At 64.1% G+C, this 56772-nt stretch carries 53 protein-coding genes and 1 rRNA gene (1 of these 54 only partly in view); 25 read left to right on the top strand and 29 right to left on the bottom strand.

Annotated elements, in window-relative coordinates; genetic code table 11:
- Both BLR34_RS17045 and BLR34_RS12530 read right to left on the bottom strand, forming a co-directional pair.
- Positions 1–1177: the 5' portion of a glutamate-cysteine ligase family protein gene (locus BLR34_RS17045; RefSeq protein ID WP_092703553.1), read on the bottom strand. It extends 374 nt beyond the left edge of the window; 1177 of the gene's 1551 nt are visible here — the first part of the coding sequence; the start codon lies at positions 1175–1177; its stop codon lies beyond the left edge, outside the window.
- Between the two features lie 57 nt (positions 1178–1234).
- The gene (locus tag BLR34_RS12530) at positions 1235–2392 is read right to left on the bottom strand and encodes a threonine synthase (RefSeq protein WP_092703551.1); all 1158 of its coding nucleotides are present in this window, start codon (positions 2390–2392) and stop codon (positions 1235–1237) included.
- 162 nt (positions 2393–2554) lie between these two features.
- Here BLR34_RS12530 and BLR34_RS12525 point away from each other — a divergent pair, with 162 nt between their 5' ends.
- The 3 genes from BLR34_RS12525 to BLR34_RS12515 all read left to right on the top strand — a co-directional run bounded on the left by BLR34_RS12525 (position 2555) and on the right by BLR34_RS12515 (position 8028).
- Positions 2555–3973: a PAS domain S-box protein gene (locus BLR34_RS12525; protein ID WP_092703549.1), complete on the top strand. Its 1419-nt coding sequence runs from the start codon at positions 2555–2557 to the stop codon at positions 3971–3973.
- Positions 3974–4199: 226 nt separating this feature from the next.
- Entirely contained in the window at positions 4200–5660 is a 1461-nt protein-coding gene (locus BLR34_RS12520; protein WP_092703546.1) for an ester cyclase, read from the top strand.
- 55 nt (positions 5661–5715) lie between these two features.
- Complete coding sequence (locus tag BLR34_RS12515; protein ID WP_092703544.1) at positions 5716–8028, top strand: DEAD/DEAH box helicase; 2313 nt, start codon at positions 5716–5718, stop codon at positions 8026–8028.
- Here BLR34_RS12515 and BLR34_RS12510 read toward each other — a convergent pair.
- Complete coding sequence (locus tag BLR34_RS12510) at positions 8025–8381, bottom strand: Ig-like domain-containing protein (RefSeq protein WP_092703542.1); 357 nt, start codon at positions 8379–8381, stop codon at positions 8025–8027. The genes BLR34_RS12515 and BLR34_RS12510 overlap by 4 nt on opposite strands.
- A 135-nt stretch (positions 8382–8516) precedes the next feature.
- On the opposite strand from BLR34_RS12510, the gene BLR34_RS12505 reads away from it, so the two are divergent.
- From BLR34_RS12505 to cutA, 4 genes are all read left to right on the top strand, one after another.
- The gene (locus BLR34_RS12505) at positions 8517–8759 is read left to right on the top strand and encodes a DUF7861 family protein (protein ID WP_092703541.1); all 243 of its coding nucleotides are present in this window, start codon (positions 8517–8519) and stop codon (positions 8757–8759) included.
- A gap of 89 nt (positions 8760–8848) precedes the next feature.
- On the top strand, positions 8849–9292 hold the full coding sequence (locus BLR34_RS12500) for a DUF2062 domain-containing protein (RefSeq protein WP_092703539.1): 444 nt from the start codon (positions 8849–8851) through the stop codon (positions 9290–9292).
- Positions 9293–9408: 116 nt separating this feature from the next.
- Positions 9409–10038 (top strand): type IV pilin domain-containing protein, encoded by a 630-nt coding sequence (locus BLR34_RS12495; protein ID WP_092703537.1) that lies wholly within the window; start codon positions 9409–9411, stop codon positions 10036–10038.
- Positions 10039–10087: 49 nt separating this feature from the next.
- Complete coding sequence (cutA, locus tag BLR34_RS12490; protein ID WP_092703535.1) at positions 10088–10396, top strand: divalent-cation tolerance protein CutA; 309 nt, start codon at positions 10088–10090, stop codon at positions 10394–10396.
- 29 nt (positions 10397–10425) lie between these two features.
- Here cutA and BLR34_RS12485 read toward each other — a convergent pair whose 3' ends face one another.
- Complete coding sequence (locus tag BLR34_RS12485) at positions 10426–11028, bottom strand: class I SAM-dependent methyltransferase (RefSeq protein WP_092703533.1); 603 nt, start codon at positions 11026–11028, stop codon at positions 10426–10428.
- Positions 11029–11053: 25 nt separating this feature from the next.
- Entirely contained in the window at positions 11054–11464 is a 411-nt protein-coding gene (locus BLR34_RS12480; protein ID WP_092703531.1) for an SHOCT domain-containing protein, read from the bottom strand.
- 245 nt (positions 11465–11709) lie between these two features.
- Between BLR34_RS12480 and BLR34_RS12475 the strand changes: the two genes are divergently transcribed.
- A complete protein-coding gene (locus BLR34_RS12475; RefSeq protein WP_092703529.1) occupies positions 11710–13077 on the top strand; it encodes an adenylosuccinate synthase in 1368 nt (455 codons plus the stop codon).
- A gap of 130 nt (positions 13078–13207) precedes the next feature.
- Positions 13208–14878: a HEAT repeat domain-containing protein gene (locus BLR34_RS12470; protein ID WP_092703527.1), complete on the top strand. Its 1671-nt coding sequence runs from the start codon at positions 13208–13210 to the stop codon at positions 14876–14878.
- A 4-nt stretch (positions 14879–14882) separates the two neighbouring features.
- Here BLR34_RS12470 and BLR34_RS12465 read toward each other — a convergent pair whose 3' ends face one another.
- From BLR34_RS12465 to BLR34_RS12440, 6 genes are all read right to left on the bottom strand, one after another.
- Positions 14883–16208, bottom strand: a complete 1326-nt coding sequence (locus tag BLR34_RS12465) for a glycerate kinase type-2 family protein (RefSeq protein WP_092703525.1) — start codon at positions 16206–16208, stop codon at positions 14883–14885.
- The gene (locus tag BLR34_RS12460) at positions 16205–19270 is read right to left on the bottom strand and encodes an FAD-binding and (Fe-S)-binding domain-containing protein (RefSeq protein ID WP_092703523.1); all 3066 of its coding nucleotides are present in this window, start codon (positions 19268–19270) and stop codon (positions 16205–16207) included. The genes BLR34_RS12465 and BLR34_RS12460 overlap by 4 nt, the downstream gene beginning before the upstream one ends.
- On the bottom strand, positions 19267–21465 hold the full coding sequence (locus BLR34_RS12455) for an LUD domain-containing protein (protein WP_092703521.1): 2199 nt from the start codon (positions 21463–21465) through the stop codon (positions 19267–19269). The genes BLR34_RS12460 and BLR34_RS12455 overlap by 4 nt, the downstream gene beginning before the upstream one ends.
- Positions 21462–21977 (bottom strand): LUD domain-containing protein, encoded by a 516-nt coding sequence (locus BLR34_RS12450; RefSeq protein ID WP_092703519.1) that lies wholly within the window; start codon positions 21975–21977, stop codon positions 21462–21464. Before BLR34_RS12450 ends, BLR34_RS12455 begins: the two co-directional genes overlap by 4 nt.
- Before the next feature lie 67 nt (positions 21978–22044).
- Positions 22045–23922 (bottom strand): L-lactate permease, encoded by a 1878-nt coding sequence (locus tag BLR34_RS12445; protein WP_092703517.1) that lies wholly within the window; start codon positions 23920–23922, stop codon positions 22045–22047.
- Between the two features lie 172 nt (positions 23923–24094).
- Positions 24095–25048 carry a D-2-hydroxyacid dehydrogenase gene (locus BLR34_RS12440; RefSeq protein ID WP_092703515.1) on the bottom strand — a complete coding sequence of 318 codons (954 nt, stop codon included), beginning with the start codon at positions 25046–25048 and terminating at the stop codon, positions 24095–24097.
- 100 nt (positions 25049–25148) lie between these two features.
- Between BLR34_RS12440 and BLR34_RS12435 the strand changes: the two genes are divergently transcribed.
- A complete protein-coding gene (locus tag BLR34_RS12435; RefSeq protein WP_092703513.1) occupies positions 25149–26984 on the top strand; it encodes a PINc/VapC family ATPase in 1836 nt (611 codons plus the stop codon).
- A 1-nt stretch (position 26985) separates the two neighbouring features.
- Here BLR34_RS12435 and BLR34_RS12430 read toward each other — a convergent pair whose 3' ends face one another.
- Together BLR34_RS12430 and BLR34_RS12425 are read right to left on the bottom strand one after the other, a co-directional pair.
- Entirely contained in the window at positions 26986–27249 is a 264-nt protein-coding gene (locus BLR34_RS12430) for a winged helix-turn-helix transcriptional regulator (RefSeq protein WP_092703511.1), read from the bottom strand.
- A 79-nt stretch (positions 27250–27328) separates the two neighbouring features.
- Positions 27329–27760: a hypothetical protein gene (locus BLR34_RS12425; protein ID WP_092703509.1), complete on the bottom strand. Its 432-nt coding sequence runs from the start codon at positions 27758–27760 to the stop codon at positions 27329–27331.
- Positions 27761–27879: 119 nt separating this feature from the next.
- Here BLR34_RS12425 and BLR34_RS12420 point away from each other — a divergent pair, with 119 nt between their 5' ends.
- On the top strand, positions 27880–28236 hold the full coding sequence (locus BLR34_RS12420; RefSeq protein WP_092703507.1) for an EMC6-like membrane protein: 357 nt from the start codon (positions 27880–27882) through the stop codon (positions 28234–28236).
- Between the two features lie 2 nt (positions 28237–28238).
- Positions 28239–30068 carry a ribosome biogenesis/translation initiation ATPase RLI gene (locus BLR34_RS12415; protein WP_092703505.1) on the top strand — a complete coding sequence of 610 codons (1830 nt, stop codon included), beginning with the start codon at positions 28239–28241 and terminating at the stop codon, positions 30066–30068.
- Between the two features lie 29 nt (positions 30069–30097).
- Here the strand turns inward: BLR34_RS12415 and BLR34_RS12410 are convergent, their stop codons facing one another.
- Positions 30098–31063, bottom strand: a complete 966-nt coding sequence (locus BLR34_RS12410; protein WP_092703503.1) for an NADPH:quinone reductase — start codon at positions 31061–31063, stop codon at positions 30098–30100.
- A gap of 149 nt (positions 31064–31212) precedes the next feature.
- Here BLR34_RS12410 and BLR34_RS17040 point away from each other — a divergent pair, with 149 nt between their 5' ends.
- The 3 genes from BLR34_RS17040 to BLR34_RS12400 are packed head-to-tail and all read left to right on the top strand — an operon-like array spanning position 31213 to position 32222.
- Positions 31213–31368 carry a hypothetical protein gene (locus BLR34_RS17040; protein ID WP_176765316.1) on the top strand — a complete coding sequence of 52 codons (156 nt, stop codon included), beginning with the start codon at positions 31213–31215 and terminating at the stop codon, positions 31366–31368.
- A 39-nt stretch (positions 31369–31407) separates the two neighbouring features.
- Complete coding sequence (locus tag BLR34_RS12405; protein WP_092703501.1) at positions 31408–31800, top strand: DUF7322 domain-containing protein; 393 nt, start codon at positions 31408–31410, stop codon at positions 31798–31800.
- On the top strand, positions 31797–32222 hold the full coding sequence (locus BLR34_RS12400; protein WP_092703499.1) for a DUF7346 family protein: 426 nt from the start codon (positions 31797–31799) through the stop codon (positions 32220–32222). The genes BLR34_RS12405 and BLR34_RS12400 overlap by 4 nt, the downstream gene beginning before the upstream one ends.
- Here the strand turns inward: BLR34_RS12400 and rad50 are convergent.
- The 4 genes from rad50 to BLR34_RS12375 form a co-directional block, all read right to left on the bottom strand.
- A complete protein-coding gene (gene rad50 / locus BLR34_RS12395; RefSeq protein WP_092703497.1) occupies positions 32219–34915 on the bottom strand; it encodes a DNA double-strand break repair ATPase Rad50 in 2697 nt (898 codons plus the stop codon). The genes BLR34_RS12400 and rad50 overlap by 4 nt on opposite strands.
- Positions 34912–36066, bottom strand: a complete 1155-nt coding sequence (mre11, locus tag BLR34_RS12390) for a DNA double-strand break repair protein Mre11 (RefSeq protein WP_092703495.1) — start codon at positions 36064–36066, stop codon at positions 34912–34914. Before mre11 ends, rad50 begins: the two co-directional genes overlap by 4 nt.
- Before the next feature lie 74 nt (positions 36067–36140).
- A complete protein-coding gene (locus BLR34_RS12385; RefSeq protein WP_092703493.1) occupies positions 36141–36545 on the bottom strand; it encodes a disulfide bond formation protein B in 405 nt (134 codons plus the stop codon).
- A gap of 1006 nt (positions 36546–37551) precedes the next feature.
- Positions 37552–37812, bottom strand: a complete 261-nt coding sequence (locus tag BLR34_RS12375) for a MarR family transcriptional regulator (RefSeq protein WP_092703489.1) — start codon at positions 37810–37812, stop codon at positions 37552–37554.
- 143 nt (positions 37813–37955) lie between these two features.
- Between BLR34_RS12375 and pan1 the strand changes: the two genes are divergently transcribed.
- Complete coding sequence (gene pan1 / locus BLR34_RS12370; protein ID WP_092703487.1) at positions 37956–39167, top strand: proteasome-activating nucleotidase Pan1; 1212 nt, start codon at positions 37956–37958, stop codon at positions 39165–39167.
- Between the two features lie 78 nt (positions 39168–39245).
- Positions 39246–40004, top strand: a complete 759-nt coding sequence (locus tag BLR34_RS12365; protein WP_092703485.1) for a PHP-associated domain-containing protein — start codon at positions 39246–39248, stop codon at positions 40002–40004.
- Here BLR34_RS12365 and BLR34_RS12360 read toward each other — a convergent pair.
- Complete coding sequence (locus BLR34_RS12360) at positions 39998–40771, bottom strand: endonuclease/exonuclease/phosphatase family protein (protein ID WP_092703483.1); 774 nt, start codon at positions 40769–40771, stop codon at positions 39998–40000. The two genes, BLR34_RS12365 and BLR34_RS12360, sit on opposite strands and share 7 nt — an antisense overlap.
- A gap of 100 nt (positions 40772–40871) precedes the next feature.
- Here BLR34_RS12360 and BLR34_RS12355 point away from each other — a divergent pair, with 100 nt between their 5' ends.
- Positions 40872–41120, top strand: coding sequence for a hypothetical protein (locus BLR34_RS12355; protein WP_092703481.1), 249 nt, complete (start codon positions 40872–40874; stop codon positions 41118–41120).
- A gap of 5 nt (positions 41121–41125) precedes the next feature.
- Here the strand turns inward: BLR34_RS12355 and BLR34_RS12350 are convergent, their stop codons facing one another.
- From BLR34_RS12350 to BLR34_RS12340, 3 genes are all read right to left on the bottom strand, one after another.
- Complete coding sequence (locus tag BLR34_RS12350) at positions 41126–41317, bottom strand: hypothetical protein (protein WP_092703479.1); 192 nt, start codon at positions 41315–41317, stop codon at positions 41126–41128.
- A 60-nt stretch (positions 41318–41377) separates the two neighbouring features.
- A complete protein-coding gene (locus BLR34_RS12345) occupies positions 41378–41959 on the bottom strand; it encodes a hypothetical protein (RefSeq protein WP_092703477.1) in 582 nt (193 codons plus the stop codon).
- A gap of 87 nt (positions 41960–42046) precedes the next feature.
- Positions 42047–43465 (bottom strand): ribonuclease FAU-1 family protein, encoded by a 1419-nt coding sequence (locus BLR34_RS12340; RefSeq protein ID WP_092703475.1) that lies wholly within the window; start codon positions 43463–43465, stop codon positions 42047–42049.
- Between the two features lie 89 nt (positions 43466–43554).
- Between BLR34_RS12340 and BLR34_RS12335 the strand changes: the two genes are divergently transcribed.
- Positions 43555–44121: a DUF7097 family protein gene (locus BLR34_RS12335; RefSeq protein ID WP_092703473.1), complete on the top strand. Its 567-nt coding sequence runs from the start codon at positions 43555–43557 to the stop codon at positions 44119–44121.
- Positions 44122–44216: 95 nt separating this feature from the next.
- On the top strand, positions 44217–45827 hold the full coding sequence (locus tag BLR34_RS12330; RefSeq protein ID WP_092703471.1) for a gamma-glutamyltransferase family protein: 1611 nt from the start codon (positions 44217–44219) through the stop codon (positions 45825–45827).
- On the opposite strand, the gene BLR34_RS12325 is transcribed toward BLR34_RS12330, so the two are convergent.
- Complete coding sequence (locus BLR34_RS12325; RefSeq protein ID WP_092703469.1) at positions 45828–46421, bottom strand: hypothetical protein; 594 nt, start codon at positions 46419–46421, stop codon at positions 45828–45830.
- A gap of 107 nt (positions 46422–46528) precedes the next feature.
- On the bottom strand, positions 46529–48043 hold the full coding sequence (locus BLR34_RS12320) for a phosphoenolpyruvate carboxykinase (ATP) (protein WP_092703467.1): 1515 nt from the start codon (positions 48041–48043) through the stop codon (positions 46529–46531).
- Positions 48044–48187: 144 nt separating this feature from the next.
- Between BLR34_RS12320 and BLR34_RS12315 the strand changes: the two genes are divergently transcribed.
- Complete coding sequence (locus BLR34_RS12315) at positions 48188–48646, top strand: thiol-disulfide oxidoreductase DCC family protein (RefSeq protein ID WP_092703465.1); 459 nt, start codon at positions 48188–48190, stop codon at positions 48644–48646.
- Positions 48647–48669: 23 nt separating this feature from the next.
- On the opposite strand, the gene BLR34_RS12310 is transcribed toward BLR34_RS12315, so the two are convergent.
- The gene (locus BLR34_RS12310) at positions 48670–49908 is read right to left on the bottom strand and encodes a PAS domain S-box protein (RefSeq protein WP_092703463.1); all 1239 of its coding nucleotides are present in this window, start codon (positions 49906–49908) and stop codon (positions 48670–48672) included.
- An 81-nt stretch (positions 49909–49989) separates the two neighbouring features.
- Positions 49990–50790, bottom strand: coding sequence for a 5'/3'-nucleotidase SurE (gene surE, locus BLR34_RS12305; RefSeq protein WP_092703461.1), 801 nt, complete (start codon positions 50788–50790; stop codon positions 49990–49992).
- Between the two features lie 97 nt (positions 50791–50887).
- Between surE and BLR34_RS12300 the strand changes: the two genes are divergently transcribed.
- The gene (locus tag BLR34_RS12300) at positions 50888–51133 is read left to right on the top strand and encodes a hypothetical protein (protein ID WP_092703458.1); all 246 of its coding nucleotides are present in this window, start codon (positions 50888–50890) and stop codon (positions 51131–51133) included.
- On the opposite strand, the gene BLR34_RS12295 is transcribed toward BLR34_RS12300, so the two are convergent.
- Positions 51130–52284 (bottom strand): 5-(carboxyamino)imidazole ribonucleotide synthase, encoded by a 1155-nt coding sequence (locus BLR34_RS12295; RefSeq protein ID WP_092703456.1) that lies wholly within the window; start codon positions 52282–52284, stop codon positions 51130–51132. The two genes, BLR34_RS12300 and BLR34_RS12295, sit on opposite strands and share 4 nt — an antisense overlap.
- 95 nt (positions 52285–52379) lie before the next feature.
- Between BLR34_RS12295 and BLR34_RS12290 the strand changes: the two genes are divergently transcribed.
- On the top strand, positions 52380–52943 hold the full coding sequence (locus BLR34_RS12290; RefSeq protein ID WP_092703454.1) for a response regulator: 564 nt from the start codon (positions 52380–52382) through the stop codon (positions 52941–52943).
- Here BLR34_RS12290 and BLR34_RS12285 read toward each other — a convergent pair.
- Both BLR34_RS12285 and BLR34_RS12280 read right to left on the bottom strand, forming a co-directional pair.
- Positions 52940–53989: a quinone-dependent dihydroorotate dehydrogenase gene (locus tag BLR34_RS12285; protein WP_092703452.1), complete on the bottom strand. Its 1050-nt coding sequence runs from the start codon at positions 53987–53989 to the stop codon at positions 52940–52942. The genes BLR34_RS12290 and BLR34_RS12285 overlap by 4 nt on opposite strands.
- A gap of 58 nt (positions 53990–54047) precedes the next feature.
- Positions 54048–54245, bottom strand: a complete 198-nt coding sequence (locus tag BLR34_RS12280; protein WP_092703450.1) for a hypothetical protein — start codon at positions 54243–54245, stop codon at positions 54048–54050.
- Positions 54246–54585: 340 nt separating this feature from the next.
- On the opposite strand from BLR34_RS12280, the gene BLR34_RS12275 reads away from it, so the two are divergent.
- On the top strand, positions 54586–54897 hold the full coding sequence (locus BLR34_RS12275) for a non-histone chromosomal MC1 family protein (protein WP_092703664.1): 312 nt from the start codon (positions 54586–54588) through the stop codon (positions 54895–54897).
- 946 nt (positions 54898–55843) lie between these two features.
- Positions 55844–56772, top strand: a 16S ribosomal RNA gene (locus BLR34_RS12270); the annotation flags it as partial.

Raw genomic sequence — 56772 nt, 5'->3', positions numbered from 1 at the left:
CGCGGGCCGTCTCCCAGTCCAGGTCCGCGACCGGGTGGTCTGTCGCCGGCAGCGACTCCATCAGTCCGGCGAAGGCGGCCTGGAAGGCGATGGTGTCCCGGACGGTCGGCTGTGCGGCGATAGGACGGAACTCGATTCGGGCGTTCGCCCGTGACCCCGAGGCCCCGCCAAAGACCGGACGAACCCACCGCCAGTAGGTCCCGTGTTTCGTCTGGAACGCGCCGTACTCGCCGTCTTCGACCGGCATCGGGACCAGCAGGTCGTCCTCGACGATACGGTCGATTGCCTCCTCGATGGAGCCGATATCGCGGGGAAACCGCACCTTGTCGGGGCCGTCTCGGGGATTCAACACCGACTCGAAGACACCGATGCGGTTCCCCATGCGCGCCTCGTCGAGAATCTTCGCAGGCGGCGCGTCGTCGTACAGGTCCGGCGGGAACACCGGGGAGTTGACCCCGAGCGCGAGCAGCGGGCCAGCAACTCGGAGCGCGTATCGGAACCGCTCGGGTAGGGTCTTCGCCCGGGGCACCTGATAATGTGGCTGTGTCGACGTGATGAGGCTCTCGGGCATTGCCGTCTGCGCCGACAGCGAGACGTGTGGCGCGTCCAGTTCCAGCGCCGGGGTCACCTCACAGCTCGTGTTCGCCATCGCGTGATAGCGCGGCTCCGTGGACATGTTCGCCGCTATCTCGATGCCGTCGATTGCGGTGCTGTCGGTGAGATAGTCCGTCGCAGTTTCTCCTTCGGAGGGAATCGTCCAGATCCCGTCACTGACCAGCATCAGCCCCTCGTTGTGGATATACTCGTTTGCAGTCCGGAGCTGTGCGGCGACGGTCGCCTCCTGTGCGCGCAAGCCGTCGGCGTTCAGCGGCAGCGGGCTCGTCGACAACTCGGCGTTGTGCAGGCCAAGCTCCTGCTCGAAGCGGATGAAATTCAGGAGTTGGCGCGGGACACGCTGGAGCGACCCGACTGTGCCCGCGGATGCCTCCGGCCCGGCGTCTCTGGCGATTGCGTAGAACTCATACTCCAGCCCGATAATCGCCTGTGGGTTGTCGAAGACACCCTCTTCGATTGCCTCGGTGATGGCCTCTGCGTCGGCGCGTACCTGTTCACAGAAGGCGTCCGGGTCGACTGACAGCACCTCCTGGACCTCGGAGACGAACGCTGGACTAGTCATGAGTGGTGACTCGGCATCACAGCCCTTGAATGTGACGGCGGACTGACTAAAACGCGGTCAGATGCCCTGTTTCATCAGGTGGCTCCGCAGGATGTCGGCCTCGCGGTTCGCCGTCGCCGGGTTGACCAGAACGACCGTCTCGTCGCCGTCAAACGCGCCGTCGTCGGCCAGGGTCTGCGCCCCGGCGGCCGCGGCACCGCCGGTCGCGCTCAGGGGAATGCCCGCCGCTGCGAGCGAGGCCGCACCCTCTAATATTGCGTCGTCCTCGACCGCCACCGCGGCACCGCCGGTCTCGGCGAGCGCATCGAGCACGAGGTGGCCGCCCGAAGGGTCGGGCACTTCCAGCGCGCCACAGATGGTATCGGGGTGTTCGACTGGCGTGGGTTTTGCCGCCTCATCCTCGTCGGCGTCGACCAGTGGCGCACAGCCCTCGGGCTGGGCGGCGTAGAGCCGTGGCGCGGCATCAAGGTGTCCGGTGTCGACGAACTCGCGAAACCCCTTCGTGAGGCCGTATAACCCCGTGCCGTGACTCGTCGGGTGGACGACCGCGTCGGGTGCATCGTCGAGGTCGGCCAGCAGGTCGTAGGCGAGTGTTTTCGCGCCCTCGTGGCGGTACGGTGTCTCGAAGGGCGCAAGCGAGTACCAGTCCTCGTCGGCGCTGGCCTCGGCGAAGACTTCCGTGGCGTCGGGGTACCGGCCGCCGACGACGGACATCTCGCCGCCGTGGACGTTTATCATCGCCTTGTTGGCGAACACCGACCGCGAGGGGACGAAACACTCCGCGTCGAGTCCGGCACGGGCGGCGTAGGCCGCGGCCGCCTGGCCGCCGTTACCGCTCGTCGGCAGCGCGACCGTCTCGACCCCGGCTTCGCGTGCGGCAGTGACCGCGACCGAAAGCTCGCGGTCGACCAGCCCGCCGGTGGGGTTGTGTCCCTCGTCGGCGACCAGCACGCGACCAGCACCAATCTCCGTGGCCAGTTCCGGAGCGTCCACCAGCGTCACGCCCCCCTCTCCGAGGGTCACGGGGTCGTCGAACGGCAGCACATGCGCCTGCTCGCCGTCCTCGCGGACGGTCTGGTGGACACGTTCGAGCGTCGCGTCGTCGTAGACCGGGTCGAGGATGCCTCCGCAGTCCGGACAGCGGTCTGTGGTCGCGTCGGTCGTCGTTGCACAGGACAGACAGTCGAGCCCAGCCAGTCCCTCTGTGGTCTCCATATCCGGCTCTCAGGACCCGGATGACTAAGGCCTGTCCCTCGGCAACTCGACGGAACCGTCCCAGCTACCACCTGTGACTATGTGTCAGCTGCTGTCGAACGCTCCCTAACAGCGTTGGGTTTGGGGTTATTTACCACAGACACGTATAGGACACCATACAGTATGTCCGAAACAACCGAATCCTCGTCGCTGGCGGAAGTGCCCGAGGTTTCGGTCACGACTGTCATCGAGAGCATTCCGGATGCGGTCATCATCGCGGAGTTCTCGTCGAACGAAATTGTCGCAGCCAACGATGCCGCGGCGGCGCTGTTCGACTGTCGGACCGAGGACCTCGTCGGGCTCGACCGTCGAGAGCTTCACCCCGGCACTGACACCGAGGCATACGAGGAGGCATTTCATCGGGGGTTCGAGAACAACAAAGTCGAGCGGCTGGCCGACGGTAGCCCGCTCTACATCGAGACTCGCCGCGGTGAGCGAACGCCGGTCGAAATCAACGCACAGCGCATCGAGGCAGGCGAACAACTGCTGGTCCTGGGCGTGTTTCGAGACATCAGCACCCGCATCGAGCGAGAGAACCAGCTCAGACAGACGACCTCCCGGCTGAATACACTCGTCGATGCGACGCCGTTCCCGGTCGCTGTGCTTGACCTCGACGGGACCATCCAGATGTGGAATCAGGCGGCCGAGCAGACGTTCGGCTATGCCGCCGAGGAACTGGTCGGCAGCCAGTACCCGTTTTTCGTCGACGACGACCAGTTTGCCGCCCTGTTCGAACGTATCACAGACGGCGAGACACTCGCTGGCTACGAGACGGTTCACCGCGCCAGAGACGGGTCGCGCATCGATGTCGAAATCTACGCACGCCCACTGTACGAGGACGGCGAAATGACCGGTATCATCGGGTCAGCTATCGACATCACAGACCGAAAGCGACGGAGCCAGCAACTCGATGTCCTGCATCGACTCCTGCGGCACAATCTGCGCAACAAGCTCACTGTCATCCAGGGGTACGCGTCGATGCTCCGGGCCGACCCCTCGGCCGACGGGGAAACGATACAGGAGATGACGGAGAAAATACTCGCCGCCACCGGGGAACTGTCTGAGCTGAGCGCCCACGCGGTCGCCTCCCGCACGCTTGGCGCGGCCAGTAACTCGGCCCGGACGACGCTCCCCACCCTCCTCACAGACCTGCGCGATGTCGATGCGTCCGTCGCCGACGGGACGGTCACTGTGCCGACGGTCGACGACACGGTTGCTATCTCGGAACCGCTGTGTGAGGCCCTCTCGCGGCTTCTCACACACAGCCTCGATTACATGGAAACGCCGACCGTCGACCTGACTGTCGACGTTCGGGATAGCTATGTCGCCCTCGACATTCGCGGCGAGGCCGCGTTACTCGCGGGTGGGGACGCCGAACTCATCAGAAACGGCACCGAGACCGACCTCAGACACGGCAGCGGCCTCGATGTCGCCCGCACCTATCTGACGGTGACGGGACTCGGTGGCGATATCCTGCTGCTCGACGACGAGCAAGCACCTCACTCGCTCCGCGTCGAAATCCCACGGCTTGACGCTGTGTAACTGATTCCAGGCGCGAAGCCAGCTTCCTTTAGGCGCAACGCAGGGAGCGAAGCGACCGAGTAGTAACGAGAGCAAGCTCTCGTTCGCACGTCAGAACGCTGCGTTTTGAGGACGCAGTCGGGAAAGGATACAGCGCCAGAATACTGCCTGCGTGACGCGGGGGCGACGGTCGGGCCATAGGGCAAACTGATTTCATGATTGCTCACCAACCGCTGTGATAGAGACGATGGCATCTACAGCGGAGAACAAAGCTCTCGTTCGCCACTACTTCGAGGAACTCGAAGCGGGAAATCTCGACGTAATAGACGAGGTGGTCGCCGACGAGTTCACCGCAGAGTACGACATTGCTCGCTCTAACATCGAGAGTCTGGGTCGGAACGGGCTGGCCGACGTTCTCCAAGAGATTTTCACGGCGTTTCCCGACACGACCGTCGTCTCGCGCTCGCTGTATGCGGAGGGGAACACTGTTCTCTCGATTCAGACCTGGGAGGGCACACACCTGTCGGAGTACCGTGGTGTCCCGCCGTCGGGCAACGAGGTCACCTACGAACTCTGGGGGCGTTTCGTAGTCGAAGGTGACGAAATCGTCCACGCGAGCATCCAGGGCGACGACTTCGGCCTGTTCACACAGCTCGGCATCGAACTCTCGATTGAGGGGTACCAGACGCTCATCGAGACGGCACCGGACCCGATTGTAATTACCGACCCCGACACCGGCTGTGTCCTCGAAACGAACTCGGCGATGGAGTCACTCGTCGAGCGGCCCCGAGACGAGATTATCGGGACACACCAGATGGCACTCCATCCCTCGACTCAGCGCTACGACGGACTGTTCAGCGAGGCCGTCGAGATGGCCCGCAAGTCGGCCGTCTCCGTCGAGACGTTCGACGATGGCAGCGACATCGAACTCGTCCGCGAGGACGGGTCACGCGTCCCCGTCGAGATTAGCGCACAGGTGGTGACACTCGCCGAGCGGTCGGCGCTTGTCTCCATCTACCGGGACGTATCCGCACAGCGACGCCGCGAGCAACGAACACAGGTCCTCAATCGACTGCTCCGACACAACCTCCGGAACGAGGTCTCGGTCATCACGGGACTGGCAGAGGTGCTCGACGAGCGCCTGTCCGGGGAGGCCAGCGACAACGTCCGACAAATCCGGGAGTCGGCCCGCGACCTGACCGCCCTCGGCGAGAAGGCGCGACTGGCCGCCAGGATTACTGCCGTCGACGAGACACAGGCGACACAGGTGTCGGTCCGGGGGGTCGTCGACGAGGTCGTCGCCGATATCACAGAGACGTACCCCGACGCCGAGATACAGACCGCACTCTCGGACCCAGTTACGGTGTTGACCGACCGGAACGCGGTCACGATTGCGCTCCGCGAGACACTCGAAAACGCCGTCGAGCACGGCACGACAGACGACTCACCGGTCTGTATCACAGTCCATCCCGAGGAGAGCGGCGGTGGTGTCGATATCGCCGTCGAGGACAGCGGCCCAGGCATTCCCGAGCCAGAGCTCGCGGTACTGGAAGACGGTGAAGAGACATCGCTCACCCACGGGAGCGGCATCGGCATCTGGCTCATCTACTGGGCGACCAACGCTGTCCGTGGCGACGTGAGTTTCGAGTCGCTGGCGGCCGGCACCCGTGTCACCCTCTCGGTGCCGTCACTCGAGTCGGACGCCTGACCGGCGTGTCGTGGTCGATGGAAACGTTCTGGACGCTCCGGCCCCAACCCGGCGTGTGGACGAGACTATCGCGTGGCTCCAAGACCGGCCGTACTACAGCGGACAGGTCGAGACACACCGCGTCGCGCCCGGGAGCGACGCGAGCACACGGACCGTCGACCTCCCGGACCGCCTCGACCGCGCGCTGGAAGACCAGGGTATCACAGCGCTGTACGACCATCAGGCCGCGGCCATCGACGCGGTCAGGGACGGCGACAATGTCGTGCTTGCCACCCCGACGGCGAGCGGGAAAAGCCTCGCCTACACCGTCCCGGCCTTCGAGCGCGCGCTCTCACAGGGGGCGACGACGCTGTATGTCGCGCCACAGGTCGCGCTCATCAACGACCAGGAGGAGACGCTGTCGGCTGTTGCCCGCTCGCTCGGGTTCGGGACGACCGTCACCGTCGACCAGTACACCGGACGACTTACCAAACAGGAAAAACAGGCTGTCCGGGACCGCCGGCCGACGCTCGTGCTCACGACGCCGGATATGTTGCACTACGGCCTGCTCGCCCACTCCCGTCGGCTCTGGGACTGGCTGTTCGAGAACCTCTCGATGGTCGTCCTCGACGAGGTTCACGAGTACCGCGGCGTCTTCGGCAGCCACGTCGGGCTGGTGATGCGCCGCCTCGGGCGCATGTGCCGGGAGTTCGGGGCCGACCCCCAGTACGTCTGCTGTTCGGCGACTATCGACAACCCTATCCAGCACGCCGCCACCGTCACCGGCCGGTCGCCGGACTCGTTTACGCTCGTCGACGACGACGCCAGCGCCACCGGCCCGACACACTGGCTGTTCTGGAATCCGCCCGAACAGAGCGGCGGCCACGGTGCACGCCGCTCTAGCCATACCGAGACGAAGCGGCTGTTTGTCGACCTGGTGGACCGTGGTTACCAGACGGCGGTGTTCACCCGGGCACGCCAGACCGCAGAGAGATACGCGACCGACAGCGCGCGAGACCTGCGTGAACGCGGTGAACACGACCTCGCCGACGGGATTGCTGCCTACCAGGCCGCGCTCTCGAACGAGCGTCGGCAGGAGCTCGAATCGGGCCTCCACGACGGGACGGTCCGGGGCGTCTGGAGCACGAACGCGCTCGAACTCGGGGTCGACATCGGGGGACTCGATGCCGTGGTGCTGGATGGCTACCCGGGGACGCGGATGGCGACCTACCAGCAGGCGGGTCGCGCCGGCCGGGGCCAGGAGCCGAGTCTCGTGGTACTGGTCGCGGGCGAAGACCAGCTCGACCAGTACGTGATGAACCACCCCGAGAGCTTTTTCGAGGGCAGTCCCGAACGCGCCGTCGCCAACCCACACAACGACCAGCTCCTGCCCGCGCACATCAGAGCCGCGGCGACCGAGTCCTGGCTCCGCCCGAGCGACGAGGCCCACTTCGGCGACTCCTTTCCGGGCCACGTCGCCACGCTCACAGACCAGGGTAGCCTGGACCGGCGACAGACCAGCGACGGCCTCCGCTGGCTCGACGCCGGCGACGGCAGCCCCCAACACGAGATGAGCCTCCGGAGCGTCGACGACCGCGAGATTACGCTCGTCGACACGAGCCGGGACGAACGCATCGGCGGTCTCTCGCTCGGTGACGCGCTCCGTGACGCCCACACCGGCGCAATCTATCACCATCAGGGGACGACCTACGAGGTTGCCAACCTCGACTTGCGCCGGGACCGAGCGACGCTGCGGCCGACCCGCGCCGAGTACTACACGCAGGTTCGCCACGAGAAGTCCATGGTCGTCGACGACGACCGCGAGGAGAAGCGGCTGTCGACCTGCGAGGACGTGACCGTCCGCTTTGCCGACGTGACGATGAACAAACAGATTACAGGGTTCGAGCGCCGAGACAGCCGTAGCGGCGAGGTACTCGGCCAGGAAGCACTTGACGTTCCCGAAACGAGCCTGGAGACGCGGGCGCTGTATTTCACCGTCCCGACCGACCTGAAACAGCGGTTACTGGCGGCCGACGGGAGTTTCCCCGGCGCGATTCACGCCGCCGAACACGCGATGATTGCGCTGTTCCCGCTGCTGGTGGTCTGTGACCGCCGCGACATCGGGGGGCTCTCGACACCGATACATCCACACACCGACCGGAGTACCGTCTTCATCTACGACGGCTATCCCGGCGGGGTCGGCCTCTCGCGTACCGGGTACGACGACATCGAGGGGCTGATGGCCGAGACGGCGTCGATGCTCGCAGACTGCTCTTGTTCTGATGGGTGTCCGGCCTGTGTCCAGTCGCCACACTGTGGCAACGGGAACGACCCGCTCGATAAGGGATTGGCCCGTGAGCTACTCGATACCGTGCTCGACACCGACTAGCGGTAGAGTCCCTGGGTGAGCGAGACGGTCCCGTTACCGACCTCGACCAGTGCGGTCTCTCTCGGGGTCCGGTCGATTTCGCAGGTGGCCGTCTGCTGGCGGCGACCGTCGAGTTCGACACGGACCTCGTACTCGCCGGGTGGAATCCGGCCGAGTTCGCTGACCGTCTTGCCGGGTGTGAGGTAATACCGATTGGCGAAGACGAGTCCGTCGCCGTCTGAAACCTGTACTGTGAGGGTGTACTCGCGGTTCAGGTCGAAGTTCCGGAGGTGTAGCTCCTCGCTCCGTCGGGCGACGCGCCGGTCGGCCTCCTCCGTCGTCGTGTCAGCGGAGGGCTGTGCTGATTGCAACATCTCTATCTCTACTGATGTCCCCCATCACCCTGAGTTCTGATGCTAGTAGCTGTGAGCGTCGCTCCTCGGAATACTAGCTATACAGACCCCAAACAGGGACGAAAGGCAGACACCGACGGCGACCCAGGCGTGGGTATGGACCACGACCGCATTCACGCCCGGAAGCCGACCCACGATATCGAGCGCTGGTCGGTCGGGACAATCCAGGCACTCGACCGACGGGACGGGCACTGTGTCGTCACAGTCGAGGTCGACGACCGGACGGTCGAACTCACCGTGACAGTCGCTATCCGGGACCTGTTCGTCAGCAGACTGGACATCGACGACGACGAGTCACCTGTCGGCGAGCGCGTCTGGTTCCGGGTGCGTGGCGGCTGAACGGACTGTTGCAGTTCCCGGTCACGGTGTCGTGTCAGAATTTGGCGCGACCCGGTAATTCTTCACGCCCCAGTACATACGGGGTAGTGATGGCCGGTGGTTACGTGACCGGGTACACCCAACGGGTACAGAGTACGCTCCGCGAAGCGTTCTCGGATGACCTCCCGCCACACTCGGTCGCACTGAGTTTCTCACTCGGCATGTTCGCTATCGCACTCCCCAACTTCGGGGCCGCTGTGTTTGCACTCGTCTGGGTCGGCCGACGGTTCGCCTGGGCCAGCAATATCGCGTTCTTCGCCGCGGTCGCAATCCTGAACCCTATCGTGAAAGGCGGCGTGTACAGCCTGAGCTTCGCAATCGGCGTCTTCCTGCTCGGCCCGGCCCCGGGTATCTCCTCGTTCGAACTCGGGCTTGACACCGGCACGGCTGTCCTCGTACGGGTGTTCCTCGGAAATCTGATTCTCGCAGCCGGCATTGGCCTGCTCAGCTACGGTGTCGCCTACCGAGTCGCCCGGTCGGTCCGCCAGCACTGACGGACTCCCTCGCTGCTGGCACACTTTCTGTGCGATTGCTCTCCTCCGAGCAGTGTCTCCCTGCTGGTGCGGTTATCGACCAGGTTTATGTATCGCGAGACTGGTAGTAATATCGCATGATACGTCCCGTCAGCGACGACACCGGTGTCGCTTCGGTGGTGGGTGTCGTGTTGCTGGTTGCCGTTACGGTGCTTCTCGGGGCGACGGTGACGGTATTCGCGCTCGATTTGGCCGAGACACAGTCCGAACCGCGGACGAACGCGTATCTGGAGTTCGAGTGGGAGTACTTCGGTGATGGCGTTCCGCTCAACGACTCGGTGACGATTACACACATCAGCGGCGACGTACTGCAGCGGGACGATATCGCGGTCTATATCGACGGGACTCTCGTCTACAACGAGACTGAAAACAGCGAGAGCAACGTCGGCGCTGGTTCGAAAGTCCCGGGGCTGATTCTCGAAGTTGACGACGACGATTTCAACGACCTGAACAAACCCTGTCGGTTCAAGCCCACGGACTGCTCGCCCTCGGACCCGCCGGGTGACGGGGACGGCGCGGACCCGAGCGTCGTCTTCGAGTGGGAGGACGAGGTTTCGGCCGGCCAGCGACTCACGATTCAGGAGCGAAACGACACACGTAGCTACGACGTTATCGAACCGGGAGACAGTATCAGAGTCGTCTACCAGCGTGAAGGGTTCACGTCGGTCATCGCCGAGGAGACCATCGCACCAGAGGAGACACCCTAACCCACCGCCGAGGCGGTGCACCTATTTGTAGTCCGGTCGTATCGGGGGTATGCCCTCCCTCGCAGTCAGTGCTGGTCTCCCGACTGAAGCCGACGCCACAGAACTGTCTCGGACACTCGTCGAAGAGCGACTCGCCGCCGGGACGCGCATCGTCCCGGGGACCAGCCACTACCGGTGGGAGGGGACCGTTCACGAACGCCGGTACTGGACGGTCCACGCGTTTACGACCGCCGCCAATCTGGCGGCCATCTACGACCTCGTCGAGGCGATATCCGACGACGACCTCCCCGGCGTCACGTACAACGAAATCGACGCCAGCGACGAGTATCTCGACTGGATAGACGCTCAGACCGTCTGAAATCGCCCGTCCTGCCGTCACCCACGTGGTCAGTCCCCACCCAGGTCGGCGAAGACGAACTCGCTGCTACTTCCCAGCGGGTCGGTGACCGTTCTCGTCCGGACGTTCTCGAAGCCGGCCGCGGCCAACTGGTCGAGTGTCTGCTCTCGGCCGGGTGCCGAAAAGAACATCTCACCGCCCATCCAGCCGCGTCGCACCGTTTCGAACCGTCCGCCTGGCAGTGTCATCAACAGCGTCCCTCTCGTCTTCAGAACGCGGGCGAACTCGCGGTAGACTGTCGGGTGGTCGGTTCGCGACACGTGAAAGACGGCGTGGTAGGCCGTCACCGCGTCGGCGCTGTCTGTCGCCAGGGGCAGGGCACACATGTCGGCCTGAACCAGCCTCGCCGCCGGCACCGTTTCGCTGGCCAGGTCGAGCCCTTCTCTGGAGAAGTCGATGCCGACGCTGCCGTCTGGGAGATTCGCGAGCGTCCGCGCGCCGTCGCCACAGCCGATGTCGACTATCGTCGGGTCCGGCGGACACTCCTCGCGAAGCTCGTCGAGCAGGTCTGCGTCTGACCCGTCAGGGTCGCGCCGCTCGGCGTAGGTCTCCGCCACCGCGTCCCACGCCTCGCGGACAGAATCTCGCTCCATACCGACTGTACGGGCGACAGCATCATCAACGTTTACGGCGCGTGGGGTCGCGGCTGTCGTCCGTGGTTGGTGTTTCGAGCAACCGCTCGACGCGGCGCTCGAACTCCTCGTCGGTGAACTCTCCGCGTGCGTACTGTCTCCGAAGCTCCCGGGGTGCGCTCTCGTCTTCGGTACGCTCGTCGTGTGTCTGACTCTCGCCGCCAGCGCGGCGGTCGTCCAGTCTGTCGAGAGTCGCCAGAGCGCCGACTGCCATCGGGAGCACGCCGCCGAAGCCGACGACGAACACCACCCAGAACTCCTCGACGCCCAGGGCAAGCAGGCCGAACGCGACGACCAGCGTGAGCATCGTCACCGTCGAGACGACCAGCGACGCGAGGGAGTGGACGGCCTCCGAGTGGTCCCCAAACGCCGACGGTCGGGAGCTATCGGCGTTCATCCTCTCACGCTCCTGTCGAACGCCCGCGATACTGCCGAACAGACTGCTAGCCCGGCGACCGTAGCTTCTCGTCTCGACGTGGCGTCGACTGTGTGTTGCTCTCCGTGTCCCATGCGTTGTGTTTGTCGTCGCTCGGGTTCGGTTTTTACCCACCATGTTGGCGTCAATGGGAGCACAGACACACCCGTCGCGCACGCAATACAGGACCGTAATCTGTTTAGCCCGGTGGACGGAATGTGGCCGTGATGACCGTAACAATCGTCGGCGCACAGCTCGGAGACGAAGGCAAGGGGGGTATCGTCGACCTGTTCGGCGAACCTGCCGATGTTGTCGCCCGGTATCAGGGCGGTGACAACGCCGGACACACCGTCGTCCACGAGGGAGAGGAGTACAAACTCTCGCTTGTCCCCAGCGGCGTCGTCCGCGGCAAGACCGGCGTTCTGGGCAACGGCTGTGTCGTCAACCCGCGCACGCTGTTCGACGAAATCGAGATGCTCCGTGACCGGGGTCTCGAACCCGACGTTCGGGTGGCCCGGCGCGCACACGTTATCTTCCCGTATCACCGTGTCCTCGACGGCATCGAGGAAGAGGCAAAAAGCGACTCGGACCAGGAAGTCGGCACGACCGGGCGCGGCATCGGCCCGACCTACGAGGACAAGGCCGCCCGCCGCGGGATTCGGGTGGGTGACTTGACCGACTCTCAGACGCTCCGCGAGCGCCTGGAGTACGTCGTCCCACAGAAACGCGCCGTCGCCGAGGATATCTTCGGCGTGGCCGTCGACGAGGAGAACTTCGACATCGACACACTCCACGAGGAGTTCAGCGAGTACGGCGACCGCCTCGAGAGCGAGGGGATGCTTGTCGAGGCAGGCGAACACCTCCGGAACCGTCTAGACGATGGCGCGAACGTCGTCTTCGAGGGAGCACAGGGAACGATGATAGATATCGACCACGGCAACTTCCCCTACGTCACGTCTTCGAATCCGACCGCAGGCGGCGCGGCGACCGGCACTGGGCTCGGTCCCGGCGTCGTCGGCGACGGAGAAGTTATCGGCATTGTCAAAGCCTACCTCTCGCGGGTGGGAAGCGGTCCGATGCCGACCGAACTCGCCGGCGTCGAGGGCGACACGCCGGGCTACGACGGCGACGCGGGTGAAGACGAGGAGAAACTGGCGACCGTCATCCGCGAGGAGGGCGGCGAGTACGGCACCGTCACCGGCCGTCCCCGGCGGGTCGGCTGGCTCGATATGCCCGTGTTGCGTCACGCGACGCGAGCCAGTGGCTTCACGGGCCTCGCAATCAACCACGTCGACACGCTCGCCGGCCTCGACGAGGTGAAGGTCGGTCACTCCTACACGCTCGACGGCGACACACGGCTCTCGGTCCCCGCCACGACCGAGCGGTGGGGCGACTGCGAGCCCAACTTCCGGAGCTTCGAGGGCTGGGAAGACGCCGACTGGGACGCCGTCGCGGCCGACGGCTACGACGCCCTGCCAGAGAACGCCCGCGAGTACCTCTCGTATATCAGCGACGAACTCGACACCCCCATCTACGCGGTCGGCGTCGGCCCCGGTCGCGACCAGTCCGTCGTCCTCGAACACCCCTTCGAGTGACGACCGGTCGTTGACTGATTTTCTGTTCCAGATGCTCTATGCAGCGCTACGCCTCGCTAGTGGCAATTGTTACCAATAATCTTACAAAATTGTAATATAAGTAACTATTGTATATACAGTGGGGCAAACGATGGTAGACCGCACAGTTTCCATCGCCGTCGACACCGACACCGGGACGAAACGGAAACACTTCAACGCAGAAAACATCTCGTTCGTCCAGGCGCAGTACAGCGAACTCACCAGGCTTGCACACGCGCTCATCTGGGGGATACCAGTGGTGACGTTAGTCCTTCTCGTGCGCGAGACGAACACGATTGTGGCGTTGCTGGCAAGCGGGGCGCTGTGGGTCGCACTCAGCGCTATGCTGTTCGTTCCAGACGAGATGCGTGTCGCGACGGTGACTGACACGTACGACCTCGAAGAGGATGTCGAAGGTATCGAATCACAGTTTCTGAACGCCGCAGACGAGGTCATCACCGTCGAGGGCTCGAACAGTTCCAGATACAACGAGTACCGCTACCGATACCACGTCGTCCCACCCAACGTCGTCAGCGTCGACCACAAGCCGACCGACCCGTTTCCGCTGCCAGCAATTCTGGCCGTGCTCGGCGTCGCCGCCGTCCTCTTGGGTGTTTGGGCGGACCTACTGGCCCAGGGTGCCGTACTCGGTGCTATCGGCCTCGGGCTCGCGGTCTACACCGACTCGATTCCCCGGCCCGACGAACTCACTGTCGAGTACGGGACCGGCGAAGAGGCAACCTTCGAGATGACCTCACCCGACGCGACGGAGTTCGTCACCGCGTTCAAGGACCCTCAGGGCGGGCAGGTCACCGTTGGGACGGGTCTGGATGAAGACGACGCGTTCGATACGACGCCCGACTTCGACGACGAGCAGACACGGGCGGCACTAACCGAGTTCAGAGAGCGGACCGTTGGGAACCTCATCTCCGAGAACGCCGCCTCTCTCCGGAGCGACGACCCCGGAGAGCGCGAGTTCGGGGTCGCCGCAATGTACCCCTTCCGGGTTGACATCCCCGAATACCGGGAAGCAGTCGGACCACTGTTGTCGCTGTTGACCGACACAGCCCACGTCCAGTTTCGGTCACTCATCGGCTCGATACTTCAGCGTGTCGCACGCCGGGCACCCCATCACTTCGATGAGTCGACCGACCGACTGACAGACCTCCTCTCGCACCCGGACCCGGAGGTCCGTGGTCACGCCGTCGAGATAGCCGCCGAACTCGTCGATAATCCCGACACGCCGGCACAGATTCGTCAAACACTCGACCGGGAACTCGCGGACACACAGCCAGTCGACGACATCGAGACCGACCTCGACGAGGAGATTCGCTCGGACCTGCGGGCGGTGCTCGATGACTTGCTCTCGACGTACGTGGCAAAGCTGTACAGCCCTGACCCCAGCGAGCGACAGCTCGGCCTGGTGATTGCCACGTCCTACCGAACTGATATCGAGGCCTTCGAGCAGCTGGTAGCGCCGCTTTTTAGCGCCGTTCGGGAGTCAGAAGACCCACAGTTCAGGGACGAGGCGACCGACGTGCTCGTCCGTGCAGCACAGAACAGTCCGCGACATTTCGCCGATACCGTCGACGACGCCTGCGACCTGCTCACTCACGCCGACCCGTCGGTCCGCGAGGACGCCGTCACGATGCTCACTGCACTCGCCGACCACTATCCCGACCGGATTGCACAGCACCGCCAGACGCTCGATGCGGGTCTGAACGACGGCGACATCCAGACCGATGTCGAGTATCTGATGCAGGAGGTTGGCCTGCAGGCTTGACCGGTCACTCGCCCACTAGTAGCACGCGCAAGTCGTTCACGTTCGTTCCCGTCGGCCCGGTCTCGATAAGCCGGTCTTGCCCGCGGAGAAACGTCTCGCTGTCGTTGTCCGCGAGCGCCTCGCGTGCCGCTTGCCCGCCGACCGTCTCCTCGACGAGCGCGCCGGCGGCCTCGCTCGCCCCGTCGACGCCGTCGGTGTCGACGCTTCCGACGACGACTCGGCCGGCCGTCTCGTCGAGGTTACACCCCGCAGCGAGCGCGAACTCCTGGTTCGGGCCGCCGTCTCCATCGCCGGTGACGGTTACCGTCGTCTCACCGCCCGACAGCAGTCCGACCGGCGGCGCTACTGGGTCGTCAGTCACGAGACACTCTCTGGCGATGGCGGCCTGTCGCCTGCCCGCCTCGCGTGCCTCGCCCTCGACTCGTGTCGAGAGCACGACCGGCTCGTAGCCGGCGTCTGCACAGACCGCGGCCGCGGCATCGACTGCCGTCTGGCCGTCTGCGAGGACGTGGTTGTCGACGCCGTCGAACACCGCGCTGTCCGGGTCGGGCGTCTCCGGTCGGTCTCCCGCTGTGCCGGCGCCGAGTCGCTCACACACCGCGGCAGGCGGGTCGATATCGTACCGGTCGAGGACGGCGACTGCCTCGGCGTACGTCGAGCTATCCGGGGCTGTCGGCCCACTGGCAACCACTGCCAGAGGGTTGCCGACCACGTCGCTGAAGACGACGCCGACGGTCATCGCGGGCGCGAGCTCGCGGGCGAGCTGGCCGCCCTTGAGTCGAGAGAGGTGTTTCCTGACCGCGTTGAGTTCCGCGATGGTCGCCCCGGCGTCGAGGAGGCCGTCGGTCACAGCACAGAGGTCCTCGATGGTGACGCCCTCGGCCGGCGCGGACAGCAGCGCGCTCGCGCCGCCGGTAATCACGGCCAGCACGAGGGTGTCCTCGTCGGCGCGTCTCGCCCGGTCGAGCACGTCCGACGTGGCGCGAACGTTCGCCTCAGAAGGGAGCGGATGCGTCCCCTCGTGGACGGTGACTCGGTTGGTTTCGACCGGTGTGGCGGTCACGACCGCGCCGCCGTCGATGCGCTCGCCGAGGACGGCTTCGAGTGCAGCCGCGACCGCGCCCGCAGGCTTGCCGCCGCCGAGGACCAACACTCGCTCGAAGCTGTCGAGGTCGTAGCGTTCGTCGGCTATCGAGAGGGTATCGCCGCTGAGCGAGACGGTCTCGGTGACGACGGTCTCGGGATGGGCGGCCTCGATGCCCGCCTCGATGGCATCGAGAGCGACGCCGTGTGTCGGCGTCCGCGCGAGAGCGTCGCGGTTTCGAATCACGGCTGCCGTATCGCGTCCGCGAACGCCTCGATGGGATGGGGTGGTTTGCCGTCGACGCCGTCGTGGTCGTCCAACTGCGTTCGACAGGAGGTCCCCGGCGCGACCACCGTCTCCCCGGGTGAGTCGTCGACCTGGTCGAACAGCAGGTCGCCGATGGCCTGGCTCATCGAGTAATGCTCGGCCTCGTAGCCAAACGAGCCGGCCATCCCACAGCAGGTCGAATCGAGCGCGTCGACGGTGTACCCCGCCCGGTCGAGGACGTTCTCGGCGTGGTGGTCTTTGGCCGTCGCCTTCTGCTGGCAGTGGCCGTGGTAGGTGACCGTCTCGCCGGCGTCGAATCTAAGCGTTTCGTCGAGCCGGTAGGTGTCGATGTACTCCATGACGCCGTAGGCGTTTGCCGCGACGGTCTCAGCCTCATCGCCGTCGAGCAAATCGAGATAATCGAGCTGGTACATCACCGCGTCCGAGGGTTCGACGGTCACCACGTCCCACCCTTCCCGGACTCGCGGCGCGAGCGCGGCGACGTTCTCGCGGGCGGTGGCGCGGGCCTTGTCGAGCATGCTTTTCGAGTGTGCCGGCCGGCCGCTGTCGGTCACGTCCTCGGGCACGGTCACGTGGACGCCCGCCGCTTCGAGGGCCCGCACTGCCGCTTTCCCGACCTCGGGCTGGGTGTAGTTGGTGTAGGGGTCCGCAATCAACAACACCTTCCGGTCGGCTTCGGCCGCCGAGACCGCCGGCGTGCGTGCGTTCGCCCAGTCCTGGAGCGTCTCGCGCTCGAAGGTCGGCAGGTCGCGCTCGCGGGCGATACCCAGCAGCTTCTCGGCGGCGAGACCGCTGCCCGGAAGCCGCGTCGCGATGTTCGACAGCGGCGCGAACGCACTGCCGAGCGCGTACAGCCGTTCGACGTTCGCGAAGGCGCGGTCCCGGAGGGGAATCCCTTCCTCTTGATGGTGGGCGTGTTTGAGTTCGGCTTTCATCTTGGCCATGTCGACGCCGCTGGGGCAGTCGACCCGACAGCCCTTGCAGCCGATACAGAGGTCGAGCACCTCCTCGACGAACTCGTCGTCGGTCGGGTCCTCCGGGAGGTCACCGCTCATCGCCCGCCGCAGCGCGTTCGCCCGGCCACGCGTCGAGAGCATCTCCTCGTCCTCGGCGCGGTAGGTCGGGCACATCACGCCGCCGGTGGTCTCCTGGTGGCCGGTACAGCCGCCACAGCCGTGACAGAGTTCGACCATCCCCTGAAAGCCGTTCTCGTTGTCCCACTCCATCGCGGGCTCGAAGCCGGCCTCGAAGCTGTACTCGGGGTCGAATCGGAGGTTCTCGGCGGGGTCGAACTCGCCACAGACGCTGCCGGGGTTGAGCCGCCAGTCGGGGTCGAAGGCGGTTTTCAGCCGCTCGAAGGTCTCCCAGATGCGGTCGCCGTACAGCTTGCGGTTGTACTTCGTCCGCGCCCGGCCGTCGCCGTGTTCGCCCGACACCGACCCGCCGTACTCGAGGACGAGGTCCGTGACGCCGTCGGAGATGGCGGTCATCGTCTCGACGCCGTCCTCGCTTTTCAAGTCCAACAGCGGGCGGACGTGGAGCACGCCCGGCCCGGCGTGGGCGTAGTACGACGAGAAGGTGTCGTGTTCCTCGAACAGCGCCTGGAGGTCGGCGACGTACGCTTCGAGGTGTTCGGCCGGAATCGCCGTGTCCTCGACGAACGGCCAGTGTTTGTCGTCGCCGGTCCGTGAGAGCAAAATGGGAAGCCCCGCCTTGCGCATCTTCCAGAACGTGGCGCGTCTGTCGGCGTCGTAGGCCTCCAGTGCGTCGACCGCACGGAGCGGTGCATCCGTTTTTGCTCGGCCCTCGCGTGGCTCGACTGGCCGCTCGGCATCGGGGAGGCGGTCGGCGAGCAGGTCGGCGACCTGCTGTCTGCCGTCCGCGGGCGAGTCGGCGTAAAACTCGACGAGGAGCGTCGAATCCGTCCCCTCGGGGAGGAGGTCGACAACCGGCGCGAACTCGGGGCGCTCGGCCGCCAACTCCAGGAACACGTCGTCCATCACCTCGACGGCCGCCGGGTCGTGTTCCAGGATTGGGGCCACGTCACCCACCGCGTCGAGTACGTCGTCGTATGTCAACAGGACGACCGCCTTCGTCTCGGGAACCGGCTCCAGCGAGACCGTCGCCTCGGTGACGACCGCGAGCGTGCCCTCGCTGCCGGCGAGCAGTCTGCCGAGGTTCACCGCGTTGCGTTCCTCGGCATCCTCGACGAGTTTGTCGAGGTTATAGCCCGAGACGTTCCGCGTGAGGTCGGGATACCGGCGTTCGATTTCCTCTCGCTCGTCGCGTAAAATTCGTGATACCTCGGCGTAGATGCGGTCCTCGATGTCGGAGACCGCGCTCAGGTCGTCGGCCTCGGCCCGGACGGCGTCTGCGCGTTCGTGCAGGTCATCGACGTCGACCCAGCCGAGTTCGGTCACGGTGCCGTCGGCCAGCACCGCCTCGACGGATTCGATGTAGCCGTCGGCCTTCTCGTATTTCAGGGAGTGTGCGCCCGTCGAGTTGTTGCCGATACAGCCCCCGAGGACGCTCTTGTCGCCCCAGGCTGGGTCGGGGGCGTATTTCAGGTCGTGGGGAGCCAGACGGTCGTTCAGCCGGGCCAGCGTCACGCCGGGCTGTGCCCGGGCCGTCTCCGCTTCGGGGTCGACATCCAGAACGGCGTCCATCTCCTTTTTGAAGTCGAGAACGACAGCCTCGTTGACGGCCTGGCCGGCGAGGCTGGTCCCGCCGCCACGTGGGAGGACCGGAATCCCCTCCTCGGCACAGTAGGACATGACCGCCTGTACATCTGCCGTCGAGGTCGGGGCGATGACACCGATTGGGAGTTGCTGGTAGGCGCTGGCGTCGGTCGCGTAGAGGTTTCGCGTGTAGCTGTCGAAGCGGACCTCTCCCTCGACGCGGGCGTCGAGTGCGGCAAACAGCGCGGGGTCTTCGACCGCCTCGCTCGCGTAGTCGTAGTTGCTCCGCGCGGCGTCTGCGGGGTCTATGCTCTCGTTGTCTGGCTGTTGTGTGTCGCTCATCGTGTCTCTGTCTCGGGGGCGAGTAGTTCGATTACGTGTGGCGGCTCGTCGTCGAGCAGGTCGCCAATCTGGTCGGTACAGGAGGTGCCGCTGGCGACGATTTGGTCGGCCTCGGCGGCTTCCAGTTGGGTCTCCAGTGACTCGCCGACGTCCATCGACAGCTCGTAGTACTGCTGTTTGTAGCCAAAGGAGCCGGCCATCCCACAGCACTCGGCGTCGGTCGTCGTCACCTCGTAGCCACAGGCCTCCATGGTCTCGATACTGTACGGTTCCAGCCCGAGCGTGCGCTGCTGGCAGTGGCTGTGGTAGGCGACGCTCTCGCCGTCGGTCGTCGCCAGCGCCTCGGCCTCGGCACCGTTCGAGAGCAGGCCGTAGACGTATTCGAGTATCTCGTAGCTGTTGTCGGCCAGGCGCTCGGCCTCGGCGTCGGGCAGGAGGCGCTCGTAGTCAGACCGGAACATCGCCACGTCGCTGGGCTCGATGACGACCACGTCGTACCCCTCCTCGAGATACGGGCCGAGTACCTCGGCGACGCCCTCGGCCTGCTGGCGGGCCGTGTCTATCATCCCCTGGGACAAGGGCGCGCGTCCCGACCCCGGGGCCTCCGGGACGAGCACCTCGACGCCCAGCGCTTCGAGCGCCCTGACGGCGGCTTTCCCGCGGTCGACGAGCATGTAGTTGGTATAGAGGTCCGGGTACAACACGACCTTCCGGTCGGGGGAGACGGGCGGCACCGCGTCGCGCTCGCGCATCCACTCGACGAGTGTCGTCTGCTGGAAGGCGGGGAACGTCCGCTCGCGGGCGACGCCGGCGACCCGTTCGAGGACTGCCGCGGCCGGCGTCGAGTTCGCCACCCAGTTCGAGACTGGCGCGAACGCGCTCCCGAGTTTCGCCAGCGTCTCGACGTTGCCAAACAGCCGCTTCTGGACGCCCGGGCCGTCGCTTTCGGCGTCGGGGGTGAGTCCGTCGACGAGGAACTCCCGGGGCAGGTCCTCGCCGCCGTTGATGCGGTCGCGGACGACCGTGTTAATCCAGGGGATGTCGATGCCGACCGGACAGGCGGGGACACACCGCGAACAGCCGGTACAGAGGTCGTTGAACGCCGCCGCCGAATCGAGGCCGTGGACGCCGGCCTCCCAGCCCGTGGCGATTCCGCCGGAGTAGGTCTCGCCGCCGAAGGCGTGGCCGCCGACGGACTGGAAGTTCGCACACGTGTTCGCACAGGCAGAACACCTGATGCAGTACAGCGTCTCCCGCAAATCGTCGTCTTCACGCATCGACAGCCGGCCGTTGTCGATGAGGACGAGATGGAACTCCCGGTCGCTCCCGTCGTCGGCAAGCGGCTCTGTCGGCTCGTCGAAATCGACGGTCGGGGAGTCGAGCGGCGGGGTAAACAGCGAGACGTAGCTCGTGATGTCCTGACCGGTCCCCGAGCGGCCGATGAGTTCGATGAAAGGCTGAAGGTCCTCGACGGTCGGGACGATTTTTTCGACGCCGGCGACGGCAATCTGTGTCTCCGGCACCGTCACCGTCTTGCGGGCGTTGCCCTCGCTGGTGACCAGCGCAATCGTCCCCGAGTCGGCGGTGACGAAGTTCGCCCCCGTCATCCCCACGTCTGCGTCGGCGATGAGGTCGCCGAGCCGCTCGCGGGCGAAGGCGGTCAGCTCCGCGGCGCTTTCGAGCTCCGCCTCGGGGTCGAAGTGGGCGTTGAACAGCCGGGCAATCTCCTCGCGGGACTTGTGGATTGCCGGCGCGACGATGTGACTCGGTGCCTCCTCGGCGACCTGGAGCACCCACTCGCCGAGGTCGGTCTCGACGACATCGACGCCGGCGGCCTCCAGGGCCTCGTTGACCTCGATTTCCTCGCTGGTCATCGACTTGCTCTTGACGAGTCGGTCGGCGTCTGCGTCGTCACACACCTCCCGGACGTAGCGGTTCGCGTCGGCCGCGTCGTCGGCGACGTAGACGGTGCCGCCGTTTGCCTCGACAGTCTCGCGGACCTCCTCGATGAGTGCCGGGAGGTTCTCGATGGCGTCCTCCTTGATGGCGCGGGCCCGGTCTTTCAGCCCCTCGTAGTCCTCTAGCTTCGCCACCGACTCGTACCGGCCCGCGTTGAATCCGCGGGTGTTCTCGCCGATTGCGTCGCCTTCGGTCGCCATCAGGTGGCGGATGTGTTCGGCTTTCGACTTGCTCATGTGACGACGAGCACCTCCACGCGTCTGGGGCCGTGTGCGCCCTGGACGAGCGCACCCATATCGGCCGTCGCCGAGGGACCGGTGGCGATGACCGCCGAGGAGCGACCCGCCCGCAGGTCGTCACCGAGCCGGTCGATTGCCGCCGCCATGTCGGGGACGATGTCGTCCTCGCGGACGACGGCGATATGCAGGTCGTTGAACAGACTGACCGGCTCGCTCCCCGCGTGGTCTGTCTCCAAGACGAGACTGCCATACGAGGCGACCGCGAAGGAGGCCGCCGTGACGCCGGTACTGGCCTCTTCGAGTGCTCCCATCGTCGGCTCTGCGGTGACGCTCTCGGGTAAGGTCACGCCATCCCACGGAAGCGGGGTCCCGACCGCCGGCTGTGTCGCGAGCTCATCGATGGTCTCGGCGACCTCGTCGGGGGGGACTCGTTTCGGTTCGATGCCGTACTCGCCGGCGACGGCCGCGAACCGGTCGTAACCGTCGGCTGTAGGGGTTGCCTGTGTCATGCGTGGGGTTGCTGGTCGTTCACGGTTGGGTGCCGGTACACGTAACTCTTACACCGCCCCGGCCGTCTCAGAACACCCCGGTGAAGACGACAAACGAGAACACCATCGTCAGCAGGCCGACCGCAGCGGCGTAATACAACAGCGGAATCAGGTTCAGCCGCATGATACGACCCTCCTGGCCGACCAGCCCGACCGTCGCCAGCGCCGCGACGACGTTGTGAATCGCGACCAGGTTCCCCATCGCGCCGCCGACGGCCTGTGCGCCGACGACGAGCTGTGTGGGCACGCCGATCTGCTGGGCGGCGGTGAACTGGAACTGCGAGAAGGTGAGATTCGAGACGGTGTTCGAGCCCGTCATCGCCGCGCCGAGTGCGCCGACAAGCGAGGCGATTGCCGGATAGACGTTGCCCAACGCCTCGGCGGTCGCCACCGCGAGCACCTCTATCATGTTGGCGTTCTTCCAGATGTCGGCCGCTCCCGACGCGAGGACCGCCGGCGGTTCCGTCCCGTCTATCATCCCCTCGATGCCGTAGTAGGTGCCGGCGTTGAGCATCACCTGGACCATCGAGATGACGAACACCAGCGCAATCAGCGGCGCGACGAGCTTCTGGCCGGCCTCTCTCCAGGCCGCCCCGACCTCGTCGCCGGACATCCCGAAGATGAAGATGGCGGCGATAGCGGTCAGAAACAGCCAGAAGCCGGGGACGTTGACCAGACCGATGTCCGAGCCGAGGGACTCGTAGCCCAGAATCGCGTCCCATTCGAGGATGACGCCGAAGGCGAACTCGCCGACGCCGTCGACCGCGACCGAGACGGTGTTGTCGCCGTCGGTTATCACGTCAGAAATCGGGTCGACTGCCCGAGTCACGACGAGCAACACGACGAGGATGATATAGGGCGACCACGCCTTCAGCAGCGACATCTCTCGCTCGCCGCGGACCATCTCCTCGCCGCCGGGTTCGATGTCGCCGACCCAGTGGTCTGCCCAGCGGTCGCGGTCGGGGAACTCCCACTCCTCGTCGGGCACCAGATAGCCCGCGTTGAGCAGGCCAACGGTCACGGTGCCGCCGACCATCGAGCCGATAAGCGAGGGGAACTCGGCGGTGATGAACCACGCCGACACCCAGTAGGGGACGACAAAGGAGATGCCGGCGACGAGCGCGAGTGGGACCACCTCGCGGGTCGGCTGCAGTGACTTCTCCTCGCCGAAGAAGTAGGTCACCATCGCGACCGCTATCAGCGGCATCACAAAGCCGACGAGCGCGTGATAGGTCGCCGCCCAGGCGGCAACCTCCTGTGAGAACTCGGTCACCTCGAACCCACCCTCGGCGATTGCATCGGGATAGCGACCCTCTCCGAAGGGGGCCTCGATACCGACGATAATAGGGGTTCCGACCGCGCCGTAGGTGACGGCGATGACGTGACCGATGAGCGCCGCGATGACCGCCGCGAGCGCGGGAAAGCCCAGTCCGAGCAACAGGGGTGCGACGACCGCCGCGGGCGTCCCGAACCCTGCCGCGCCCTCGATGAACGTCGCCATGAAAAAGCCAAGCAGGATAATCTGGACGCGGCGGTCGGCCGACACCGCCGCGAATCCCTTGTTGATGCGGTCGAGCGCGCCGGCCTGTAACATCGTGTACAGTAACACCAGCGCGCCGGCGACGATAAAGAGGATTTCGAGCGCGGTAATCACGCCCACCAGCGACGAGGCCGCCAGCCAGTCGACGGGAAGCCCCCAGACGACGAAGCCGACGAGGAGCGCGATGACCCACGCGACCGGCATCGCACGCGTCGCCGACCACAGCAAGCCAACGAGCAAGCCGGCCGTCGCCAGCAACGGTAACGCCGCCAGAAGCAACTCGACGCCGCCCGCCGCGCCCGCGCCGGGAATCGCCTCGCCCCCGGTCGCCGTCAGCACTGCCTCCAGTGGGACCGCTCCAGTCATGTCGAACGCCTCCGCCGTTGGTCAGGCCCGTGGCGTCGCCGTATCGAGTCTCCCTGCCGCTCTACAGCACCTACTCGCAACTGCCGCTCGACTGTCTGTCGTACGTACGCCATCAGTTGGCATATCACAGAACGCGATAATGTATTTTACTCCCCCGCGTTCCGTGGCCGGTTTATACGACCCTGTTCTCGAGGTCGTCCAGCTCGCCCTCGCGGAGTCGGTCGATGTTCCGTTCGAGAATCGCGCTGCGGCGCTCGAAGTACTCCGGCGAGTAGCCGGCGTTGTGTGGCGTGATGGTGACGTTGTCCATCCCCCACAGCGCGTGGTCTTCGGGCAGGGGTTCGGGGTCGAACACGTCGAGTGCCGCGCCGCCGATGCGGTTCCAGCGCAGCGCGTCCACCAGCGCCTCGGTGTCGACGACCGGCCCGCGGGCGATGTTCACCAGGATTGCGTCGGTGTGCATCGTCTGGAAGACGTCTTCGTCGATGAGTCCCTCGGTCGCGTCGGTCAGCGGACACGCCAGGACGACGTACTCCGCGCCGTCGACGGCCTCGTGGATCTCCTCGAAGCCGTAGACCTCCTCGGTCGGGCCGCCCTTCTCGGGGGTGTACCGGACGCCGACGGTCTCCATCCCGAAGGCGTCGAGGCGTTCGGCGGCGGCCGTGCCGATGGCACCCATCCCGACGATGGCGACCCGCGAGCCGTACAGGTCTCGGGTCTTGTAGCTCCGCCACTCCCGGCGTTCTTGCTGGCGGCGCGCCCGGCCAAAGCGCTTTGCGTGGTGTATCATCGCGCCGACGATGTACTCTGAGATGTTCGGCCCGTGAACGCCCGATGCGTTGGTTACGGCGACACCGTGTTCCTCGAAGGCCTCGAGGTCGAGGTGGCCCGTACCCGCGAAGACACAGCCAAACAGCTTCAGGTTCTCTGCGATTTCGAGGTCGGCCGGCGAGAGTTCGAACCCGGTGACGACATCGGCGGTTCGGAGGCCCTCCTGTTCCTCGGCCGGCGTCGTCGCCTCTCGGACCGTGTGTTCTGGGAACGTCTCGCTCAGCAGTTCGGCGTAGCCGCTGCCGTCCATGCCGTGTATCTTCTGGCGGATGACGAGAATCTCCATACGACCCATACGCAGAGGTGGTGAAAATGTCTATCGACCTCGTGGCCACCCCACGAGACACACTTCCTCTTATCCGGAGGCTTATCAATCACCGCGGGCAAGCTACTGTATGGAAATTGTCCCGGATACGAGCGTCGTCATCGACGGCCGGGTGTCCGAGCGCGTCGAAGAGGGCGAGTTCGCGGGCGCGACCGTCGCCGTTCCGGAGGCGGTCGTGGGCGAGCTCGAATCGCAAGCAAACGACGGCCGCGAGACCGGGTGGGAGGGGCTCGAAGAACTCCAGCGCCTCGTCGAGTTCGACGACGACGGCACTATCACCGTCGAGTACGTCGGCCGCCGCGCGGCCCAGTCCGAGAAACGCGACGCCGACGAGGGCGATATCGATGCCCTCATCCGCGATATCGCCGCCGAGCGGGACGCACAGCTCGTCACCAGCGACGAGGTACAGGCCGAAGTCGCCCGCGCCAAAGGGTTCGAGGTAGCTTACATCGAACCTCGCGAACGCGAGTTCGAGACGCTCGCTATCGAGAAGTTCTTCGACGAGACGACGATGAGCGTCCACCTCAAGGTCGGCGTCGAGCCGATGGCAAAGCGCGGCGATGTCGGCGAGATGGCCTACGAGACTATCGGAGATGCGCCACTCACCGAGAGTGACCTCCACGAGTACGCCGCCGATATCGAGGACGCCGCTCGCATCAGCCCCGACGGCTTCGTCGAACTCGACGAGCCGGGGATGACCATCGTCCAGTTCCGGGACTACCGCATCGCGATGGCTCGCCCGCCCTTTAGCGACGGGATGGAGATTACCGCTGTCCGGCCGATTGTCAAGACGACACTCGACGACTACGAGTACGCCGACGACCTCCGCGAGCGCCTGCTCGAACGCCAGCGGGGTGTCCTCATCTCTGGGTCGCCCGGCGCCGGCAAGTCGACGTTCGCACAGGCTGTCGCGGAGTTTCTGACCGACGCCGACTTCGCGGTCAAGACGATGGAGAAGCCGCGTGACCTCCAGGTCGGTCCCGAAATCACGCAGTACACCGAACTCGGCGGCCAGATGTCCAAGACTGCGGACTCGCTGTTGATGGTCCGTCCCGACTACACGATTTACGACGAGGTGCGCAAGACCGACGACTTCGAGGTCTTCGCGGACATGCGCCTGGCCGGCGTCGGGATGGTCGGCGTCGTTCACGCTACGCGGGCTATCGATGCCCTGCAGCGACTCATCGGCCGCGTCGAGTTGGGGCTGATTCCACAGGTCGTCGACACCGTCGTCTACATCGAGGCCGGCCGCGTGACGAAAGTCTACGACGTTCAGACCGAGGTGAAAGTCCCCGAGGGGCTGATGGAAGAAGACCTCGCTCGGCCGGTCATCATGATTCGGGACTTCGAGACCGACCGCACCGAGTACGAAATCTACACCTTCAACCGGCAGGTCGTCACCGTCCCCGTCGGCGAGGAGGGCGGTCAGTCGGCCGACTCGGGCGTCGACCGCATCGCGAAACAGGAGATAGAACGCGAGATTCGCTCGGTCGCCCACGGCCACGTCGAGGTCGACCTCCGGGGACCGGATACGGCTATCGTCTGGGTCGAGGACGACGATATCTCGGCGGTCATCGGCAAGGGCGGCGGCCGCATCTCGGATATCGAGAACCGCCTGGGTATCGACATCGACGTGCGGACCCTCGACGAGCGACCGAACACCACCGACACCGACACCGGTGGGGGTGGGATGGCCGTCACGCCAGAAATCACGTCTCGTCACGTCATCATCCCGATGGAGGGCCACGCCGGCGACACCGTCGAGGTCCAGGCAGACAGCGAGTATCTGTTTACCGCGACGGTCTCACGCGGCGGTGAGATTCAGGTCTCCCGGGGGAGTGCAATCGCCGAAGAACTGGAGAAGGCAATCGACCACGGGCGGACGATTACCGTGGTACCGTCGTAGGTCAGTCCGAGACAGCGGCCTCGGGCTCGACAACCTCGTCGGTAATCTCGTAGAGGTTCTGGCGCGCGTCAGCAAAGTAGACATCTTCCTCGATAACACCGATTTCGTCGAGGCGTTCGAGCGCGTATCGAACGGTCCGGGCCGATAGCATCGACTCCTGGACGATTCCTTTCTGTGTCAGCGGCCCGTTGTATTCGAGCACCTTATAGACGAGCTTCGCGCTCGGAGGCAGGTCCGCGATGCCCTCCTCGTCGGATTCTGTCATCGGCTCATTGTACTGGCGCGCGCTGTATAAAGATTGAGGGACTAGCTTCGAGCGCCCGTCTCACCCGCCGATACCGCGTTCACTCTGGGTTACTCTCTGTCTGTTCACCGTCCTCATCATCGACGACGGTACCTGTCGGAAAGATACTGTATCCGAGGCCGGCGGCCACGACTGCGAGTACAGCGTACAGCAGGCCAACGGCGAAGTAGTCGTGGCCCAGCAGGGCGGTGGCCGCGACGACCGCGCCCGTGCCGGCCAGATACAGCGCATACAACAGGAGAGCAGTGCCACTCGCTCCGCTCGCGCTCGTGACTGTCGACTCGGGGTCTCGTATCGTGTCCAGTGCCGCCCAGCCGATGAGGACGACTGCCCCCACCGCGTTGCCCAGTATCGCCCGGAAGAGGTCGGCTCCGCGTACCAGGTCCATGACGAACAGTACCACCGTGCCCAAAAAGAGCACAACCCCGAACAGGAACAGCCACGGCGACGCACCGTCAGTCGACTCTGCCATCGTCGTATTTCCACGCCGATGGGTGATAAATTGGTCGTCGACGAGAGTGGCGGTCTGCCCGCCGGTGGGGCCGGAGCCGGAACGAACGGCTTTTTACGCCGGGTGGCAGACGATTGTGTATGGCGACAGAGACGGGCGAGGGACCAACCGAAGACGTGTCCGGTGAGGACACGACAGACGAGACGAGCGCCTTCAGCGACTACGAGCGCAGCGCCATCGTGACCACCGGCGCGACGCTCGGCGGTATCGTCGCCGCGTTCGCCTCTGAACTCTACATCGGCGACCCACAGAGCCGCACGGCGCTGTTGCTGGTCGCCGCTGCGGTGTTCGTTCAGTTCCCGCTGTACCGTCTCATCGGACTCGATGTCGACGATTTCGGCATCAAGGGCAACCTCTACATCGCGTTGATGACGTTCATTCTGTGGTTCCTGACGTGGGGTATCATCCTGACGACTGGCGCAGTTGATGCACTGTAACCATGGCAGATGATAGTATCGCGGTCGTCGACCTCGAACAGTGTCAGCCCGATAGGTGTAACTACGAGTGTGCGAACTTCTGTCCGCCAAACCGGACGGGCAAGGAGTGTATCACCACGCGCGACGAGCGCTACGAGGAGGGCGAACCCTTCCAGGGCACCGAAGACCAGGTGTGGATTTCCGAGGAAATCTGTCTCGGCGAGTCCTGTGGTATCTGCGTCGAGAAATGCCCCTTCGACGCGATTCAGATTCTGAACCTCCCCCAGGAACTCGACGAGGAACCGGTCCACCGCTACGGGGAGAACAGTTTCGCTCTCTACGGGCTTCCTGCCCCCGAAGAGGGTCGTGTCACCGGCATCCTCGGCCCCAACGGTATCGGGAAGACGACGGCAGTTCACATCCTCGCCGACGAACTCACGCCGAACCTCGGCGAGGTCGGCACCGAATCCGACTGGGACGCGGTCCTCGAAGCCTACCGCGGGACCGCCCTCCAGGAGTACCTCGAGGCGATGCGCGACGAGGAGATGACTGTCGCGCGCAAACCGCAGTACGTCGACCAGATTCCCGACCAGTTCGACGGCGCGACCCGGACCCTGCTCGAACAGACCGACGAGCGAGGCGTCCTCGACGAGCTTGTCGAGCGACTCGGTATCGGCCCCGTCGTCGACCAGGATATCGACACACTCTCTGGCGGCGAACTCCAGCGGGTCGCGCTCGCGGCCACGCTCGCTCGCGACGCCGACTTCTACTTCCTCGACGAAGTGACGCCGTATCTCGACATCAGCCAGCGGATGACCGCCGCACGGCTCATCCGCGACCTCGCCGAGAACGAGGGGCGCTCGATGCTCGTCGTCGAGCACGACCTCGCCATCCTCGATTTGCTCGCCGACGCCATCCACATCGGCTACGGTCAGCCCGGTGCCTTCGGTATCATCACGCCACCCAAGTCGGTCAAAAACGGCATCAACGAGTATCTCTCGGGCTATCTCGAAAACGAGAACATGCGCATCCGGGAGACGGACATCGAGTTCGAGGAACACGCACCGGCCTCGAACTCGACGGGCAAGACGGTCATCGAGTACCCCGCGCTCGGAAAGAGCTACGGCGACGGCGAGTTCTCGCTGTCGGTCGACGCCGGCGAGATACGCGAGGGCGAAGTGCTCGGTGTCGTCGGCCCCAACGGTATCGGGAAATCCACCTTCGCCAAGCTGCTCGCGGGCCAGCTCGACCCCGACGCTGGCGCGGTCGACGCCGGGCTCGATATTGCCTACAAGCCACAGTACATCGACATCGACCAGCCGATGCGCGTCGATGCCTTCCTCTCGTCGATTACGAACGAGTTTGGCTCGTCGTACTGGAACACCGAAATCGCTCAGCCCCTCCAGCTCGAGGCCATCATGGAACAGAGCCTGACCGACCTCTCGGGCGGGGAGCGCCAGCGGGTCGCTATCGCGGCCTGTCTCTCCGAGGACGCCGACCTCTACCTGCTCGACGAGCCCTCGGCACACCTCGACGTCGAACAGCGGGTCCGGGCCACCTCGGCCATCCGCCGGTACGCCGAGCACAACGACGCGACGGCGATGGTCATCGACCACGACATCTACATGATAGACCTGCTCGCGGACCGCCTGCTCGTCTTCGACGGCGAGCCGGCCATCGAGGGTCGCGCCGCCCCACCCCAGGGGATGCGCGAAGGAATGAATGAGTTCCTCTCGAATCTGGATATCACGTTCCGCCGGGACGAACGCACCGGGCGGCCTCGTATCAACAAGCCCGGCAGCCAGCTCGACCGCGAGCAGAAAAACGCCGGCGAGTACTACTACGCGCCCTGAGAACAGACGAAATAGTCGCTTTCCTCTCGCTACGGCTCGACCACCAGCTTCCCCAGAAACGAGTCTTCCATCACCGCGCGCTGTGCCTCGCCGGCCTCGGCGAGGTCGTAGCGGCGGGCGAGTTCGACCGAAAGTTCGTCACTCGCCATCAGGTGGGCAACGCCCGATAGCACCTCCCGCAGGTCAGGGGCGTTGAACAGGCTCATGAACTGATAGCGCACGTCCTTCGAGCGGGCGGTACCCACGGCCTCGAACCCCGGGCTGGGGTCGTTCTCGCCGATACCGACGACGCGACAGCCCTCGGCGGCGACCGCGGCGTCGAACTGGAGGTAGTCGTCGAGCCGGTGGTCGAGAGCAACGTCGACGCCGCCGTCGGAGGCCTCAAGCACGGCCTTTTCGAGGTCTTCACGCCCGTAATCGAGGACCGTCTCTGCCCCGAGACTGGCGAGTGCGTCGTGGTACCCGGGGGCTGCGGTCGTGACGACGCGCGCGCTGACAGCGTCCCCGAGCTGGACGGCCGCGTGACCGACGCCGCCCGAGCCGCCGTGGACGAGACAGTACTCGGCCGGGCCGAGTCCAGCGTGACCAAACAGTGCCCGCCAGGCCGTTCCCGCGGCGACGCCCGCCGCACCTGCCTCGTCCATGCCGACTGGCTCGGGGACGGTGACGACCTGTCTCGCGGGCGCAGTCGCGTACTCGGCGTAGGCACCCTGATGCGAGCCGTTGCCGATGCCAGTTCCGAACACGCGGTCGCCTACCGCCAGCCGGTCGACGCCCCCGCCGACCGCGGCGACGGTGCCGGCGAAATCGACACCGGGGGTAAACGGCACCGCGACCGGCGCGTACGAGCCGTCGCGAAAGTAGGTGTCGACGGGGTTGACACCGGCGGCTGCCACCTCGACGAGCACCTCGTCGCTGTCGGGCGATGGCCGGTCGACCGTCTCGACGTCCAGTACCTCGGTACCGCCGTGGGTGTGGAGTCTGACTGCGTCCATAGGCTCTGTGTGACTGGCTACCATTGTATATCCTCTGGCTTTGCCGACGCTGGAACCGTCTGACCGGTCGGCGAGATATTATCTCATTTTAACCAGACCGAGTGACAGCTATGAGCAGGCTTTTTTGATTGGGGGCCTGGCTTCCGGTAATGGAGTGGAAACGCGTGACGCCGCCGTCACAGTTGCAGTCGTGTTCCTGTGGCTGCGAGTACGTCGACGAGAAGCCGGACGGGCTGGTCAAACTGTACCGCTGTGCGGAGTGTCACACGATTCTCGGTGACCTGACGATGGGTCACGAACCCTGAATCCGAACGGATTTGCCCCTCGCCACCCTACGAACGGGCGTGACCGACGACGACCGTCTCAGCGACCTCGACGAGCCACTCCCAGAGGACCGCCAGTCCGAGGGGAAAAGTGCAGTCGAGGTCGAGACGCCGCGACCGAAGCGGCCGACGACAGAGGTGCCAACGCCCCGAAGTAAGGAGTTGCGCGCTAAGTCGGCCGACGTCGACCCCGGGGTCAGACGGCTGTTCTGGAAGCTCATTGCCCTGTACAAGGTCGCTATCCTCGGGTTCGTTCTGGGAGTCCTGTTCTGGGTGTTTGGCTCACATCCGACACGCGGCCCGGCGCTCGTCGTCGGGGGGACGGTGCTGTTCGTCTACGCGCTGGTGCTCACCCGACGAGGGAAGGCACGCCTCGACGACGGCGAGTTCGAGGGAACGGAGGAGTCGACATGACGCGCCGGACTGTCGAGGACAGCGACGGCACGCGGTATCTCTTGCTCAAGCGCTCGGAGGAGGCCAGTCTGGTCCGGCACCCCGAGACCGGTGAGCGCCACCACCTCCCGAACGCGGAACTCTCTGTCGTCGAGGATGTCACGACGACCGAGACGGCGCTGGCCGGGATTCCGGACGAGGTCGTCGGCTTGCTCACTGCGGTCCACGACGAGCGAGCGCTCGCGCTCCTGGTCGAACTCGACGAGGAGGGTCCGATGAGCGTCCGACAACTGCTATCTGCCTACGACTTCTGCGAGAGTGACCTGCACGGGATGGTGGCCGAACTGCGGGCCGGCGGGCTGGTCGCCGAGACGCGCGTCGCTGGCGAACGCGGCTACGAGGTAACGCAACGCACGAGCGAGGCACTCGCCGCCCTCGCCTAGTCGCCGCTCGCGGCCAGTGCCTGTTTGTCGATGCCCTGCACGTCGTCCAGTCGGTCGACAGTCGAGCGGTTGGTCGTCGAGTCCTTCCTGACGGTGACGAGCGTGTCGGCCGCATCGACCAGTTCGTCGTCGTGGCTGACGACCAGAATCTGCTCGACGCCGAGGTCGTACATCGCGTCGATGAGCTCGACCAGCTGTGAGACGTGTCCCGAGTCCAGGAAGACTGTCGGCTCGTCGAGGATGAGCGGCGGCATCGGCGCGGTCCCCTCGATACCCTCGGCCAGAAGCTGATAGATGGCACACCGGAGACTGAGGTTGAACAGGGCGCGTTCGCCGCCCGAGAGCTGTTCGGGGTCGAGTTCCTCGCCGTCTTTCTGGTAGACCGTCAGCCGGTACTCGCCGTCGACCTCGATGCGCGAGTAGGTATCGTTCTCGTAGACCAAATCGAAGGTCTCGTTCAGCATTCGTTCGAGGCTCTCGACGTTGCGCTGTCGCAGCTCCGACCGAAGCTGGCGGTACATATCCTCTAACTGTTCGGCCTCCTCGTAGAGTGAATCGAGGCGCTCGACGGTTTCACGCAGCTGTTCGTGACGCTCGCGAAGCTCCGCCATCGCGTCTATCTCGGCTTCGATGCCTCCCAGTTTCCCTTGGAGGTCCGCCCGCTGGCTCTCTAGCTCGGCGAGCGTTTCGGCCACTTCGTCGAGATACGTCTCGGCTTTCTGCTTTCGTTTGCGCGCCTGCTCGATGCGGTCTTCGTCGAACTCCGCCTGCAGGTCGCTCCGGCGCTCGCGAAGCTCTCCCAGCCGGTCGCGGCGCTCGCCGTTCATCGTCTCTTTCTCCTCGCGCTGGCTCCGCAGATTCGCCAGCTCCTCCTCTAAGGACGCGATTTCGTCGAGTCGCTCCGACAGCGCGTTGAGCGTGCCGAGACGGTCGTCCAGTTCGGCCTTCTGTTGGTTGCACTCTGCAATCTCGGCTTTGTACTCCTGTGCCTGTTCCCGGGCCTGTTCGGCCGCTTCCCGGCTGGACGCGGCGTCGGCCTCGTGTTCCGCTGCCGCCTCGCGGAGCTGCTCGACGCGGCGCTCTTTGTCCTCGATGGTGGCCTCGCGTTCCTCGAGTATCTGTTCGAGGTTCTCGCGGTCTGAGTTGAGGCGTTGGACTTCCGTCGCTATCTCTTCGAGTTCTCGGGCACGTTCGAGGTCGTCGCTGCGTGCCTGCTCGCGGGCCTCGGCGTCGGCGAGTTCGCCTTCGAGTTCCGCGACCCGCTCGCGGCGCTCGTCGATATCAGAGACGTGGGGTGACCCCTCGACGGGCTGGCCACACTCCGGGCACTTGCCCGCTTCGAGGAGGGCGTCTACCTCCGCGACCTGCTCGCGTTCGCCGTCGAGTTGGGCCGACAGTTCGCTCCGACGCTCGCGGATGTCTCCGAGTTCTTCGGCGACCTCTTCGCGGTACGCACTCGCCTCCTCGACGGCCACCGGCGCGTCGGCAAACGCCGCCCGTTTCTCCTCGATTTCGGTTGCCATCTCGTCGAGGCGCTCGCGGCGCTCTGCCAGCTTCTCTTTCGAAGCCGCCAGCTCGTCGGCCAACTCGTCGGCCTCCTCGCGTTTCTCCTCGGCCATCGATTCGAGCTCGTCGGCCTCGGAGGCGAGGCGTTCGGCTTCGTTGTCGTGTTCGGTCTTCGTGACGCTCAGCTCGCGAATCTCGTTGGTCAGGTCGTCGATTTCGGCCTCGACGCTGTCGATACGCTCGCTGACGCGGCTATCGAGGTCGTCGCCGGCATCGATGCCGAGCGCGCCGAGTGACTCGTCGCGCTCATCGCGTGCGTCGGCCAGCTCCTCTCGACACTCGCTTGCACGGTCGGCGAGACTCTCTCGCTTGCGCTCGGTCTCTTGAATCCGCTCGCGGAGCTGTTCGATGTCGTCCTCGATTTCGGTCAGTTCCTCGCGTTTCTCCTCGTAGGCTTCGATGACCTCGATGGCCGCTTCGCGGCTCTGCTCGGCGTCAGCCTGGTTCTCTTCGTAGCGCTCGATTTGTGCTTCGGTCTCGGATAGCTCGGACGCGACCGCGTTGTGTCGCTCGTGGAGGTCTTTTGCCTCTTTGGCCTCGAGCTGTTCCTCGACTTCGGTGAGCGCGCCCCGTTTGTCGTCGCGGACGCGGCCGACGCCGACACGGGCATCGCTCGCCCGGTCGCGGTACTCCTCCAGCTTCCCGAGCTGGAGGAGGTCGTCGAGCGTGTCCTGACGGACCGACGGCGAGGCGTTGATGAGCTTGTTGACCTCGCCCTGACGGACGTACGCGCAGTTGACGAAGGCCTCGGTGTCCATCCGGAGCATCGAGGTGACGCGGCCCCGGACATCGGTCGCCCCTTCGGTGGTGCCCCCGGGGCCGTCGAGTACGCACTCGGCGGTTCGGGCGTCGCCGTTGCTGACCCGGATTCGTCGCCTGACGCGGTAGGACTCGCCGCCGTGGGTGAAATCGAGTTCGACGATTGTCTCCTCGGCCCCGATGGTAACGACTTCGTCGAGGGTCGTATCGAGCGCGCGTGACCCGTACAGCGCAAAGAAACAGGCTTCGAGTAGCGAGGACTTCCCGCTGCCGTTCAGCCCGTGGATGACTGTCACGCCGCTGTCGAACCGGAGCTGTGCGTCCTCGTAGCACTTGAAATTCCGCAGGGAGATGCGGTCGAACCTCATCGGTACTCCTCCATCGTGACCTGGCTGTCTGTTTCGTCTGCCTCGGCGTCATCCCTCGATTCGATTGCCTCCGTGACACGGCGCTCGACGGCGTCGGCGACGTTCGAGTCGGCGACTTTGCCGGCCCGGACCGTCTCGTCGAGTTCGCGGGCGAGTGTGCTGAGGCCGAGTTCCTGGACTCGCTCGCGGACCGCCTCGTCGGGGTCGGCGAAGCTCACCTCGACGTCGGCCTCCTCGCTCAGTTCGCGCTGGTCGTTGACTCGGGTGACGAGAGCGCCCTGTTCCTCGGCGAACTCTTCGATACCGGCGGGCATCACCTCTTCGCCCTCCCCGGTGATGGTGACGATGACGACCGCGTCCGCGATATCGTGTTCCTCGATGCGCTCGCGGACGACGCTGCTCCCTTCGCCGTCTTTGAGTTCGAGGTCGACGAAGACGAACGACCGGGTGTCGAGCCCGCGTCGGCGGATGTCGACGCCGTCCTCGAACGTGACGAGATTGTAGCCCCGCTCGTCGCGCTCGCTCGCGCTCGCGCGCTCGGTCGACCCGCAGTAGGTCAGCCACGTCTCGGTCGGTTCGTCGAGCTGTTTGGTCTGTGGCGTGTGGTCGTCACCGAGCAACATCGCGTCGAACTCGACCGGCGATTCCGCGAGGACCCGCCGGGCGTCCCAGTCGCCGTGTTCGAACGGCTCGAACAGGCCGTGTGAGACGAGCGCGGCGTGTTCGGCCTCGTGACCGACAAACTCGTAGTCGTAGCTCTCCCGACGAGAGCGTGGCACGAAATCCAGCCCGTAGAAAGCGGTGTTTCCGATTCGGACTGGCTCGGGACCCAGCCGCGTCGCCAGCCCCATCGACTCGAAGAGGTCGAGCCACTGTCGGTTGCGTTTCGATTCGTGGTTGCCGACGATGGCCAGAAACGGCACGCCGGCGTCGTCGAGAATCCGCAACACCGACATCGCGCCCATGATGTCAGACAGCGTCGGCGTGCGGTCGTGAAAGAGGTCGCCCGCGTGGACGACCGCGTCCACGCCGTCGCCGACGGCGTCCTCTGCGACCTGCTCGAAGGCCGCTCTGAAATCCTCCCGGCGAGCAGGCCGGTGATACTGCTGGTAACCCAGGTGCGTATCACCCGTATGGAGTATTCTCGTCATTGCCTGCCGGTAGGGGTGGCCATCCTAAATGGATTCGGTGAGCGCCCCGAAAGTGAAACGTCGTGTGAACGCGGTTAAAACCGGTCAAGCCAGGCGACGGCGACCAGCCCGGCAGTCACCAGCGCGAACGCCACCAGCGAGAGCCGGGGAATCGTGAACACACCCAGTCCGCGCCAGACGGTCCCGGTACAGCCACCGACCGTACACGTCGAGGAGACCGTATCCGGCGCGAACTGGATGACCGTGTGATAGCCCGCGACACCGAGACCGAGCACCGACAGCGGGAGTCCGGTCTTCCAGACACCTGCATTTCCTTCGTAGGCAGCGACGCCGAGGACGACGACCAGCGGATACATGAGGATACGCTGGTACCAGCACAGCTCACACGGGAGGTAGTTCGCCACCTCGCTGAAATAGAGGCTACCAAGCGTCGCGACGACGGCGACGACCGTACAGCCGGCCAGGACCCGCCGGGTCATGGGTAACGAATCGGCGAGACGCGGCTTAACGGTGGTGGTCTTACTCGGCCAGCGTGTAGACGCGCCTGCGGGCGTCGACAAACGTGACGCCCACACAGGACTCTCTCTGATAACTCCAACTTTGAGCAATTGCGATAACTGTCTGCTCTGTTCACCGTGTCGTTTGGATTCACGGATGAATTTTATTAAACAATTTTATTGATTTTGGCTCGGGTGTTTCATACTATGCGCCGTCGTACGTATCTAAAGTCTGTCTGTCCCGTGGCAGGGTCGATACTGGCCGCTGGCTGCTTAGATTCTGACACAGAGATAGCGCTCGCCAACGTTGGAATCATCAATTGGGCTGATGAGGGCAATAGCGTCGAATTACACATAGAACGTGACGGGACACCGGTCTACGACAATGTCCATACACTTGGACCGTTCGAAGCGGAGGATGGATCAGATACAACCATCATTCGTGATTTACCCGAAGAGCAGGGTAAATACCATCTCATAGGCTCAATTACGTCTCATAAAGACCAAGCCAGAGCAGAGCCTGCACTGGATTATAAGCCACAGACCGATGTGGATAGTGACTGTCGAACCATTTCTCTTACACTATACATGGATAAACCACCGTGGGACTTGGCCACGACGACGTATCCGAAGTGTGAGACGGACAATCAGACAGCGTAACACTGTCTCGACTACCCAATAGTAGACTGTGAACCGCTCCTGAGTGAGAGATTGATCGCCATCGTCTCGCATTGTCCCGAAAGCTCCGTCTCTCGACATTTGGCAGACACGCTTTCGAAGCTACACCGCACTGAGCGACGGTGTGTCTCTGGAACTTTTGTATGGCAAGACCCTCCTTTGTGTCGGCGACGCGTGGCCACTCGACCGAGGGTGTCGTCGTTCCTGCGATTTGTCAGACTTTCAAACTCCGAACGTACAAGGACACTGACTGGTCACAAATGGCGCGGGCAGCGGGACGGCCCGCGGTCCGCTCGACAGTAGCGACCGGTCAGTTCGCCGCCAGCGTGTAGACGCGCTTGCGGGCGTCGACAAAGGAGAACCGCGACTCGACGACGCCGGCGTCTTCCAGCCTCGTCAGGGCGTACCGGACCGTCCGGGACGGCAACAGCGTCTCCTCGGCGAGTTCGCTCTGTGTGAGCGTGTCGTTGTACTCCAGTACCTTCGCGACGAGTTTCGCGCTCGGTGGCAGTTCCTGTAGCGTTTCTGTGTCGGACTCTGCCGGACTGTGGACCGTCTCTGATGTGCTCATCGTATCACTGACTGGGGAATGCAAGTTAATAATATTTACTACATAGATATATTACCAATAGGTATTTGACGAGATGTTTCGGCGCTCTCAGAAATTGCACAGTACCCGAAACCTCTTGGTAATGAAACCGCTATAGTACTGTAATGACCGACACCGTGGACGATGTCGATCTGCCGTACGACGAGGACACGTCCAAACAGGAGAAGATAGAATCGCTCGAAGAGCGCGTGGAAGTACTCGAGTCCCAAAACGAGGAGATGCGGGACAAGCTACTCGACGCGAACGCCGAGAACAACAAATACCAGCAGAAGCTGGAGCGGCTCACCCACGAGAACAAGAAGCTCAAGCAGTCGCCGCTGTTTGTCGCCACGGTTCAGGAGATAACCGACGACGGGGTCATCATCAAACAGCACGGCAACAATCAGGAGGCGCTTACCGAGGTCACCGACGAGATGCGCGAAGACCTCGAACCGGACGCCCGCGTTGCCGTGAACAACTCGCTGTCTATCGTGCAGACGCTCGACGACGAGACGGACGTGCGTGCCCGCGTGATGCAGGTCGACAGGAGCCCGTCGGTCACGTACTCGGATATCGGCGGCATCACCGACCAGATAGAGGAGGTCCGTGAGACCGTCGAGATGCCGCTGAAAAGTCCCGAGATGTTCGGCGACGTGGGTATCGAGCCACCCGCCGGCGTCTTGCTGTACGGGCCGCCGGGCACGGGGAAGACGATGCTCGCCAAGGCCGTCGCCAACCAGACCGACGCCACGTTCATCAAGATGGCCGGCTCCGAACTGGTGCATAAGTTCATCGGCGAGGGCGCGAAGCTGGTCCGGGACCTCTTCGAGCTCGCCCGCCAGCACCAGCCGGCGGTCATCTTCATCGACGAAATCGACGCTATCGCCGCCAAGCGGACCGACTCGAAAACCTCGGGCGACGCGGAGGTCCAGCGGACGATGATGCAACTGCTCGCCGAGATGGACGGCTTCGAGGACCGGGGCGATATCCGTATCATCGCCGCGACCAACCGCTTCGACATGCTCGACCGCGCCATTCTTCGGCCCGGCCGCTTCGACCGCCTCATCGAGGTGCCAAAGCCAAACGGCGACGGCCGCGAGCAGATTTTCAAGATTCACACGCGGTCGATGAACGTCACCGACGACGTGGACTTCGGGGCGCTTGCCGATATGGTCGAGGAGGCGTCGGGTGCCGATATCAAGGCTATCTGTACGGAGGCGGGGATGTTCGCTATCCGCGACGACCGGACGGAGGTCAAGATGGAAGACTTCGAGAACGCCCACGCGAAGATTCAGCAAGAAGAGACCGACGACGAGGTCTCCCGGACGTTCGCCTGAGACTCGCGGCTCTGTTTTGCTCTCCGGGACGCGGCCAGTCCGAAATGCACTATACGCCGTCTGCCAAATCCACGTGCAATGACAGCTGCTGTGTCGACGCGGGTCGACCTCCACGTCAAGATACTCGACGACGAGGTCGTCCGGCGGGCGAAACAGGCCGGTCTCGACGTTCTCGTCTACGCCCCACACTTCACGCATCTCTCGGATATCCGGGACCGCGCCCGGCGGTATTCCGACGAAGACCTGCTCGTCGTCCCCGCGCGTGAGTGTTTTGCCGACCGCTGGAACCGCCGGCGGCACGTGCTCGTCATCGACCCCGACGACCCGATTCCGGACTTTCTCACCTTCGAGGCGACGATGGCCGAAATCGACCGTCGTGGCGAGACGGTCCTCGCTCCCCATCCCGAGTTTCTCACGATGAGCCTCGCCGCCGAGGACGTTCGGGAGTATCAGGAGGTGTTCGACGCCGTCGAGGTGTTCTGCCCGAAAAACTGGTGGTTCCACACCCGTCGGATGCAGTCGATAGCGGGCGAGCTCGACTTGCCGACGTACGTCTCCTCGTACAGCCACCTTCCTACCACCATCGGCGAGGCCTGGGTCGAGTTCGAGCGCGATATCACAACTGCGGGGGACCTCGCTGGCGCACTCGCTGACGGCGCGGACCCGCAGTGTTACCGCAACGACGGCCTCGCTCACCTGCTCAAGCGTCGCGCCGAGTTCGCACACCTCTCGAAAGAGAACTCCTGGGACAAGTTCGCCCGCGTCGTCCTCGAAGGCGACGAGCCGACGAACCCCTCCCGATACGACGACCGATTCGCCGACGACGTGGCCTACTGAGTCGGGTCGAACTCCATGACGATTGGCCGGTGGTCCGATATCTGTACGTCGAGTACCTCACACCGCGAGACGGGCATCGTCTCCGGCGCGATGAAGAAATCCAGCGTCCGAGTGTCCGTGACGACGCCGTCCAGCGGGCGCGGCGGCACCGTCTCGCCGGGGTTGTAGACGGTCAGGTCGGTGTCCTCGAAGATGGCCCGCACCTCGTCGAGCCCGTTGTAGGTGTTGAAATCGCCGGCGACGACGGGGTTCTCGCGCTTGGCTACCAGGTCGGCGAGTTCGCCGAGTTGGCTGCGCCGCGCCCGGCCGCTCATCGCCAGGTGTGTGTTGAAAATGTCGACCTCGGGCGTCGAGACCTCGATGACGAGCCGTTTCGGCCCCGTTTCGAGGTAGTGTGTCGACATCCTGTAGTCGTCGCCGACAAGGACGCCGTTGGCGAGGTGTTGCAAGACGGGCATCGAGGGAATAACACCACCGTCACCGTATTTCGTCGCCGCGTATGGCTGGTAGACGAGTCCGCGCTGGTCGAGTCGGCTGGCGAGGTCTGTGACCTGGCCGTCGGTTCGAGTGCGTACCGAACCCTGGTCAACCTCGACGAGGCCGACGATATCTGGCCGCTCGTCGCTGATGAGTTCGACTAGCTGTCCGATGGCGTTCTCCTCGGCGCGCTTGCTCCCTACGAGCCCCCGGTGTGGCCGGAGCATGTACTCGTGGTAGGCACCTTCGTAATCGAGGAGATAACCGGCATTACACGACAGGAGCTTCATTCACTACTACTCGTAGCTACCACGCAGGTGCGGTTAAATACTGCGCCTCTTTGGGCCAACGGATAAGTAGCACTACACCAAGTGCGTGTACGGCACAACGATGGACGACCCAACTGGCGTCAGCGCGACGGTCCGAGCCTGGAACGAGGACGGCACGCTCTACTTCTGGGGCGGTATCGCGTCAGCCATTATCTCGTGGGTGCTGATTCCACTGTTCGGGCTCGCGGCCGTCTACGCCGGGTACAGACTGTACGACGACGAGACGAGCACGACCGGTGGCGCGGTCATCGCCGTCACGGGTGCAATCGGGGTCGTCTCCTGGCTCGCCTTTCTCGCAGCGGGGGCATAACCCCGTCACGACACGTCGAGCATTCGGTAGCGAACGCCGAGATAGACGATAATGAGCCCAAGCGTCAGCGCGCCGACGGTCTCACCTGCCGCCGCCGCGACAGTCAGTGCCACCACGTTGAGCGCGATGCCGACGAGATAGACGACCCGCAGCGTCCCCCTCGCTATCGGCAACGAACTCTCTGTCTCCTCAGTCATCGGACCATGCCGTGTACTCGGGACCCGCAGTGAAAAGCGACACTCCTCGGGCCGCCAGGTCTATCGGCCGGAACTGTTCTCCTCGGCGGAGAGGTAGTAGGCGTACGCAGGCGTCTCGGCCGTCCCGATACCGAGGTCGACGGTGTATCGGTCCTCGGGAGTCCCCTCGACGATGTTGGCCCGGTGGCCCCCGAAGCCGTGGATTCTCGACACTGACGTCCCGTTCTGGTAGGTTGCGACCACGTCGGTGACGACGAGACCGTGGCCGGCGTCGAACCGCTCGGGTGCCGTTGCGGTCACGGTCCGCGTCTCGTTCAGTTCCGTGACGTCGACAGTGACTTCCTGTGAGCGGAGACAGTCTCCGCTTGGCTCTCCGATTGGTGTTGGCGTCGGTTTGAACGGACCGAAGTAGGTGTCTCGCCAGCAGGCGTTGTCGCTGAAATCGTCGCCGTTCTCGACGAAGACCACCTGCATCGTCAGGTTCGCTGACGCGATTTCCGACGGGAGACTACTGGCAGTGATACCGTACTCGACCGTGACGTTCTCTCCAGACTCGTCCGACAACGGACCACTGCCTGCCGAGAGACAGCCACCAGCCGCGACGAGGGCGAGGACGGCCACGAGGAGGGCGGTTTGGCGCATGACGTGCGTGGCTGGCGGTGGGTCGAGTAAATACTTTCGGCAGCCGTCAGGCGCTGTTGTAGCCTGGCCCCTGCAGTAGTGTCTCGCTCACAGCGACTTCGCAATCGCGTCGGCGACAGCACGTGCCTTCTCTGCGAGGGCTGGCGAAATGTGGCCTACCTCCGTGGCGGCGTCCAGTTCGTCGTCGTCGACGCGCTCGACGGTCCCGTCTGCGTGTTTGACCACGTCGACGTGGAGGTCGACGTACCGGACCGCGTCGGGGAACACCTCGACCGGCGTACAGACGTTGACGTACGTCCCCCGCGTCTGCCCGTCCTCGCCCCGGTACACCGTCGGATACCACCACCGGCCCTCCTTGAATTTCGTGATAGCCACATCCCCAGCCTGGCGCTCGACGCCCAGCGCGTCGTAGGTGCCACCCGGCGACATCTCTCGCCTGACGGTCACCTGCCCGTCTGCGTCGCGCTCTGTCACCTCACCGGTCCCGAGGTCGAACAGCCTGCCGTCGGGCTTACCGTGGTCGATGCGAACCGAATCACCCGCCTGTGGCCCGAACTGGTCGGTCACGACGCCGAACGGAAATTCCGCCTCTGTGTCGCCGAGGTCGTCACACAGCGCCTCGACGAAGTCGACGGCCGCGCTTGCCGCGTTCGTCCCGGCCTTGGTTCGGTGGTGGCCCGGCATCGTCGGGACGGCATCCCGGCGAACGGCATCGAGCGCGAACCGTGACTCGCGGCCGAACCAGACCCAGCAGGTCGTCTCGCCCGGCCAGTAGGGGCCCGGCGCGACATCCTCGACCGCCCCGGCGTCGGCGAGGGAATCGTCGAACGCGAGGGCGCGGTCGCGCAGTCCCTCCAGCGTATCGCCAAGCGCATCCAGTCCGGCGTCGTCGGCCGCGTCCGCCCAGCTTGTGCCCCATCCCTCGGGCGGGTCGACCGGCAGAATCTCGGCCAGCTCGGGCTGGCCGCTCCCCGAGGATTTGCCTCTGACGAGCGAGGCGAGTTCGCCGTGGACGCGGACGGTCGTCTCCAGTACCGGCCGACTACCGCTCCAGGGTGCACGTGGCTCGTCGACCTGCACCCGAAGCGTCTCGCCCTCCTCGATACGGCGGCTCGTCTTCGAATACGGGAGAAAGCCCTGCGTGTCGCCGGCGGCCGGCACGCCATCTGGCTCGCCGTCGGCCACGCCGTCACACTCGACGAGCGCGCCGCTACCCAGCGTCTCGACGACCTCGCCGGCAAAGACCGCGCCCCGTGGAAGTGCGGCCCGCCAGACGAACGCGTCACGGCCGAGTTCCTCCAGTTGCTTGACTATCTCGGTGACTCGCTCGCTCGCGCCGGTGACACACACGCCCTGTCTGTCGTCGGTCGTCGTGACCGACGCCGCGGCCGGTTCGAGGGGAAACTCCTCGTCGAAGCGCCGCTGGATGGGCGGCGAGGCTTGGACCACGTCGTCCAACAGCGCCGTCAGCGCCGTCGTGTAGATGCCGCGAACCCGAACTGTCATTGGCCGAAACGTGTGGCCCGGAGGGGTATAGCTTCCCTGTTTCACGTGGCCCGCAAAACCCTCAAGCCGCTGGCCCGCCACGCCTCTGTATGGAGAAAACCGAGGCGGGCACCTCCGTCGGCGTCGACGACCCGTACGCTGTCGTCGACCGCTGTGACTACCTCACCTCGGAGGGAAACTGCCGGTACGCTGTCGAGTACGGCGACCGCGACCCCGAGTTCGCCGCCCAGCGCCGGAGCGAGGAGTTCCGGTGTCCGGTCGCGGGCGACCCCGACGAACCGGGCCCGACCGGCCCCTGGGAGTGGGCCGACTGCCCGCATTTCCGGTGTCGTACCCACGACCGCGAGTGTGTCCGGTGTGGCCTCGCCGAACAGCGGATGGCACACGACGACGAGCGGCCGCTGCTGGAAGAACACCACCTCTCGTACGCCGACGACTCTGGACACGGCTCCGGCGAGACGAGCCACGAGATTACGGTCTATCTCTGTCGGTGGTGTCACGCGAAAGTCCACAACTCCTGGGCGCGTCTCGACGACGACGCCAACCCTGACCCGGAGGCCATCGCCGAGCGTGAATCACGACGGGCCCGCCAGCAGGACGAACTCGCCTTCGAAACCGCCACCGAACGCTTCGACGGCAACGACAGAGAGGACTGAGGGCGCTGGTGTGGCCGTTCTACTGCGTCGCCGCGACCTGTTGGCTGTTCTGGAGGTAACTCAACATCTTTGACCGCGAAGCTCCAACTCGGTCTATGGACCCAGACATCGACAGCTTCGAGTCGCGTCGGTCGACCGTTTACGCACCGAACGGTGTCGTCGCCACCAGTCAGCCACTCGCGGCAGAGGCTGGCGTCGAGATACTGCGGACGGGGGGCAATGCCTTCGACGCCGCCGTCGCTACCGCGGCCGCGCTGAACGTCGTCGAGCCCACGAGCACCGGCCTCGGGGGCGACGTGTTCGCCTGTTATCGGACCGCAGACGGCGAGGTCGGGGCGATGCGAGCCTCCGGTGGCGCGCCACAGGACGCCACAATCGAGGGCGTCCGCGAGCGCGTCGCCGACGGCGACCCTGAGGAGGCGTCGATGCCGATGCACGGTCCCCACACGGTCACAGTCCCCGGCACGGCTCGCGGCTGGGAGGCGACCGTCGAGGAACTCGGCCGGCTCTCTCTGGCTGACGTACTCGACCCCGCAATCGCCTACGCAATCGATGGATACCCGGTCACGGAGGTCGTCTCGGCACAGTGGCAACACGCCGAGGGCCTCTTCGAGGACGACCACGCCCGAGAGGCCTACCTCTTCGACGGCGAGGCGCCCGACGTGGGACAGACCGCCCGACTCCCCCGGCTCGGCGAGTCGATGCAACAGATTGCCGAGGAGGGAGCAGACGCCGTCTACGAGGGCGCTATCGGCGAGGCAATCGTCGAGGAGATACAGGACAAGGGCGGGTTCATGACGACCGAGGATCTCGCCGACTTCGAGGTCGAGTGGCCCGACCCTCTCTCGACGACCTACAACGGCCGCACAATCTACGAACTCGGACCACACAATCAGGGCCAACTCGCGCTCGAAGCGCTCAACATCGCCGAGGAAATCGGGGCCGGCGACCACCCCTACGACTCGCCCGACCGCGTCCACGATTTTTCCGAGGCGATGAAACTCGCCTTCCACGACGGCCACTACCACGTCACCGACCCCGCATACGAGGACGTGCCCCCGCTGCACTCGAAGGTCTACGCACAAGACCGTGCCAAAGAGATTGGCGACGAGCCGATTTCGGACGTCGACGTGGGGACGCCGGAAGCGACCGGCGAAGACGCCGACACCGTCCTGTTGTGTGTCGCCGACGACGAGGGCAACGTCGTCTCGTATATCAACTCCCGGTTTGCGGGCTTTGGGAGCGGCCTCGTCGCCGGCGAGACGGGTATCGCGCTCCAGAACCGCGGGGCCTCGTTCTCGCTCGACCCCGAGCATCCCAACCGACTCGACGGCGGCAAGCGCCCGTTCCACACGCTCGTCCCCGGCCTCGCACAGCTGGGCGAAGACGACTGGCTGGCCTTTGGCGTGATGGGTGGCTACATGCAGCCCCAGGGCCACGTCCAGCTTATCTCGAATCTCGTCGACTACGAGATGCCGCTCCAGGCTGCCCTCGACGCCCCGCGCTGGCGGTACCGCGAGGAGGGGACGCTGGCCGTCGAGGAGCATATGCACGAGGGCGTCCCGACGAAACTCGCCCGCCGGGGCCACGACGTGCGGGTGCTGTACCCGGGGCTGTTCGGCGGCGCACAGGCGGTCCGGAACAACGACGGGACGCTCTCGGGTGCGACCGAACCGCGCAAGGACGGACAGGTCTCGGGATTCTGACTAGATGCCGAGCCACTCGTCGACGCGAACCTGATAGCCGTTCTCTCGGCAGAACGTCGCCGCCTGTCGGCGAACTGCACGCGAGCCCGGGAGCTGTTCTCTCTCGTGGCTGTACTCGACAATCCAGTCGCTGATGGCCCCGATGCCCTCGTTGTCGTCGTCGGCGTCGACGTCGTTCAGCTCTTTGAACGTCTTCTCGTAGGCCTTGCGCCGTGACCACGGGAGCTCCGCATGCGGAACCGTCTTGATCGCTTCGAGGACCTGTTTGGTGGCCGCGGCGACGGTCGGCCACAGGAGGTGTACCGTGACCGCGGCGGGCGAATCGAACCGCTCCTCGTCCGGGACGAGTTCCTCGACACTGTAGCTGTCCGTGGCCGATTCGACTTCGCGGTCGCCGACGGCGGCGACGACTGCACTCCCCGTCGCCGGGAACGAGACCGATTCGAGCGCTGTCTCTATCTCGCCGAGTGTTCCGTCTTCTCTCGGTGGCTCCGGTTGGTCACCCCGCTCTAGCTCGGTCGCAAGGTCGCGCTCTCGCTGGCGGTTCTCGGCGTCTATTGCTTGCTTGTCTCGGCCCTGTCTGTCGTCTGTCATTCCGCGCTGTAGGGTCTTTAGCCGCGTAGGTCTATGACTACTCGGCCCCTTAGGGAGAATCGAGGAGAAAGCCCCGAGGTTCACTCGAAGAACCGTCGGCGCTGGGTTCAGTAGACGGCGTTGACGATGTCGTCACGGAGCGTCTCGAACTGCTGGAGGTAGTCGAGTCGCTCCTCGCGGAGGTCGTGGAGCTTGCGGTCGAAGTCGTCGTAATGTTTGGGCGGGTAGAACGCGTCGATGCTGATGCCGGGCACCTCGCTCGGTAGTTCGAGGTCCATGCGCTCGTCGTACTCCCACTCGATGTCACCGCGTGCGGCGGCGACGAGGATGTTCACGGACTCGCGGACGCCGATGTCGGCTTTCGCCGGACCGATGTGGCCGGTGTTGATGACGAAGCACTCGACATCGTTCTCGGCAATGAGGTCCCGAAAGCGGTTGCCCTCCTCGCCTTCGGGACCGATGATGAACGGGTTGGTGCCGACGACGCGAATCGATTCGCCGGCCGCGTTCGGGTCGCCGGCGCTCGTCTGGATGGACTCACCGAGCATGAAGGCGACGGCGGCCTGCCGGTCGTCGAGCCGAGCAATCGGGGGCATCATCGGGTTCCGGGTGATGAAAAACACCTGGTCGACGCCCTCCAGGTCGATATCTTCTGCCGCAGAGTCGAGCTGGTCGCGCTGGATGACTGCCCGCCCGTTGCTCGTCAGCGACGTGTTGTCGAAATCGACCGTGTCGTCGTCGACCCAGACGTTCTCGAAGACGGCGCTTTCGTGTGTCGCGGCGTCGTACAGCGCTGGCTGTTCGTCGCGGTCGAGACCGTCGGTCTTGATGTAGAGGCCGCCGCCCTCGCTGCCGGTCACCTGACCGTCGGGCAACAGCGCACAGACGTCGTCTTGGAGCATCTCCGCGCCCTCGGGCTCGTCGAGCCAGCAGCCGTGGCCGGTCAGCGTCGACTTGCCGGTGGCGCTCAGGCCGAGAAACGCCTGCCCGACCGTCTCAAGCTCGCCGTCGTCTTCGATAGTGACGCGCTTGCTGCCGGCGTGGATGCCGAGCCCGCCCTGTTCTTTGGCGTAGTACATGAACAGGCGCAAGAACGACTTTTTTGCCTCGCCTGTGTAGTCACTCCCCAGCACGAAGGTCAGCCCCGCGTCCGGAAGGACGCGAATCCGACGCTCGTTGTCCTCTCGTTCGTCCCACTCGGGCAACTGGAGGGTCTGGAAGTCGGGCTCACCCTCTGCGGGTTCGAGCAGCTTGCCCCACGCGAGTGCGATGCGGGCGTACTCCCGTGGTACGAACAGCCGACAGGTAAAGGCCGTCTCCTGATGACGACCGACCTGCCTGTCGAGACAGACGAACTCGCGGTCGTCCAGCGCGGTGAGCGAGTCCTCGATTGCGTTCCAGTCCGCTTCCGAGAACTCGTCGTCGACCAGGTTCTTCGTGCGGTCTGCGCTCCTGGATTTTTGCTCGCTTACGTACCGTGGACTGCCGTACTCGGTCGTCGTCTCGTCCCCGTCCGCGAACGCTCGCAGTTGGTCGAATGTGGGATTGTACACGACGTTGGGCGCTGTTTCCGGGTCCGGAAACTCGCCTCGTAACCGGGACGTCTCCACCCTTTGGCTCATGTAACTAGTACCTCTGTAGCAGGATGCATAAATGATTGGAAACTATCGAGTACGTACATAGCGGTGACACACAGCCCGTTCCTTCGGCTGTTCCCGTTTGCTGTGGCCACAACGCTCAATCCCTCTCGGCCCTTCTATTCGACAATGAGCAACCGCGTCGACGAGGGGCCGGTTCTCCTGTTTGACGGCGTCTGTAACCTCTGTAACTGGTCTGTCCAGTTTATCATCGAACGCGACCCCGAGGGCGTGTTCAGCTTTGCGCCGTTACAGTCTGCAGCGGCCGGAACGTTACTCGCCAGACACGGCCTCGACCCCGACCACCTCGACTCGGTCGTGCTCGTCGAGGAGGACCGTTGTTATACAGGGTCTACTGCGGCCCTCCGTGCCGCGGCTCACTTGGGCGGCGTGTATCGCCTCCTCTGGTCGCTACGTTTCGTTCCGCGTCAGGTGCGTGACCGGGTGTACGACTTCGTCGCCGAGCGACGGTACGACTGGTTCGGGAGACGGGACCAGTGTATGGTGCCCGGGCCGGACATCGAGGCACGGTTTCTCGGAGGCGGCACGGGGGCCGCGGCAGAGCGCGACGAACCCACAGGGCCGTAGCCGGGTGTCGGCAACTGTCCGATTCAGTGTCGCTCTCGGCCGGGCTGTCGGAGCCGGACCGAGATAGCTGTTCCACCGGTGGCACTCTCCTCTACCGTTATCGACCCGTCAGAGCTTCGTACTATCCAGCGGGTGAGCCACAGACCGAGGCCACTGCTGTGTGTGAGGGCCGACTCGGTCTCAGCCGTGAGTACCTCTCGCTCTATCTGTGGCAGTCCCGGGCCGTTGTCGGTGACGCTGACCGTGACGTGGTTTGTCGAGGGCTCGCTCGATGCCGAGACCGACACTTCTGGGCGCTTCGAACTGTTGTGTTCGATTGCGTTATCGAGGACGTTGTCGAAGGCGTAGGGGAGTAGCTCGTGTGCCACGACCAGGAGCGAGTCGGGTAACTCACACGAGACGCGTGCTGCCGGGGACTCGGCACGGAGCTGTTCGACGCGCTCGCGCAGCATCACCCCCAGATTGATCGTCGTCTGCTCTGTCTCGCTGGCGTCCTGGAGTTGCTCGATATTCCGTGCCGCCTGGCTCAACTCGACGATATTGGTGAGTCGCTCGTCCATTATCTGGACGTGCTCGTTTTCGTCCTCGTACTCCTCGGCCAGCATCTCGAGGTGTGCCTGAATGATGTTCACGTCGTTTCGGATATTGTGTCGTAACACACGGTTGAGTACCGCGAGGCGCTGTTCACGCTGCTTCTGAGATGTAATATCACTTATAATACACACTCCACCCGTCGACTCCGTGCCGTGTGTCTGGACCGGGGCGGCCCAGATTCGCACGTCGAGTCGGGTTCCGTGTTTGTCGACGTGCCGTGTTTCGACGCCGTGGAGCTGCTCGCCCTCCTGAAGGCGAGCGAGTATCTCTGTCGTCTCGGAGGATGCCGCGAGTACTTTCGAGTACGGCTGGCGACGAACCTCGGTGTCGCTCCAGCCGAATATCCGCTCGGCGCCGTCGTTCCAGACCTGAATCTCGTTGTCGCTGTCGACGACGAGCATCGCCACGGGCGCGGCGTCGATGACGGCGGTGAGACGACTCAGCAGTCGTTCGATTGCAGTCGTGAGCACTGCTATCTGCTCCTGTGTTTTGACCTGCTCGTGTAGTATCGCGACGAGCTCAGAGAAGAGGTTCTCCGTGAGTTCTCCCCGGTCCGCGGTCGCCTGTGACTGGTACCGCTCGAGCAACGCCTGCTGGACCTCCGGGTGGCCCTGCTCAGATAGTACGCGAAACAGCGTCCCGACAAGTTGCTCGGCGTGGTCGGCCATTTTAGGCAAACCTAAAAATTAACGGGGGATAAGTATTGTTCTTCTGGGCAGATATCCCCGTCAGACGGTACACGAGGCCGGCTACTCGGCCGGGGGGTACTCGCCGACGATTGCGTCGAGTTCGTCGTGGTGTTCGGTCGTATGCGGTGCCGTCAGCGGCGAGACACTGACCTTGTTGTTCAAAATTGCTCGCCTGTCGGTTCCGTCTTCGTCCGGCACTGACCCGTTCGACATCATCTCCCAGATGTTGTCTTCGAGTTCGACGGTGTCGCCCTCGCGTGTGGCATCCATTCGGTAGGTGTGAGAGGGTCGCGTCAGTGTCATCTCGCCGGTCGCCCGGTCGGTTATCGGTGCGTTGACGTTGAGGTAGTCGGCGTGCTCGAAGACTGGCTGGTCGCGGGTGCGTTCGAGCAGGAATCGCGCTGCTTGGACCGCCTCGGAGTACTGGTGTGCGGGGACCTCGACCTCGCCGAAGTCCGTGCCGTATGCGAACTCGTCGGCGGGGACGTACGTCGAGACCGCGATAGCAGGGACGCCGAAAAATGCCGCCTCGACCGCTGCGCTGATGGTTCCCGACCGCCCGAGCGTGTGATGGCCGAGGTTCGCGCCGCGATTACAGCCCGAGACGACGATATCCGTCTCAGGGACCAGCGTCGAGAGGCCGGCGACGACGCAGTCGACGGGTGTGCCCTCGATGGCGTAACCTCGCTCGTGGTCACGGACAGTCACCGAGTGTGAGATAGCCCGGCCGATTGCACTCTGGTCGCTGTCGGGGGCAACTACCGTCACGTCGGCCACCGTCGATAGCTCCTCATAGAGCACCTGCAGCCCGGTCGCGTCGATACCGTCATCGTTCGTCAACAGCACGTCCAAGTCGTCCATATCCGTCTTCAGTGTGGCAGTACAATCAAGCTAGCGCTCCCTGTCCTCTCATATTATGAACATTAGTTTCAATAGCATCTGTTAGCTACTACGTGATATGCCTGACGACGGCACTGCTGGGGGGAACGGAGTCCGGCCCGAGGACGTCCACACAGAGCTGGCAACTGCATTCGGTCTGTTCGTACTCAGTGACGCCAGCATCCACGAGGCTGCCGAGGCGGCAGGGGTATCGCCCTGGGAGCTCGAAGACGAAATCGAACGCGCCGGGCTCACGGAGACACTCGGCCTCGAGGAAGACCGAGACGTGTCGGCGACAATCGACGACCTGCTCGAGGAGTGTTAATCGAAGGTCAGCGGCGTCACACACGCCTCGACGTCGTCGAGCAGGGCGGCACTGTTGGCAGTGTCCTCGCCGGGAAGTGTGACGTGTCCCATCTTTCGGAGGCGATAGACCTCCTGTTTCCCGTACCAGTGTAACGCGGCTCGCTCCCGTCCGAGAACGTTCTCGACGCCACGCAGCCGGGCAGACCGACGGTCGTCGACATCGCCGAGAATGTTCGCCGAGGCCGTCGGACACCGCCGCGCTGTCGTTCCCAGCGGTCGTCCGGTGACTGCCCGGAGGTGCTGTTCGAACTGTGAGGTGTGACAGCCCTCTATCGTCCAGTGTCCGGAGTTGTGTGGACGCGGTGCAATCTCGTTGAGCAGAATCTCGCCGTCGACCGTCTCGAACAGCTCGATGCCGAACACGCCTCTGCCGTCGAGGACGTCGAGTACCTCCAGTGCCACCTCGGTGGCGTGTTCCCGTACTGTTTCCGTGGTCCGCGGCGGTGAGACCATCTGGCGGAGAATCTCCGCTTCGTGTATCGTCTCTGTCACGGGGAAGGTGTCGACCTCGCCGTCTCCCTGGCAGGCCATTACCGCCAGTTCGCGCTCGAAGTCGACGAACTCCTCGACCATCGCCGGTCCCTCGATTGCCGCGAACGCGGTCTCTACGTCCTCGGGAGATTCGACGGGAACGTTCCCGCGTCCGTCGTAGCCGCCTTTCCGGGCCTTGAGCATCGCCGGATAGCCCAGGTCGTCGAGGGCCTCCCGGAGTTCCGTGGCGGAGTCGACTGCGCGGAAGGCCGGCACCGGCACGCCAGCTTCGGACAGTCGTCGCTTCTGAACGAGCTTGTCTTGGATGGTCCGTAGCGTCGCCGGGTCCGGGTGGACCGGCGTCCCGGTCTCCTCGCGGACACGTTCGAGTGCTGCTGGGTCCGTGAGCTCTATCTCGAAGGTGAGATAGTCTGCCCGTTCGGCGAGTTCTCGGATGGTCGCTTCGTCGTCGAACGCGCCGACGACCTGGTCGCGCGCGACTGGCGACGCCGGGGCCTGTGGTGTCGGGTCCGAGACCACGAGGTCTATACCCAGCGGCGCGGCGGCTTCGCCGAGCATCCGGCCGAGCTGGCCGCCGCCGACGATGCCGACGGTCGGTCCTGGTGAACGCAGTTGCATAGCTGGCTGTTCTGTTGCCCTCCTACAAGATAGCTCGGTTCCACAGGCCCGCTTTTGGGGTGGAACATTTGATGCTTGAATCCTAACCTTTGTTCATGATAACCGAAGGGCCGATTACTGTTCTTATCGTCGACGACGACACAGAAGTGTGTAACACCTACGAGATGTACTTCCGAGGCGAGCGGTTCCGTACTCGGGTCGCACAGGGCGGGCCAGAGGCGTTGTTGAAAGTCGACGACGATGTCGACATCGTCTTGCTCGACCGCCGGATGCCGGAGGTTTCCGGGGACGAAGTCCTCGAATTTATCAGAGACTGGAACCTCGACTGCCGGGTTATCATGGTGACGGCGGTCAACCCCGACACGAGCATCATCGAGATGGAATTCGATGGCTATCTCACCAAGCCAGTTTCGAAGTCCGAACTTCTGAGCACGGTCAAACAGCAGGTCCTATTCGAGCGCTACCAGACGCTGTTCGAGCGCTACCAGACTGCGACGAGAAAACACGCACTGCTCGCTGCACAGGATGTCGACGACGAGGAACTCCGCGAACTCACCGAGCGCCGCGAGACACTCAAACAGCGGTTGGAAAACACCGTCGACGCCTTCGACAACGAAATGGTCAAAGAGACGTTGGCCGACCTCCACCAGAGCAGCTAGAGGTCCGCGCCCACTGCGTCTTCGACGCTCTCGAATCCGTCACGTTCGAGCAGTGTGAGCAACCCGCGGTTAATGTCTCGTGCGATTGTGGGACCGCGGTAGATGAGTCCGGTGTAGAGTTGGACGACACTCGCGCCCGCACGGATTTTTCGGTAGGCATCGGCCGCAGTCGAGACGCCGCCGACGCCCACTACCGGCACGTCACTCCGACGGGCGACATAGCGCACCATCTCTGTGGCACTCGATTCGATTGGTTTACCCGAGAGGCCACCGGTTTCGCTCCGGTACGGGGAGTCGAGTGAGGCCGGCCGGTCTGTCGTCGTGTTCGTGGCGACGATGCCGTCGAGGTCGAACTCATCGACAATCTCGAGTGCGTCGTCGACTGCTGGCTCTGGCAGGTCTGGCGAGAGCTTCACCAGCAACGGTGATGCGCCGCGGTCGTTGAGTGCACCGATAATTTCAGCCATCGACTCGCGGTTCTGGAGCTCTGTGAACCCCTGTGAGTTGGGACATGAGATATTGACGACGAAGAAGTCGGCTGCACCGAGTTCGTCGTAGGTCTGACAGTAGTCCTCCGGTGCATCGGCCGGGTCGACGTGTTCGCTCTTGGCGATGTTGACACCCAGCGGAACGCCGACATCTGTCTCGGCGAGGCGGTTACCGACGGTTGTTGCGCCGTGGTTGTTTAAGCCCATCCGGTTGATTACCCCTTCGTCCTCGCGGAGCCGGAACATGCGCGGACGTGGATTACCTGTCTGTGGATTGGCGGTGACACCGCCGACTTCGACGAAGCCAAAGCCAAGCGCGGCCATCGCGCGTGGAATCTCGGCGTTTTTATCGAAGCCCGCGGCGAGTCCAACCGGGTTCGGAAACTCCTGTTCGAACGCGGATACTTCGAGTCGCTCGTCGCTGACCGTGAATCGGTTCGACAGCAGCGACAAAAGCGGCGTCCGCTGGACACCGCCGAGTAACTCGTGAATCGCTCGGTGGGCAGTCTCCGGGGAGAGTCGAAACAACAGCGGTTTAGCGAGGCGGTAAACGTTCATGTTCTGTGACCGATAGTGAACCGTGTGTTTGGCCTCGTGACGGCACGGCGAGGCGGGCTCAGAACTCGTGGTCGAGCTCGTCTGGGTCTGCCTTCTGGATGACGATTTTACTGTCGCGCACACGCACGAACACCTCGTCACCGATTTCCATCCCTGCAACGGCGAGTTCGTCTTCGTGCAGGTTGATGTGAACGTTGTGGTACTCGCCGTCTTCGTCTTTTGCACCACTCGGACTCAGCTTCTTTTTCCGTACCATCGGGCTATCGTATACAGTGGTTCACTGGAGCATGTACTTAAGTCTACCGCGCCTCGGACGACCGGCGGCTGACGCCTAAATCGCGGACTACGTCCTCGTATGCCTGCGTGTGTGCGCGGGTGCGACTGTCTCTGTACGTGGCTTCTCGACGCCGTCATCGGGTGGATTTGCGGTGCGCGCGAGCCAGATTCCCTGGGCAAATACAGTATTTTAACAACTCCGCCGTCTGGAAATATATCAGACCGCACGTTCCTTTATAAAAGACTCGCCGACGGCACCCGGTTTTGGGGATATATTTATTACGGGGCATGTGCTGGTTTGGCATGGAGCGGTGATAACCATGGCACCAGACAACGACAAGCGCAACTTTGCGCTGCGACAAACAGGCGGTGAAGAGACAAGCGTCTTTTCGGGACGGACGCCTCGACAGGCGGCGCTCAAGGCGGCGCGGCGTCTCGACCCAGCACCATCCGAAGACGATGCCGATCCGGAGGAACTGCGGCTCCGAGAGAAGGGTGAAAAGAAGGTCCACGTATACGAGGGGTGGGCTTGGGAAGAACACGCGCCCGACGACAAGCCGGACTGGATGCCCGAGGAGATTACGAAAGGCAACGTCTCCAAAGAAGGCGTCGAGCACCTCGACGAGATCTGACGCGCTGAGCAGACGACCTGTCGCGAGAGACCGTATTTTTTCAGGCTCCGAGTACTAGACTCAGTACCCCCAGTCTTTACCGTTTCCACGTACGCTCGCGTAGCAGGACGAGACATTTAGGTGGCACAGGCCCCAGGCCTCGAACGCGTGGCTCTCACCCGGCCCGACCGGACGCACGCTGCGTGGGATGACGGGCTGGCCTCCGGCCGCGCGATATCGCTGTATCGAGCCGAGAGCTGGTTACGTGCTCACAGAGATGTGGCATGTTCTCATCCAATTCCTGTGGTGTGACTTCATGGCGAAGCACCGCTCGTTCGACGGTCTTAACTAGTCCCACCCCCTGCGACTGAATGCAAAGAAGCGCGGGACGATGATTCCCGCTAAACCCGACAGTCGTTCGATGCCCTTAAGTGAAACAGGGCGTTGATGACTGAATGCAAATCGCTATACTCCGAACCGATTCGGAGAAAAGAAATCCGATGCCCTTAAGTGTAAACGGGCGTTTCGGGTGAATACGAAGCAGCGCGGGGAGACGTTCCCCGCCGAACCCGATAGTCATCCGATGCCCTTAAGTGAAACAGGGCGTTGATGACTGAATGCAAACCGCCTTACTCCGGTTCGGTCCGGAGAAAAGAAATCCGATGCCCTTAAGTGTAAACGGGTGTTTCGGGTGAATGCAAACGAGGTTCGGTCGGGGGCGAGCGAAACCCGGCTGCGTTGGACCAAATCTACGCCATCTCGAAGGGTTTAAGTCCCTTTGTGGTGTACGATTAGGTCCGGAAGACATGAGGATTCCACCCCTGCGGTCCGCCGTATAGATGGGATCTGATGTTAGCCCTGGTAGTTCGGTGACACTCGGTCGGTTATCGAGTGTCCCGAGTCGATAGCAATATAGCAACACACATTATGTGTGTTTCCCGCCTAACCGCCTCCCTCGTGGAGGCACATTCCGGTTGATCCTGCCGGAGGCCATTGCTATCGGAGTCCGATTTAGCCATGCTAGTCGTACGAGTTCATACTCGTGGCGGATAGCTCAGTAACACGTGGCCAAACTACCCTATGGATGAGAATACTCTCGGGAAACTGAGGCTAATTCTCAATACAGCTTCCATGCTGGAGTGCAGGAAGCTAGAAACGCTCCGGCGCCATAGGATGTGGCTGCGGCCGATTAGGTAGACGGTGGGGTAACGGCCCACCGTGCCAGTAATCGGTACGGGTGATGAGAGTCAGAGCCCGGAGACGGTATCTGAGACAAGATACCGGGCCCTACGGGGCGCAGCAGGCGCGAAACCTTTACACTGCACGACAGTGCGATAGGGGGACTCCGAGTGCGAGGGCATACAGTCCTCGCTTTTCTGCACCGTAAGGTGGTGCAGGAACAAGTGCTGGGCAAGACCGGTGCCAGCCGCCGCGGTAATACCGGCAGCACGAGTGATGGCCGATATTATTGGGCCTAAAGCGTTCGTAGCCGGCCAGACAAGTCTGTTGGGAAATCCACGCGCCCAACGCGTGGGCGTCCAGCGGAAACTGTCTGGCTTGGGGCCGGAAGACTCGAGGGGTACGTCCGGGGTAGGAGTGAAATCCCGTAATCCTGGACGGACCACCGGTGGCGAAAGCGCCTCGAGAAGACGGACCCGACGGTGAGGAACGAAAGCCAGGGTCTCGAACCGGATTAGATACCCGGGTAGTCCTGGCCGTAAACGATGTCTGCTAGGTGTGGCGCAGGCTACGAGCCTGCGCTGTGCCGTAGGGAAGCCGTGAAGCAGACCGCCTGGGAAGTACGTCTGCAAGGATGAAACTTAAAGGAATTGGCGGGGGAGCACTACAACCGGAGGAGCCTGCGGTTTAATTGGACTCAACGCCGGACATCTCACC

This window comes from Halovenus aranensis (assembly GCF_900100385.1).
GTDB classification, from domain to species: Archaea; Halobacteriota; Halobacteria; order Halobacteriales; family Haloarculaceae; genus Halovenus; species Halovenus aranensis.
Note: the sequence above shows the minus strand (reverse complement) of the source record. Positions and strands in the feature narration are given on the sequence as shown.

Coding starts and splice junctions, on each gene's coding strand:
- BLR34_RS12530 (WP_092703551.1), bottom strand. CDS start 2,392: ATGGAGACCACAGAGGGACTGGCTGGGCTCGACTGTCTGTCCTGTGCA.
- BLR34_RS12525 (WP_092703549.1), top strand. CDS start 2,555: ATGTCCGAAACAACCGAATCCTCGTCGCTGGCGGAAGTGCCCGAGGTT.
- BLR34_RS12520 (WP_092703546.1), top strand. CDS start 4,200: ATGGCATCTACAGCGGAGAACAAAGCTCTCGTTCGCCACTACTTCGAG.
- BLR34_RS12510 (WP_092703542.1), bottom strand. CDS start 8,381: ATGTTGCAATCAGCACAGCCCTCCGCTGACACGACGACGGAGGAGGCC.
- BLR34_RS12505 (WP_092703541.1), top strand. CDS start 8,517: ATGGACCACGACCGCATTCACGCCCGGAAGCCGACCCACGATATCGAG.
- BLR34_RS12500 (WP_092703539.1), top strand. CDS start 8,849: ATGGCCGGTGGTTACGTGACCGGGTACACCCAACGGGTACAGAGTACG.
- BLR34_RS12495 (WP_092703537.1), top strand. CDS start 9,409: ATGATACGTCCCGTCAGCGACGACACCGGTGTCGCTTCGGTGGTGGGT.
- cutA (WP_092703535.1), top strand. CDS start 10,088: ATGCCCTCCCTCGCAGTCAGTGCTGGTCTCCCGACTGAAGCCGACGCC.
- BLR34_RS12485 (WP_092703533.1), bottom strand. CDS start 11,028: ATGGAGCGAGATTCTGTCCGCGAGGCGTGGGACGCGGTGGCGGAGACC.
- BLR34_RS12480 (WP_092703531.1), bottom strand. CDS start 11,464: ATGAACGCCGATAGCTCCCGACCGTCGGCGTTTGGGGACCACTCGGAG.
- BLR34_RS12475 (WP_092703529.1), top strand. CDS start 11,710: ATGACCGTAACAATCGTCGGCGCACAGCTCGGAGACGAAGGCAAGGGG.
- BLR34_RS12470 (WP_092703527.1), top strand. CDS start 13,208: ATGGTAGACCGCACAGTTTCCATCGCCGTCGACACCGACACCGGGACG.
- BLR34_RS12460 (WP_092703523.1), bottom strand. CDS start 19,270: ATGAGCGACACACAACAGCCAGACAACGAGAGCATAGACCCCGCAGAC.
- BLR34_RS12455 (WP_092703521.1), bottom strand. CDS start 21,465: ATGAGCAAGTCGAAAGCCGAACACATCCGCCACCTGATGGCGACCGAA.
- BLR34_RS12450 (WP_092703519.1), bottom strand. CDS start 21,977: ATGACACAGGCAACCCCTACAGCCGACGGTTACGACCGGTTCGCGGCC.
- BLR34_RS12445 (WP_092703517.1), bottom strand. CDS start 23,922: ATGACTGGAGCGGTCCCACTGGAGGCAGTGCTGACGGCGACCGGGGGC.
- BLR34_RS12440 (WP_092703515.1), bottom strand. CDS start 25,048: ATGGGTCGTATGGAGATTCTCGTCATCCGCCAGAAGATACACGGCATG.
- BLR34_RS12435 (WP_092703513.1), top strand. CDS start 25,149: ATGGAAATTGTCCCGGATACGAGCGTCGTCATCGACGGCCGGGTGTCC.
- BLR34_RS12430 (WP_092703511.1), bottom strand. CDS start 27,249: ATGACAGAATCCGACGAGGAGGGCATCGCGGACCTGCCTCCGAGCGCG.
- BLR34_RS12425 (WP_092703509.1), bottom strand. CDS start 27,760: ATGGCAGAGTCGACTGACGGTGCGTCGCCGTGGCTGTTCCTGTTCGGG.
- BLR34_RS12420 (WP_092703507.1), top strand. CDS start 27,880: ATGGCGACAGAGACGGGCGAGGGACCAACCGAAGACGTGTCCGGTGAG.
- BLR34_RS12415 (WP_092703505.1), top strand. CDS start 28,239: ATGGCAGATGATAGTATCGCGGTCGTCGACCTCGAACAGTGTCAGCCC.
- BLR34_RS12410 (WP_092703503.1), bottom strand. CDS start 31,063: ATGGACGCAGTCAGACTCCACACCCACGGCGGTACCGAGGTACTGGAC.
- BLR34_RS17040 (WP_176765316.1), top strand. CDS start 31,213: ATGGAGTGGAAACGCGTGACGCCGCCGTCACAGTTGCAGTCGTGTTCC.
- BLR34_RS12400 (WP_092703499.1), top strand. CDS start 31,797: ATGACGCGCCGGACTGTCGAGGACAGCGACGGCACGCGGTATCTCTTG.
- rad50 (WP_092703497.1), bottom strand. CDS start 34,915: ATGAGGTTCGACCGCATCTCCCTGCGGAATTTCAAGTGCTACGAGGAC.
- mre11 (WP_092703495.1), bottom strand. CDS start 36,066: ATGACGAGAATACTCCATACGGGTGATACGCACCTGGGTTACCAGCAG.
- BLR34_RS12385 (WP_092703493.1), bottom strand. CDS start 36,545: ATGACCCGGCGGGTCCTGGCCGGCTGTACGGTCGTCGCCGTCGTCGCG.
- BLR34_RS12375 (WP_092703489.1), bottom strand. CDS start 37,812: ATGAGCACATCAGAGACGGTCCACAGTCCGGCAGAGTCCGACACAGAA.
- pan1 (WP_092703487.1), top strand. CDS start 37,956: ATGACCGACACCGTGGACGATGTCGATCTGCCGTACGACGAGGACACG.
- BLR34_RS12365 (WP_092703485.1), top strand. CDS start 39,246: ATGACAGCTGCTGTGTCGACGCGGGTCGACCTCCACGTCAAGATACTC.
- BLR34_RS12360 (WP_092703483.1), bottom strand. CDS start 40,771: ATGAAGCTCCTGTCGTGTAATGCCGGTTATCTCCTCGATTACGAAGGT.
- BLR34_RS12355 (WP_092703481.1), top strand. CDS start 40,872: ATGGACGACCCAACTGGCGTCAGCGCGACGGTCCGAGCCTGGAACGAG.
- BLR34_RS12350 (WP_092703479.1), bottom strand. CDS start 41,317: ATGACTGAGGAGACAGAGAGTTCGTTGCCGATAGCGAGGGGGACGCTG.
- BLR34_RS12345 (WP_092703477.1), bottom strand. CDS start 41,959: ATGCGCCAAACCGCCCTCCTCGTGGCCGTCCTCGCCCTCGTCGCGGCT.
- BLR34_RS12340 (WP_092703475.1), bottom strand. CDS start 43,465: ATGACAGTTCGGGTTCGCGGCATCTACACGACGGCGCTGACGGCGCTG.
- BLR34_RS12335 (WP_092703473.1), top strand. CDS start 43,555: ATGGAGAAAACCGAGGCGGGCACCTCCGTCGGCGTCGACGACCCGTAC.
- BLR34_RS12330 (WP_092703471.1), top strand. CDS start 44,217: ATGGACCCAGACATCGACAGCTTCGAGTCGCGTCGGTCGACCGTTTAC.
- BLR34_RS12325 (WP_092703469.1), bottom strand. CDS start 46,421: ATGACAGACGACAGACAGGGCCGAGACAAGCAAGCAATAGACGCCGAG.
- BLR34_RS12320 (WP_092703467.1), bottom strand. CDS start 48,043: ATGAGCCAAAGGGTGGAGACGTCCCGGTTACGAGGCGAGTTTCCGGAC.
- BLR34_RS12315 (WP_092703465.1), top strand. CDS start 48,188: ATGAGCAACCGCGTCGACGAGGGGCCGGTTCTCCTGTTTGACGGCGTC.
- BLR34_RS12310 (WP_092703463.1), bottom strand. CDS start 49,908: ATGGCCGACCACGCCGAGCAACTTGTCGGGACGCTGTTTCGCGTACTA.
- surE (WP_092703461.1), bottom strand. CDS start 50,790: ATGGACGACTTGGACGTGCTGTTGACGAACGATGACGGTATCGACGCG.
- BLR34_RS12300 (WP_092703458.1), top strand. CDS start 50,888: ATGCCTGACGACGGCACTGCTGGGGGGAACGGAGTCCGGCCCGAGGAC.
- BLR34_RS12295 (WP_092703456.1), bottom strand. CDS start 52,284: ATGCAACTGCGTTCACCAGGACCGACCGTCGGCATCGTCGGCGGCGGC.
- BLR34_RS12290 (WP_092703454.1), top strand. CDS start 52,380: ATGATAACCGAAGGGCCGATTACTGTTCTTATCGTCGACGACGACACA.
- BLR34_RS12285 (WP_092703452.1), bottom strand. CDS start 53,989: ATGAACGTTTACCGCCTCGCTAAACCGCTGTTGTTTCGACTCTCCCCG.
- BLR34_RS12280 (WP_092703450.1), bottom strand. CDS start 54,245: ATGGTACGGAAAAAGAAGCTGAGTCCGAGTGGTGCAAAAGACGAAGAC.
- BLR34_RS12275 (WP_092703664.1), top strand. CDS start 54,586: ATGGCACCAGACAACGACAAGCGCAACTTTGCGCTGCGACAAACAGGC.